The following is a 56,663-nucleotide window of genomic DNA, read 5'->3' as shown; positions in this document are numbered from 1 at the left end:
CCAGCGCAAGCGCTACTGGGTGCCCTCCCTGGGGCGCACCGTGCGCCTGACGGTCAGCGCCAAGGGCATCAAGACCATTGACAAGAGGGGCATCGACGCCGTCGTGGCGGAGATGCTCAAGCGTGGGGAGAAGCTCTGATGCCTCGTTCCAAGAAGGACCTGCGACCGATCATCAAGCTGGTGTCCACGGCGGGCACCGGCTTCACCTACGTGACCCGCAAGAACCGGCGCAACACGCCTGACCGCCTGGTCCTGCGCAAGTTCGACCCGGTGGTGCGCCGCCACGTGGAGTTCAAGGAGTCCCGCTGATGGCCAAGAAGTCCAAGATCGCCCGCGACCAGCAGCGCCGCCTGGTGGTGGCCCGCTACGCCGAGCGCCGTGCCGAGCTGAAGCAGGCCAGTGTCAACCCGCACCTGAGCCAGGAGGAGCGCGAGGCCGCCATGAGGGCGCTGCACGCCCTGCCGCGCGACGCCTCCCCCACCCGCCTGCGCAACCGCGACGTCGTCGACGGGCGCCCGCGCGGCTTCCTGTCCGCCACCGGCACCTCGCGGGTGCGCTTCCGCCAGATGGCGCTGCGCGGCGAGCTGCCCGGCATCGTCAAGTCGTCCTGGTGACGAGCCCCCTGTAAGGACCTGTAAGGAGCAGCCACATGCGTGCTGGGATCCACCCCGACTACCACCCGATCGTCTTCCGCGACAAGAGCGCGGACTTCGCCTTCCTGACCCGTTCCACGATGACCTCTGAGCAGACCATCGAGTGGGAGGACGGCAACACCTACCCGGTCGTAGACGTGGACGTCTCCTCCGCCTCGCACCCGTTCTGGACCGGCAAGGGCCGGATCCTGGACACCGCGGGCCGGGTGGAGAAGTTCGAGCGGCGCTACGGCAAGCGCCAGCGCTGAGCGGGCGCGGCAGCCACAGACCCCAAGCCGTGTGCGCGGGGCTGTCGGCACCGACCTGGACCTGTACGTCCGACCTGCAAGGAGAGCCCCTATGAAGGTTCGCGCCTCGATCCGCTCCCTGGCCAAGCAGCCAGGCAGCAAGGTGGTCCGCCGCCGCGGGCACACCTACGTCATCAACAAGAAGAACCCGCGCCTCAAGGCCCGCCAAGGCTGAGGCCCCGGAAACCGGCCTGTTCCCCGCGCTGCAGCACGCAGTGCGGGGCACAGGCTTTTTGGCAATGGCGGACGGCGCAGGCGGCCAAGCTACCCTCAATTAGCAACGACGTTTCCCGAAGCGTAGCCTGTACCCAGATCTCGACGAAGGAGTCACCGTGCAGCTCTCTGCCTGCGCACGCGCCGTCTGGGCGAAGTCCGGCTACCACCCAGAACGGCGGCAGTGGCTCCCCTTGTGGCTGCACATGCTGGACTCTGCGGCTGTTGCCGGGCACCTGGCCGAGCGCTGGCTGGCCCCTACGGTCAAGGACCTGATCCTACGTGAGCTCAGCACCGCAGACTCCCCGGTAGCCCCTATGGAGGAGTTCCGCCTGCTGGCAACCTGGCTGGCTGGTGTCCACGACATCGGCAAGTGCACCCCCGCCTTCGCCAGCAAGGTCCCTCAACTGGACGACCGTATGGCTGAGGCAGGGCTGCGGCATCCGCACGTGGACCCTTTAGACGGCCGGAGCGCGCCTCATGCCATGGCTGGGCAGCACATCCTAGAGAACTGGCTTACTGACACTCGCGACTGGGGCATTGAATCAGCACAGGCCTTGTCTTCCGTCGTCGGCGCTCATCACGGAATCCCTCCGACAGACGACAGCCTGCAGATCTTGTACGGCCTGCCGCACCTGCTGGGTGAGGGAGTGTGGGAGGACACCCGCGCCGAGCTGCTGGCCCTCGTAACCGAGCGGGTCGGTGCCCAGGCGCTGCTGCCGCACTGGGCAGGGCGCAGGTGGAGCCAGGCCTTCCTGGTGGAGCTCTCCGGCCTGGTGATCGTGGCCGACTGGATCGCCTCCTGCGAGGACTACTTCCCCCTGCTTCCCCTGGACGACCAGGGCGGCACCCTGCTTGACGCCCAGGCGCACGCCGAGCGCGCGGCCTGGGGCCTGCAGCGGTTGGAGGTCCCGGCCCCCTGGCGGCCCCGGGACGATGGCGCTGACGCCTCCGCCCTGCTGACCTCACGCTTCAGCCTGCCTGCGGGCGCCCGAGCCACTGCCGTGCAGGAGCAGGCGGTAGCTGCCGCCCGCCGCATGGAGCTGCCGGGCCTGCTGATGGTCCAGGAGTCCACCGGGGGCGGCAAGACCGAGGCCGCAATGCTGGCAGCGGAGATCATGGCCGCCCGCACGGGCCGCTGCGGCGTCCTGTTCGCCCTGCCCACCCAGGCGACGACGGACGCCATGTTCACCCGAGAGCTGGACTGGCTGGAGCGGGTCGAGCAGTCCTACAGCGACGACGGCGCCCCCTCGACCTTCGCGGTGAGCCTCCAGCACGGGCGGGCCCGGCTGAACCGGGAGGCAGGCCGTCTGCGGCACCAGGGCTGGCAGATCCACGACCGCCTGCTGAACGGCCTGGGCGGTGACGACCCGGCACAGGCCGGCCCCAGGCCCTCGGACATCGGCCGTGACGAGGACGCGGCCCGCGCTGGCGAGGCCACCGAGCGGCGGCGTCGTCAGGCCGACCTGGCGATCCTGGCCTGGTTCAGCGGGCGCAAGAAGGCGATGCTCTCTGACTTCGTGGTGACCACCGTGGACCACCTGCTGTTCGGCGCCATGCGTTCCCCGCACCTGGCCCTGCGGCACCTGGGCCTGTCACGCAAGGTGGTGGTGGTCGACGAGGTGCACTCCTACTCCACCTACATGAACGCCTACCTGGACCGGGTGCTGACCTGGCTGGCCTGCTACGGGGTGCCCGTGGTCCTGCTCTCGGCCACGCTCTCGCAGGCCCGCTCGGCCCAGCTGGCGGACGCCTACCGGCGGGGCCTGGCCCTGGCCGCAGGGCAGAAGCCCCCGAAGACGCCCTCCCCTGAGGCGGTGAGCACGCCTTTTCCCTGCCTGGTGACTGTGGGAGCGGGAGGCACGCAGGTGCGTGAGGCCTCGGCGTCGGGACGCTCCAGCAAGGTCTGGCTGCGACGCCTGGGCAAGGAGCCGGGTCTGCCACAGCTGCTCAAGGAGGCCCTGGTGGAGGGCGGCTGCGCCCTGGTGGTGAGGAACACGGTGCGGCGAGCGCAGGAGACCTATGAGGAGCTGCGGGAGCACTTTGGTGAGGAGGTCAGCCTCAACCACGCTCGTTTCACGGTGGCGGACCGCCAGGCCAAGGACGCCGAGCTGCTGCGGCGCTTTGGTCCCCCACGTTCCCTGCCGCAGCGTCCGCACCGGGCGATCGTGGTGGCCACCCAGGTGGTGGAGCAGTCCCTGGACGTCGACTTTGACCTGCTGGTGACCGACCTGGCCCCGGTGGACCTGGTGCTCCAGCGGATGGGGCGCCTCCACCGGCACGAGCGGCTGCGCCCCGCACGGCTGAGGCTGCCCACCTGCTACGTGGACTGCCTGCCCAACGCTCTCAGTGGGGAGCCGTGGCTGGAGCCGGGTGCGCAGGCGGTCTACGGCGAGCAGGACCTGCTGCTCACGGCTGCCGCCCTGGGACGAGTGCTGGACGGCGCGGGCACCGTGACCACCCCCGACGACGTGCACCAGCTCGTGGAGGCGGTCTACGGGGCGGGGGCGCAGGTGCCCCCGGCCTGGCAGGCCGCCCTGGAGCAGGCCCAGGCCACCGCCGCGCAGGAACGTACGAAGAAGCACAACGCTGCCAGGGGCTTCTTGCTGGAAGAACCCACGCCCGCCAGCAAGTGCTCGGACCTGGTCGGTTGGCTGCACTCAGCCGCCAGCGACGACGAGGAGCGGGGGCGCGCCCAGGTCCGAGACGGTGAGGACAGCCTGGAGGTGATCCTGCTTGAGCGCCGGGTGCTCGGCGGGCAGGAGGAGCTGCGCACGCTGCCCTCCCCCACCGGCCAGCCGGGCCCGGTCCTGCCCGTGGACCGGGTACCCGACCGGGAGCTGGTGCGGGAGCTGGTCATGTCCACGGTGCGGCTGCCCGCCGGGATGACCAAGGGCAGCCAGATGGACCAGGCCATCAACGAGCTTGAGGCTGTCGGAGTTCGTGTCGCAGGTGCCTGGCAGGATGACCGTGACCTGAGAGGACAGCTGTTCCTGCCCCTTGAGCAGGGGCGGGCCGAGCTGATTGGCAAGACCTTGGAGTACAACCCATCTACCGGACTCAAGGAGGTCCGCTGACAATGGCATCCACCTTCAACCTGCTGGACGAGCCCTGGATCCGGGTGACCCGCCTGGACGGCTCGCACGCCGAGCTCTCCCTCCTGGACGTCTTCCAGCAGGCGGAGAGCATCAAGGGCGTCCACGGCGAGATCGCCACACAGGACGTAGCGGTCCTGCGGCTGCTGCTGGCGATCTGCCACCGGGCCATGGAGGGTCCCGAGGACCTGGAGGCATGGGAGGAGTACTGGCATGAGCCAGCCCGTCTGGGACAGGACGCCACCGCCTACCTGGAGCGCTTCCGGGACCGGTTCGACCTCCGGCACCCGGAGCAGCCGTTCTTCCAGGTAGCGGGGATCCACTCAGCCTCTGGCAAGGTCTCTGGCCTGGAGGCGCTGGTCGTTGACGTCCCCAACGGTGAGCCTTTCTTCACCACGCGGGCCACCAAGGGGCTGGCGCGCCTGTCCTGGGCGGAGGCGGCTCGGTGGCTGGTGCACGTGCACGCCTTCGACCCGTCCGGGATCCGTTCTGGCGCGGTCGGAGACCCGGCAGTCAAGGGTGGCAAGGGCTACCCGATCGGGCCCGGCTGGACGGGGCAGATCGGCACGATCGTGGTCCAGGGCACCTCCCTGCTCAGGACCTTGCTCCTCAACACGGTCGCTACCACTGAGGTGTCCGACCTGAAGGAGGTTGACCCGGAGCGCGATCTGCCGCCGTGGGAGCGGACCCCTGACGGTCCGGCAGGTCGTAGCGCGTTGGAGCCCACCGGCCCGGTGGCCTGCTACACCTGGCAGACCCGGCGGGTGCTGCTGCACGGCAGCGACGACGGCGTCACCGGCCTGTTCCTGGGCAACGGGGACAAAGCCACCCCCCAGAACAGGTTCTCGGTGGAGCCGATGTCCGCCTGGCGCTTCTCGGAGCCGCAGACCAAGAAGCTGGGGGCCCCGACCTTCATGCCGCGCAAGCTCCCGACGGACCGGGCCCTGTGGCGGGGGCTGTCCAGCGTAGTCGCCCAGCTGAGCCCCACCCAGTCGGTGAAGGGGGCCGGGGAGGTCACCCGTTTCCGGGCCCCGGCCGTGGTCCTGCAGTACCAGCGGCTCGTGAGAAAGAGGGTAATGGCCCGTACCGGTCTGGTGCCGTTGCACGCGGTGGGGCTGGAGTACGGACCCCAGGAGGCTGTGGTCAGCGAGCTCGTGGACGACGTCCTGGTCCTGCCGGGCGGACTGCTGGACCCTGACAACCAGCCTCTTGCCCTGGTGGTTCGCAAAGCCATGGAGCAGACAGAGCAGGTGGCTGCCTGCCTGCGCAACCTGGCGGCTAACCTGGACCGGGCTCGCGGGGGCAGCCCAGATACCGCCGCGGCATCCCGTGACCGCGCCAGCAGCACCTTCTACCTGGTCATCGACCAGGAGTTTCCTCGCTGGCTGGCATCACTGGCTGAGGCCGACCCGGAGGCCGCCCGGGACGAGTGGCGTGCACGCCTGCGCACAGAGGCGTGGCGGCAGCACGAGGTGCTGGCAGGCGCGGTCCCGGACACCGCCTTCGCCGGCAGGGGGGACGGTAACGGGCGGATGGACGTCAGCCGCGCCCTGTTCTTCTTCCGCCAGGGGCTCAGCAAGGTACTCCCACCGACGTCCCCGAGCAGCAGCACAGACCACGAGCATGAAAGGACGCAGGCATGAGCGCTTTGGAACCTGGTAACCCGCCGCAGGAGGCAGAAGCGCCTCCCCGAAGGCACCTCCGGAGGCTGAAGGAGGTGGGACGCCTGGTGGACGCGCGCATCGGCGGACCCGCCGGGCTCCAGGAGCACTACCTGCGCAACGACTCCCAGGGCCGGGCTGCCCTGGCATCCTTGCGCAAGGCGGCGTCCCTGGCCCCCGGAGAGCTCCCTGAGGTGTGGGCCCTGACCGCGGTGCCGGTTCCGGAGCACGCTAGCGACTCCCCCACCTGGGAGGAGACGGCCGTGCACACGGCGCTGACGCTCTACGCCGTCCACCAGCAGTCCCGCACCCAGGGCATGTTCCTCCCGGGACGGGGCCTGGGGCACGCCGCCCGGGAGCTGATCGGCCCTGCAGGTGAGGAGAACCCTTCAGCCCGGGCACGTTTCAACGCCCTGGTGACCTCTGCTACCACCACCGAGCTGCGCCACCACCTGCGTAGCCTCGTCTCCCAGCTGCGGGCCAGGAGCATCCCCCTGGACCACGCCCTGCTGGCCGACGACCTGGTCGACTTCCAGCGTCCCGGTGGGGCCAGGACCGTCCGGCTGCGGTGGGCCCGCCAGTACGCGCACCTGCCCGCCACTGACGAGGCCGCCCCTGCTGCCACCCCCACCTCTTCCTCCCCAACCACCACAACCTCGGAGAACTGATATGAGCACCTACGTCGACATCCACCTCATCCAGAGCCTGCCGCCCTCCTGCGTCAACCGTGATGACTCCGGCTCCCCCAAGTCCGCGGTCTACGGCGGGGTGCGGCGCCTGCGCGTGTCCAGCCAGTCCTGGAAGCGGGCCACCCGGCTCTACTTCAACGACCTGCTGGACGCCTCGCAGGTGGGCGTCCGCACCAAGCGGGTCGCCGAGCTGCTCGCCCAGAGGATCGCTGCGGACGCCCCCGAGCTGGCCGACTCGGCCTCGGACCTGGCGCAGGAAGTGTTCAAGGCAGCCAAGATCAAGCTCTCGGCGCCGCGTGGCAAGGAGAAAGGCCAGCCGGAGTCCGGCTACCTGCTGTTCCTGTCCACCAGCCAGGTCGCACGCCTGTCCGCCTTGGCTGTCGCGGCCACCCGAGCCGGAGAGAAGCTTGACCCCAAGGAGGTCAAGAAGATCTTCAAGGAGGCGCACGCCGTGGACATCGCGCTGTTCGGGCGCATGGTCGCGGACGACACCGACCTGAACGTGGACGCGGCCTGCCAGGTGGCGCACGCTGTCTCCACGCACGCCGCCGAGAACGAGTACGACTTCTTCACCGCCGTGGACGACGAGAAGAGCCGCTCCGCGGAGGAGGACGCCGGGGCCGGGATGATGGGGACGGTCGAGTTCTCCTCAGCCACCATGTACCGCTACGCGACCGTAAACCTGGACATGCTGGTGGAGAACCTGGGCAGCAGCCAGGCCGCGCTGCGCGCCCTGGAGGTGTTCGTCAAGGGCTTCTGCCTGTCCATGCCCACCGGCAAGCAGAACACCTTTGCTAACCACACCGTGCCTGAGCTGGTGCTGGTCAGTGTCCGTGACGACCAACCGGTCTCTCTGGCCGGGGCCTTCGAGGAGGCTGTGCCCAACAACCTGTCGCAGGGCTACGTGCGCCGCTCCGTCGAGGCCCTCGCGGAGCACAAGCAGAGCATTGAGCAGGCCTACGGGCTCAAGCCGCTGGCCTCGTTCGTGGTGGCGCTCAAGGACTCCCCGGCCGTTGACTCCCTGGGTGCCCGGGTCGCCTTCAGCGACCTGCCTGAGCACCTGCACGAGGTGCTCGCTCCGCGGGTGCCTGGCGAGGAGCAGTCCTGATGCCTGTCCTGCTCATGCAGCTGGCCGGCCCTATGCAGTCCTGGGGCGTACGGTCACGCTTCTCGGTGCGTGGGACCGAGCTGGCGCCATCCAAGAGCGGGATCATCGGCATGCTGGCTGCCGCGCTGGGCAGGCGGCGCACTGACCCGCTTGAGGACCTGCTGACGCTACGTTTCGGGGTGCGCAAGGACCAGCCGGGCACGGTGATACGGGACTTCCACACCGCCCACCACCTGGAGACCGGCAAGGCGATGCCGCTCTCCGACCGCTACTACCTGGCTGACGCAGTGTTCCTGACGGGGATCGAAGGTGACCGTAGTCTGGTGGAGGGGCTGGACCAAGCCCTGCGTAACCCCGCCTTCCCGCTCTACCTGGGCAGGCGTTCCTGCCCACCGGTGCAACCGGTCTCCCTGGGGCTGCGGGAGGTACCGCTGCTAGACGCCTTGACGATGGAGCCCTGGCACGCCTCCCCCTGGTTCCAGCAGAGGCACGGTGGATTCAACGCCGAGCTGCTGGTGGACGAGTGCGCGCAGGCGCAGGCGCCTGAGGGCGGGGAGGTGCACACCTACAGGGACGTGCCTGTCTCCTTCGACCCGCAGCACCGCGAGTACACATTCAGAAACGTGAGGCGACTGCTGGTGCCCTTGGGGGCGCCGCCCCAGGAGCAGCACGATCCCATGTCCGAGCTTGAGGAGGCCTGTCGTGTTCCTGACCAGGATTGAGCTGGACCCGGGCAGACGCCTGGCACGGAAGTACCTGGGCTCGCCGCAGGTGATGCACGCCGTAGTCATGAAGGCCGCTGGCAGCGTGCCCACTGACGGCGCAGGGCGGGTCCTGTGGCGTACCGACCACGGGCCTACGACGTCGTTGTACATGCTCTCGCCGGCTGCGCCTGACTGCCAGCAGATCGTGGCAGAGGCTGGGGTGCTGGGAGGCTCCGCACAGACCCTGGACTATGAGCCTTTCCTCAACCGTCTGGCGGCAGGGCAGGTGTGGGCCTTCCGGCTTACGGCAAACCCCTCTCGGGCAGTGCCACAGGAGCCGGGAGTGCGGGGCAAGAGGCAGGGCCATGTCACGGTGGCCCAGCAGCGCCAGTGGCTCCTGGACCGGGCCGAAAGACTTGGGTTCGAGCTGCTTGGCTCGGCCCCGGACGGGCGTGATGAGCGGATGCTGCGGGTGGTGAGCCGCACCCGTCCTGTGTTCGGGCGTGACAACCCGTTGAGCCAGCAGCGGGACCGGGTGTGTATCAACCAGACAGTGTTTGAAGGTGTTCTGCGGGTGACTGATCCGCAGGTGCTGCGGGTGGCGCTCGTCGGTGGGATCGGCCGGTCCAAGGCGCACGGCTGTGGCTTGATGACACTCGCTAGGCCCAGGAGCTAGTGCCGTGGCCAGGATGCTGCCGGTCCCGGTGACTGCCTTACCCCGGGTCCAGGACCGTATGTCCTTCCTCTACCTGGAGCACTGCGTGGTCCACCGTGAGGACGGTGCCCTCACCGCCCGTGACGACAAGGGTACGATCCGGGTACCGGCAGCCTCCCTGATCGCCGTGTTCCTGGGGCCGGGGACCTCGGTGAGCCACCAGGCCATGAGCCTGCTGGGAGAGTGTGGGACGACTGCTGTCTGGGTCGGGGAGCGGGGTGTGCGCTACTACGCTCACGGACGTTCTCTGGCGACCTCCACGCGTCTCCTGGTGGAGCAGGCGTCACGGGTCTCCTCCCCGCAGAAGCGTCTGCGGGTGGCTAGGGAGATGTACTGCATGCGTTTCGCCGGGGAGGACGTCGAGGGACTGACCATGCAGCAGCTGCGTGGCCGTGAGGGGGCGCGGGTGCGGGAGGTATACCGGGCGTGCTCCCGGAGGACCGGGGTGCCCTGGGTCAGACGGGACTACCGCCCGGACGACTTTGAGTCCTCGGACCCGATCAACCAGGCACTGTCGGCGGCTCACGCCGCACTTTACGGCGTGGTGCACGGGGTGGTAGTCGCTCTGGGCTGCTCCCCTGGGCTGGGCTTCGTGCATACCGGGCACGAGCGTTCCTTCGTGTACGACATCGCGGACCTGTACAAGGCAGAAACCACCATACCGATCGCATTTGACGTGGTTGCCGAAGGCATGGAGGACCTGACCGGGACTACCCGCCGACGGGTGCGGGACCGGGTCTTTGAGCTGCGGGTCATCGAGCGTGCGGTGAAGGACATCCACCGGTTGCTCGGTGCTGATGAGGCTGAGGACCTTACGGTGAACGTGGTCTCGCTGTGGGACTACCAGCGGCAGGTAGTGGCTGGTGGCGCCAACTACGCTGACGAGGAGGCTGGCGGATGGTAGTTCTTGTGCTTTCTGCGGCGCCTGCCTCCTTGCGGGGAGCGCTGACCAGGTGGCTTATGGAGGTCTCCCCGGGAGTGTTCGTCGGGCACCTGTCAGCCCGGGTCCGTACACAGCTGTGGGACCTGGTGGGGGCCTATATTGGTGACGGGCGTGCGCTGCTGATCTGGTCCACGCGTGGCGAGCAGCGGTTCGCCGTGGAGTCTTTGGGGCACGAGAAGGAGCCAGTTGATATGGAGGGTTGTCTGGTGATGCGCACGCCGTACGCCCGCCTCACAGACGGTCAGTCCCCACGGGAGGTGGAGGCAGGGCGGACCGCTCCTGAATCCTGGTCCCTGGCGGCACGACGACGTCGGTACCGCAGCTACGCCGAGCGAGCCCTAGGTCAGCAGTGAAGGAAACTGCCTGAGGTATGATGTCCTCAACGTTGGGATTCCGCCGATCTCCAAGTGTCGACCCCGCACACGCGGGGATTAACCCGTCAAGCCCTATTATGATTACCCTTGGGACTGGTCGACCCCGCACACGCGGGGATTAACCCTGAACGCGATTTGGTGTCGGTGTCACTAGTGTGTCGACCCCGCACACGCGGGGATTAACCTCAATATTTCCAATGTCGTCAGGATTTGACCATGTCGACCCCGCACACGCGGGGATTAACCTTATCCAAGCGGACAGTTGCTTGCGACCCTCTAGTCGACCCCGCACACGCGGGGATTAACCTTGAAATTATTCGCCTTAGAGAACGGGATGTTGGTCGACCCCGCACACGCGGGGATTAACCATGACTGGCTCACCTTCCGCAACCTGGCGATAAGTCGACCCCGCACACGCGGGGATTAACCCATCACACCGTTCACCTATCGCGACGGAATGACGTCGACCCCGCACACGCGGGGATTAACCGAATATTGAGGACCAAATGATTTACCGCAGAGAGTCGACCCCGCACACGCGGGGATTAACCTCGGCCACTCTAGTTGAATGATAGACCCTTGGCGTCGACCCCGCACACGCGGGGATTAACCGTATGCAATTAACCAATGGGTGAGGCACGGCAAGTCGACCCCGCACACGCGGGGATTAACCGGTCCAAAATACGCTCTGCAAGTATGCGCGGCGGTCGACCCCGCACACGCGGGGATTAACCTCTGGTTCCCGCCCGCGCCGTCACCGCCGGGGCGTCGACCCCGCACACGCGGGGATTAACCCGAGGACTACGCTACCGGCGCGGCGGATAGTGTGTCGACCCCGCACACGCGGGGATTAACCTGCGTTTAGTGAGGTGTTCTCTTGACAGTCAGTGTCGACCCCGCACACGCGGGGATTAACCGTCCGCGTATTTGTTGGACCGTTAAAGAATTGAGTCGACCCCGCACACGCGGGGATTAACCTCCAATGGGGGGCCGCCGATTAAATGCACAGAAGTCGACCCCGCACACGCGGGGATTAACCCGCCCGCGCGAATCCCCCCTTCCCCGGGATTCGGTCGACCCCGCACACGCGGGGATTAACCCATGGTCTGCGCCCGCAGGCGAATCCGGTTCCCGTCGACCCCGCACACGCGGGGATTAACCCAATTTTCTTATTCAGGGTAGGCCTGTATTCCTGTCGACCCCGCACACGCGGGGATTAACCGATTGGTGCCAGCGCGTCTACATCGATATTCGTGTCGACCCCGCACACGCGGGGATTAACCCTGTTTAAGCGGGTTATTCCAAGACATTTCACGGTCGACCCCGCACACGCGGGGATTAACCTACCCCAAACTTTATTGACCGATTTCCCTTAGGGTCGACCCCGCACACGCGGGGATTAACCGGCGCGGGCAGGCTAACGCCGGAAAGTACGGGGGTCGACCCCGCACACGCGGGGATTAACCCGCGCCTTCGTGCTTCCAGGCCCCAAATCGTGTGTCGACCCCGCACACGCGGGGATTAACCCGTGATTCACGTACACACTGACGCCGGAGTAGTGTCGACCCCGCACACGCGGGGATTAACCCCGCTAGCCCGTATCGCTTATTAATACGCTCGCGTCGACCCCGCACACGCGGGGATTAACCCTGTTTTTAGGGCTTTGGTCCAGCGGAAATGAGGTCGACCCCGCACACGCGGGGATTAACCCAACAAACACCAATGAAGGTAAGGGAAAACACAGTCGACCCCGCACACGCGGGGATTAACCCCTGCATATTCGTAATCGTGCGGGCGATCGCATGTCGACCCCGCACACGCGGGGATTAACCGGGAATTATTGACCAGGACCTTGCAGGGCCAGTGTCGACCCCGCACACGCGGGGATTAACCACCCTGGGCGGGCCGTCTGGACGGCGTATCCTATTAAGTCAGCCAAGTTCCCCCGAACCCGAAGAAAGGCAAGAGAAGTGGATAAAACAGCAGATGAGGAGTCCCTTGCCGAGCAGCTGGTCGGCTTCGCCTCAGCCCAACGGTTCGCCAACCTCGGCACTACCCGCAGCAGCTTCGAGCACGGAGAGCACGCCTGGGTGATCACCTGCATCCTGAGCCAGACAGCCGAAACTCATGTCACCGTCCCGCAAGACCTACTATCCCAAGCCCGAGCCCTGTACGTCCGCCGCCAGGACTTCGAGGCCCAAGGTGTTAACACCGCCTTGAGCCTCGCGACCACAGCCTGAGAGCCAGCGTCGCCCCCCGCACACGCGGGGATTAACCGTACTACCGCCTAGCGCTCATCGGCTCGGAAAATTCACCCCGGCAGGCGCAAAGAAATCACCCTCGCTCCAGGACACTTTCAAAACCACTCAAGTACCCCCACACCCACCACCCCACACCCCCAGCCAGCCCGATCTCATACTGGACTAACCATATTCAGAGCACGGTTAGCCCCCTGGGCCTCAAAGTCCTGACGCTCGGAGTAAAAGGCCCTGCACGCCGTCAGCAAATAGGGTGGAATATTGACGCCAGTCCCAAAAGCGTGGCTGACAATACATACAACAACCCAGGCGTACTCACCGTGCCCCATATCCACCCTAAGCGTCCCTAGGCGGGGAAGGTCGGAGGAAACTGCGAAGCTCATAAACCGCTTGGCGAGACCCTCCTCACCCATTTTCAGCACCTCTCTTTAGAGCCAGTTCCGGTAAACTGTTTAACAAGCTACGCCGTCTATATGATAGCTCCAGGTTACTCATCATATTCCCGGTCCCCACCTCCGCCGTCCACACGCCAGCTCCGCTCCGGTCCCACTCAGCCACCGCCGATAAGGACGCACCGCCCCCAGCCGCTAGCATCAGCCCATGAGCACAGCCGCTGCCACCACGCCCCAGCACCTGGTCCTCACTCTGTCCTGCCCCGACCGGCCTGGCATCGTCCACGCCGTCACCGGCGCCTTGGCACGCCGCGGGGGCAATATCACCGAGTCGAACCAGTTCGGCGACTCCGAGACCGGACTGTTCTTCATGCGGGTCTCGGTGCTGACCAAGGTGCCGCGCACCGAGCTGGAGGCGGACCTGGCCGAGCTCGCCACCTCCTATGACATGTCCTGGTCCCTGGATGAGGCCGACCGCCCCATGCGCACCCTGCTGATGGTCTCCAAGGAGGGGCACTGCCTGTCTGACCTGCTGTTCCGCGCCTCCAACCAGGGCCTGCCCATCCAGGTGGTGGGGGTGGTCGGCAACCACGAGGACCTGCGCCCGGTGGCGGAGTTCTACGGCGCCACCTTCCACCACGTGCCCGTCACCAAGGACACCAAGGAGGCTGCCGAGCAGCAGCTGCTGGAGCTGGTGGACGCCCTAGGGGTGGAGCTGGTGGTGCTGGCCCGCTACATGCAGATCCTCTCCCCCGCCCTGTGCGAGCGCCTGCGCGGCTCCGTCATCAACATCCACCACTCCTTCCTGCCCAGCTTCAAGGGGGCCAAGCCCTACCACCAGGCGCATGAGCGGGGCGTCAAGCTGATCGGAGCCACCGCCCACTACGTGACGGCGGACCTCGACGAGGGGCCGATCATCGAGCAGGACGTCACCCGGGCTACCCACGCCGACTCCGCCCTGCAGCTCCAGCGCAAGGGCCAGGACGTGGAGCGACGGGTGCTGGCCCAGGCGGTCAAGTGGCACGCCGAGCACCGGGTGCTGCTCAACGGGCAGCGCACCGTCGTCTTCGCCTGAGCCGCCGCTCAATCCCGACGGCGCCCGCACGCGCCCACCCACTCACGCCAGCCCGGCACCTAAGGCCGCCACCTGTGCAGCCTACCTTCACAGCGCTCAGCCTCCCCTCCCCCGGACTGCGGAGGGCACGCCGCCTATGCCCTGATCAAGCGAGACACAACCGGCTCCGCCCGCCGCCTGCGGAGGGCACGCTCGGGACGGCACAGTGATTCCGCAGATAAGGACGGCGCCGCCGTCCTCGCCCCGACCTCTCCCCTCAGATACTGCCCCCTCCCACGCCAGCTCCTCCCACGCTCAGCCCGGATAGGCCACACTGGAACCTGCCCCGCCAGCCCGACCGCGATCGCGAGGAAACCATGCACACCAGCCCCGGCCCGAGCCTCCCCGAGATGCTGACCGCCGCAGGTCGGCACGCGGCCTCCTTTACCCCTGCCACCTGCGACCACGCCCGCGTGGCCGTGGTGGCCTGCATGGACCGCCGCCTGGACCTGATGTCCCTGTTCGGTCTGGAGGCCGGCCAGGCCTACATCATCCGCAACGCCGGCGGCCTGGTGACCGACGACGTGCGTCGCTCCCTGGCCATCGCCCAGCGGCTTCTTGGGGTGGAGGAGATTGTGCTGGTACGCCACACCGGCTGCGGGATGCTGGGCCTGGCCGACGACGTCCTTCTGGACGGCCTGGAGCAGGAGACCGGGGCCCGGCCCACCTGGCGGCCCGGCGGATTCCCGGACCTGGAGGCCCAACTGGGCAGGTGCCTGCGCGCCCTCGCCCAGGACCCGCATATTCCAGCCGGGGTCGCAGCCCGCGGCTTCGTCTACGACCTCGCCACCGGCCAGCTGCACGAGGTCCACCGCTAGACCAGGCCGCCTGCCAGCCGGTTCACAGCCTGCCGCCCACCACGGGACCCGCCAGCGCGACGACGTCCCCCAGGAAGCTGCTGGCAGCGTCGAGCCTGTGCCAGCCCCCACGCAGGCGCACGATGCCCCCTACCAGGCCACACCCACCAAGGCACCCGTCCTCCAGGTCTCACCGGTGGTGTCAACCCGTGCCAGGCCCCACCGACGCGACGGCGCCCAGCAGCCGCAGCCACCGGGCGCCGTCGACCATACTGGCCGCTCAGGCCACCTTCTCGCCCTTGCGGAAGACACTCACCGGCCGGAGCTCGGCGTCAGTAACCACCACGTCAGCCCACATGCCCGCCTCCAGGGCGCCGATGCTGTCGTCCCCCAGCACCTCCGCACCCTGGCAGGAGGCCGCGAACACGGCGTCAACCAGGTCAACCCCGCCCTTCCAGGTGGTGCGCACCACGTCAAGCAGGTGGGCGGTCCCCCCGGCGATCGAGTCCTTGCCGGACAGGCGCGCCACCCCGTCCTTGACGGTGACCGCCTGCGGGCCCAGCACGTAGTCGCCGTCCGGCATGCCCGCGGCCGCCATGGCGTCGGTGACCAGGATGACGTTCTCCCGCCCCAGGGTCTCGAACATGTCCAGCACGATGGCGGGGTTCAGGTGCACGCCGTCGCCGATCATCTCCAGGATGCAGTCGCCGTTGACGGCCGCCGCCAGGAACTCCGGCACCGGGCCCGGGGCACGGTGGTGCATGGGCCGCATACCGTTGAACAGGTGGGTGGCGGTGGAGCGGGGCGAGCGCACCGGCAGGCCCTTCTCCAGGCGCTCCCCGATCCGGGCCGAGGCGTCCGCCAGGCCCGCGCGCACCGGGGCGGCCTCCGAGTCGGTGTGCCCGAATGAGGGCAGCGCCCCACCCTCCACCAGCGCCCGCACCACGCCGTCCTCCCCCGTGATATTCGGCTTCTCCGGGGCGATGGTCATGGTGACGACGTGCCCACGGCCCAGCTCGATCAGCTCACGGGTCAGCGCCGCGTCCGGGTCAATGATGTAGGTGGGGTCCTGGGCGCCGCAGCGCTCCACGGAGACGAAAGGGCCCTCAAAGTGGATACCCGCCAGCTCCCCGGCCTCACACAGCTCCGCCAGCACCTTGGTGCGCTCCTTGAGCACCTCCGGGGCGGCGGTCACGCAGGAGGCCACCAGGGAGGTGGTCCCGTGACGGCGGTGCTCCAGGACCGAGACCATAGCCTGCTCGGTGGTCTGCGCGTTGGGGAAGGACTCGCCACCGCCCCCGTGGCAGTGGACGTCCACGAGGCCGGGCAGCAGGTAACCGTCGGCAGGGGCGGACTCGGCGGCGGCCAGGGCCTCCCCCCAGCCGGCCTTGGTGGCCTCCTCAGCAGGACCGACCCACACGATGTGGCGCTCGGCCAGGACGACGACGCCGTCCTCAATAATCTGGAATGGTGTGACGACTCGCCCGCGCAGGGCAGAAGCAGCGTTGCTCATACCCGGATTCTAACGCGGAGGTCAGACCTCTACCGTCCCGGCTGGGCAGCTGCGCCCCCCGGTCCGCTACCTGCCCCGACAGCCACCCGCTCGGCGGCGCCCACCGCCCGCGCCCAGGCTCTCAGGACCTCAGGCGCTCTTCCATCCTGGCCACCACCCGCTCCACGTCACGCTCCAGGCGGGCCGAGCGGCGCACGCCCGGGGCCCACTCCAGCCCCCGGCCCGTGGAACGCACCGCCACCAGGCGGCCCCGGTCCACCAGGAAAGGCAGGAACATGCCGTTCCTGCCCGGGCAGATCAGCTGCTCACCGGCCTCGTCCGTAAGCGGCCTACGGTCCTTGTAGCCCACGTGCAGCTCGTCAAAGGCACCGATGAACAAGGTGCGCTCCGCGTCCTTCCTGCTGGACTCCAGCAGGTCAGGCAGGTCGGCGCGCAGGTAGAGCAGGTCGGCGGACGCGCTGCCCGCTGGCAGGCCCTCACCCGGCGCCAGCAGACGCAGCCGCTCCCCACCCGGCTCCAGCAGCGCCCGGGCCAGCGGCACCCGCCCCTGCGCCGGGTCCACCACGAAACCGCTAGCCGTGGACAGCTCTACGGCGTCCTCCAGCGCGCGGCGGGACTCCCCCACCGGCAGGGTGGTCCAGCGTGCCAGGTCAGCGGACGAGACCGGGCCGTGACTGGTGGCGTAGCGGCGGGCGATCTCCGCCAGGGCGTCACGGTGCCCGGGTGTGCCCTTGGCCCCTCCCCCAGCGCCCCCGGGCCCCGTGGAAGCGTCCGGCAGGCCACGGACGTCAACCACCAGGTGCTCGTTGCCCAGCCGGGGCCCCTGCGCGAGCACCCCACGCACCTGCAGGTGCAGCAGCACGTGACGGCGTCGGTAGGGGCTCACGTCCTGCCCCTTGAAGGAGTCCAGCAGGCCCTCCTGCTCCCAGGCCTCCAGCAGCACGGAGCGCTTCAGGGGCCCCTGCTCACGCAGCAGCTCCAGCGCCACCTCCTGGGCGCGCCCCAGCAGGCGGTCGTCGACGCCGTAGTCCCGCTCAGAGCCGCGGGCCCAGGAGTCCATGCGGTGCATCAGGGCCACACGCAGCCAGTGGTGGTCCTCCGCCGTCGTGATGTGCACGGTGCCGCGCATGGGCCAGGAGCGCACCAGCGCGCCGCTGGCGAAGCACTCGTCCACCTGGCTGCGGCCCTCCGCCTCCGTGCGGGCCAGCAGCGCGTGCGGCACCGCCGAGACCTGCTGCCCCTGGATGGCCAGCTCCCGGCGCACCGCCTGTACCGGGTCGGCGGCGCGCGTGGCCGGGACCAGCCCGTGGGCGATCACCCGCATCAAGGAGATGTCGCGCAGGGCGCGGGGGCCAGGTACCAGGGTCGTGTTAGCAGACATGCCTTGATGCTAGAGGAACCGGTGCCGCCGCCTACCCGCGGCGCCGTCGGCCTGGCCAGCCCACCGGGCAGGTACCTGCGGCAGCCGGCGGGGCGGTTCAGAACAGGCGGGACTCGGGGTCATCCACCCCGCGCATGGCGTCGTAGTCCAGGAGCACGCAGCGGATGCCCCGGTCCTGGGCCAGGACCCGGGCCTGCGGCTTGATGGACTGGGCCGCGAAGACGCCCTGCACCGGGGTCAGCAGCGGGTCGCGGTCCAGCAGCTCCAGGTAGCGGCTGAGCTGCTCGACGCCGTCGATGCCCCCTACGCGCTTGATCTCCACGGCAACGCTGGCCCCGGACTCGTCCTTGGCCAGGATGTCCACCGGCCCGATCGCGGTGGGGTACTCGCGGCGCACCAGCCGGTAGCCGGGCCCCAACAGGCTGATCTGCTCCGCCAGGAGCTCCTGCAGATGGGCCTCCACCCCGTCCTTCATGAGCCCGGGGTCCACGCCCAGGTCAGCGGTGGTCTCCGAGTGGATCTCATACAGGCAGATGCGTAGGCGGTCGTCGGACTTGTCGGCCCTCACATCCCAAACGGCGGCCACGCCGTCGGAGCTCTCCTGGCTGTCCGGCTCCAGCTCCCGCATGGTCGCGGGCGGGCTCATCCAGTTCAGGGGCTTGTAGGAGCCGCCGTCGGAGTGGACGAGCACCGAGCCGTCCGCCTTGACCATGATGACCCGGTCGGCGCGGGGCAGGTGGGCGTCCAGGCGCCCGGAGTAGTCCACAGAGCAGGAGGCAATCACGACACGCACCGTCGCAGCCTACCCGCTCCCCCTCCTCTCGCGAGACCGGGACATATGGCTCACGAGTTCGGTAAGGGTGACCTAAGTTGTGGTGGTCGGAGCGTTCAGAGCACTGAAACCAGGCCGCCGCCTCGAGGAAGAACAGGCAGAACGCCCCATGCTGTACACACGGGACGAGGTCTACCGGTTCCATCACCGGGATCTTTCCTTGAAATCACGCGATTCCAGTCGCTACAGACCTCCTCCCGACCGCCACCTCCACCCCCGTTAGACATGCAGCGGCGACCTCGAGTCGCACACAACGCCGTCGTCGTAACCTCACCGGGTAGCAGAAGTGCTGGAACATCAACGGTCTGCCAGAGAATCAGCCATCCCGTGCATGCACACCAATGCATCCAAGCCACTCAGGGAGACTCCCAGTCCTGCCCGCCCCACCGCTCAGCGCGGCAACCACATCCCACGCACGCCCGGCAAACCACCCCAGTTATCCACAACTAAGGCAGCCCTAACCGAACTCGCGGTACATATGTCCCGGTCTCGCGAAACGGGGCTAGAAGAGCTCGGACTGCTTGGGGGCGGCGGACTCCATCCAGGAGACCAGGGCGTGGTAGGACTCCGCCGGCATCGCCAGGTTCACGTGCTCGCCCCGGTAGGTGCAGGTCACGTCCACCACCCGGCCGCTGACGGAACGCGGGTGCACCGCCACGATCTCCAGGTCCTCACGCTTGAACCGGTACCGGGGACGCAGGCTGATGGACACCAGCCGGTGCCAGAGAAGCTCCTCGCCGCCAAAGCTCCCGATCCCCGAGTACCAGCCCCCCTTGCCAGGCCGGGACAGCCCGCACTCAAAGGAGCCCACCCGGCTGGCCAGCAGCCGCAACCGCCACAGGAAGACCAGGGAGGCCAGCAGCACCAGAACGGCCAGCACAACCGCCCAGCTCCAGCCCCCCACCATCACGATCAGTCCTCTAGCCCCTGCGCGGACAGCGGCATCAGCACCTGGGCCTCCGCCAGCAGCTCCTCGGCCCCGATCACCTCGGCAGCCTGGGCCTCCTCACCGGAGAGGTCAGCCGCCACGGTCACGGCGTCGTGGTCCACCGAGCAGAACCCGCCGTTGACCACCAGCGTGACCTCAGCCGCGCCGTCGACCGGCTTGATGCGCACCTTGCCGCGCCCCAGCAGGGCCAGCACCGGCGAACGGCCGGGCAGCACCCCCATCTCTCCGTCCAGCAGCGGCACGGAGACACGCTCCGCCTGCCCGGCCCAGGAGCCTGCCCCGCTGCGCGAGACCACCTCGACGCTCAGTGCCATGCACGCACCTCCTTCTCGCCTGCGCCCAGAGCCATCAGGACTTCATCATCTCAGCGGCCTTGCGCTCCAGGTCCTCAATGCCACCGATGTTGAAGAAGGCCTGCTCGGGGTAGGCGTCGTAGACGCCGTCACAGATCCGCTTGAAGGCCTCAATGGTCTCAGCCAGCGGCACCGTGGAGCCAGGCACGCCCGTGAACTTCTCGGCCATATAGGTGTTCTGGCTCAGGAACTGCTCGATACGCCGGGCCCGAGCCACCGTGACCTTGTCCTCCTCGGAGAGCTCGTCCACGCCCAGGATCGCGATGATGTCCTGCAGCTCCTTGTTCTTCTGCAGGATCGACTTCACCCGGGTGGCGACGTCGTAGTGCTCCTGACCCACGTACTGGGGCGCCAGCAGGCGAGAGGTGGAGGCCAGCGGGTCCACGGCCGGGTAGATACCGCGAGAGGCGATCTCACGGCTGAGCTCGGTGGTGGCGTCCAGGTGGGCGAAGGTGGTGGCCGGGGCCGGGTCGGTGTAGTCGTCGGCGGGCACGTAGATGGCCTGCAGCGAGGTGATGGAGTGGCCCCCGGCGGAGGTGATGCGCTCCTGGAGCTGGCCCATCTCGTCGGCCAGGTTGGGCTGGTAGCCGACGGCGGAGGGCATGCGGCCCAGCAGCGTGGAGACCTCGGAGCCCGCCTGGGTGAAGCGGAAGATGTTGTCGATGAACAGCAGCACGTCCTGGTGCTGCACGTCACGGAAGTACTCGGCCATGGTCAGGGCGGACAGGGCCACGCGCAGACGGGTGCCCGGCGGCTCGTCCATCTGGCCGAAGACCAGGGCCGTCTTGTCAAAGACGCCAGCCTCCTCCATCTCGACGATCAGGTCGTTGCCCTCACGGGTGCGCTCGCCCACGCCCGCGAACACGGACACGCCGCCGTGGTCCTGGGCCACGCGCTGGATCATCTCCTGGATCAGCACGGTCTTGCCCACGCCAGCGCCCCCGAACAGACCGATCTTGCCGCCCTGGATGTAGGGGGTGAGCAGGTCGATGACCTTGATGCCGGTCTCGAACATCTGCTCCTTGGACTCCAGCTCGTCGAAGGCCGGGGGCTGACGGTGGATGGGCCAGCGCTCCTTGACCTCCAGGGTCTCGCCCGGGGCCAGGTTGAGCGGCTCACCGGTGACGTTGAAGACGTGGCCCTTGGTCACGTCTCCCACCGGCACGGAGATGGGGGCGCCGGTGTCGCGGACCACGGCCCCACGTACCAGGCCGTCCGTGGGCTTCAGGGCGATGGCGCGCACGATGTTGTCACCCAGGTGCTGGGCGACCTCCAGGGTCATCTCGGTGCTGCCCTCGCCCTCGCCGGTGAGCTCCACGGTGGTCTTGAGGGCGTTGTACATGGCTGGGATCGCGTCCGGCGGGAACTCGATGTCCACGACAGGACCGATGATCCGGGTGATGCGCCCGGTGGAGGTGGTTGGGGTGGTGTCAGTCATGGTTGGTTCTTTCGGTGCGTGCGGTGGCGGCGGCTTGGGCGTCTGGTCTCAGCCCACGCCCAGGGCGTCTGCCCCAGAGACGATCTCCGTGATCTCCTGGGTGATCTCGCCCTGGCGCGCGGCGTTGGCCAGACGGGTGTAGTTCCTGATGAGCTCCTGGGCGTTGTCCGTGGCCGTGTGCATGGCCTGCTGGCGGCTGGCCAGCTCGGAGGCGGCGGACTGCAGGAGGGCGTTGCGGATGCGGGAGGCCACGTAGCGGGGCAGCAGGGCGCCCAGCACGGCCTCGGCGGAGGGCTCGAACTCGTAGAGCGGCTGCGCGCCGGAGAGCTCGGGCAGCTCGGCCTCCCGCCCGGCGGCGATGTCCTCCCGGTTGAGCTCTCCGGGCCCGTCGACGTCGACGACGGTCAGCGGGAGCATGCGGCGCACCTCAGGCACCTGCGAGACCATCGACTTGAAGCGGGTGAAGACGATGTGTACCTCAGCCACTCCCCCGGCCTCGGGGGGCGAGAGGAAGTAGTCGAGCAGCAGCGCGGAGACCTCGTCGATCACCTGGTCGGAGGGGCGGTCGGACTCCCCCACCCAGGAGAACTCCACCGGGCGCTCCCGGAAGGAGTAGAAGGCCTGGGCCCGGCGTCCGAAGGTGAACAGCACCGGCTCGCGCCCCTGCTCCACCAGCTTCTCCAGGAGCCGCTCGGACTCGCGCAGGATGGAGGCGGAGTAGGCCCCGGCCATGCCCCGGTCGGAGGTGACCACCAGGACCGCCACCCGGTTGGTGTCGGTGCGCTCCTGGGTGATTGGGTGCTCCAGGTGCGAGTAGGTGCCGACGGCGGCCACCGCCTGGGTCAGGGCGTGGTCGTAGGGCGAGGCGCCCTGGGCCTTGTTCCGCGCCTGCCCGATGCGGGACGCAGCGATAAGCTCCATCGCCCGGAAGACCTTCTGCAAGGTCGCCGTGGAACGGATGCGCTGCTTGTAGACGCGCTGCTTACCTGACACGTCAGCCCCTCTTGAGGACGATCTGCTCGCTCGTGTGCTCGGCCTCGGGCTCGCCGTCGTCGGCGGCGACCTGGGCGCCGAGCATACGGCCACCGGCCAGGTAGCTGGTGCGGAAGGCCTCGACGTCGGCGCGCAGCCGGGCCTCGGTCTCCTCCGCGAGCCTGCCGGTCTCCCGGATGGTGGCGAGCACGGTGGAGTTGCGGCGCAGGTGGTCCAGCAGGGCCGTCTCGAAGGGCAGCACCTCCGCGACCTCCAGGTCGTCCAGGTAGCCGTTGGTGCCGGTCCAGACGCTGGCGACCTGCTCCTCCACCGGGTAGGGGGTGAACTGCGGCTGCTTGAGCAGCTCCATGAGGCGCTCACCGCGGGTGAGCTGCTGGCGGGTGGCGGCGTCCAGGTCCGAGGCGAACATCGCGAAGGCCTGCATGGAGCGGTACTGGGCCAGGGTGATCTTCAGCGTGCCAGCCACCTGCTTCATGGCCTTGACCTGGGCGGCACCGCCCACGCGGGACACGGAGATACCGACGTCGACGGCGGGGCGCTGGTCGGCGTTGAACAGGTCGGACTGCAGGAAGATCTGCCCGTCGGTGATGGAGATGACGTTGGTGGGGATGTAGGCGGAGACGTCGTTGGCCTTGGTCTCGATGATGGGCAGGCCGGTCATGGACCCGGCCCCCAGCTCGTCGGAGAGCTTGGCGCAGCGCTCCAGGAGGCGGGAGTGCAGGTAGAAGACGTCACCAGGGTAGGCCTCACGGCCCGGCGGACGGCGCAGCAGCAGGGAGACGGCGCGGTAGGCCTCGGCCTGCTTGGACAGGTCGTCAAAGACGATCAGCACGTGCTTGCCCGCGTACATCCAGTGCTGGCCGATGGCGGAGCCGGTGTAGGGGGACAGGTACTTGAAGCCGGCGGGGTCTGAGGCCGGGGAGGCCACGATGGTGGTGTACTCCAGGGCTCCGGCCTCCTCCAGGGCCCGGCGCACGGAGGCGATGGTGGAGCCCTTCTGGCCGGTGGCGACGTAGATGCAGCGCACCTGCTGCTGGGGGTCGCCGGTCTCCCAGGCGGCCCGCTGGTTGAGGATGGTGTCCAGGGCGATGGCGGTCTTGCCGGTCTTGCGGTCACCGATGATGAGCTGGCGCTGGCCGCGGCCCACCGGGATCATCGAGTCGATGGCCTTCAGGCCGGTCTGCAGGGGCTCGTGCACCGACTTGCGCATCATGACCCCGGGGGCCTGGAGCTCCAGGGCGCGCCGTCCCTCGGAGGCGATGGGGCCCAGCCCGTCGACGGGCCGGCCCAGCGGGTCCACGACGCGACCCAGGTAGCCGTCGCCCACGGGCACGGAGAGAACCTCACCGGTGCGGCGGACCGTCTGCCCCTCCTCGATGCCGTCAAAGCTGCCCAGGACGACCACGCCGATCTGGCGCTCGTCCAGGTTCATGGCCAGGCCCGCGGTGCCGTCCTCGAAGGTGAGGATCTCGTTGGCCATGGAGCCGGGCAGCCCCTCAACGTGGGCGATGCCGTCAGCGGCGAAGACGACGTGGCCGACCTCCTCGGCGGCTACCTTGGCGGGCTCGTAGGAGTCGACGAACTCATCCAGGGCGGAGCGGATGTCCTCCGGCCTGATGGTCAGCTCAGCCATGTCTGTTTCCTTCTCGTGGGTCCTGCTGGCGTGCAGGTGCAAGCTTGCTGGTTGTGGGGTCGGCTCAGCCGACCAGCTGGGTGCGTGCGCCCTCCAGGGAGCTGCGCACGGTGTAGTCGATGACGAGGTCGCGCACGCTGACCCTCACGCCACCGATGAGCTCGGGGTCAATGGCCAGGTGCAGCTCTACCTGCGTGCCTAGCCTCTCCTCCAGGATCCGCTCCAGGCGGGCCTGCTGCTGCGTGCTCAGCGGCAGGGCGCTGGTGACGTCGGCGATGGTGCGGTGCTGCAGGCTGGCAGCCAGCTCGGCCACCCGCCGCAGGTTGCGGGGCACGCCCCCCTCGGTCTCGTGCCGCACGCTCCAGGTGAGCAGGCTCAGGGCGGAGGAGGACAGGCTGGGGCCGAAGACCTGGTGGGCCAGGGCCACACGCCGCTCGACCGTGGTGCGCTTGGAGGGCTCCAGGGCCAGGCGCAGCTCACGGTCCCCCGCCAGGAGGTTGTGGACGGCGAAGACCTCCTGCTCCACCTGCTCCAGGGTCCCCCCTGCCCGCGCCCCGGCCAGGATCGTCTCGATCCCCAGGTCGTGCAGCGCGTGCACCAGGTCCACCGGCTTGGACCAGCGTCCGCGCACCAGGGCGGCAAGCAGATCGACCACTCGGCCGTCCACGCGTCCGGAGAGCAGGCGGCTGGCGAGGGCCGCCTTGTCCTGCGGGCTACGTCCCGGGCTGGTCAGCGGTCCGCTCAGCGACCCGGAGGCGATCAGGTGGGCCACGGCCAGGATCTGCTCCCCCAGCTCCAGGGCGCCCTGGCCGGCCTGGTGGAGCACAGGCTCCCAGGCGGACCTGGCCTGGGCCTTGGAGGCGGCGCTGCCGGTGTTCACTGCGGCCCCTGCTCTCCGGTGGCGGCGGCGACGTCGGCGGCGCTGAAGGCCTCCGGACGGGCCTCCAGCTCGTCGAGGAAGCGGTCGATGACACGGGCGGACAGGGCGGTGTCCTGCAGCTGCTCACCCACGATCTTCTCGGCCAGGTCAGCGGCCAGCATGCCTACGTCGGAGCGCAGGGAGATCTGGGCGGCCTGCTTGTCCGCCTGGATCTGGCGCTGCGCGGCGGACAGGGCCTTGCCTGCCTCCTCGGCGGCGGCGGCACGGGCCTCGGCGATGATCTGCTTGGCCTCGCTCTGGGCTTTGTCGCGGATATGGGCGGCCTCTACGCGGGCGGCCTCCACCAGGCGGGCGGCCTGGGCCTCGGCCTCCGCCTGCCCCTGCTTGACCTGTTCGGTGAGGGCCAGGCCCTCCTCGATCTTGGCGGCGCGCTCGTCCATGACGGCGTTGAGGCGCGGCAGGGCGTACTTGACCAGGGCCAGGGCGATGATCGCGAAGCAGACCGTGCCCCACACGAGGTCGGCCACGTGGGGGACGAACAGCCAGATACCCTCTGGCGCGCCTCCGCCCGCGTGGTCGGCGGCCGCCAGCACCAGAGGCAGTGCGGCGCTCAGGGTCATGTCGGTCACGGCCTCAGAAGACGAATCCGGCGGCGAAGCCGAGCAGACCGAGAGCCTCGATCATGGCTGCACCGATGAACATGTTGGTGCGCAGGGCGCCAGCGACCTCAGGCTGGCGGGCAGTGCCCTCCTGGGTCTTGGCGACGAGCAGGCCGATACCGATGCTCGGGCCGAGGGTGGCGAGGGCGTAGCCGATCGTGGCGAGGGAACCGGTCATGGGGTTTCTCCTTGTGTTGTTGGCACCGCGGTCGCGGCGTCTGCTGAGGTGTTGGAGTCTGGCTGGGCCTGGCGGCTGCCGGGCCGTCACGGTCCTGGGCACTCAGTGCATGTGGACCGAGGAGTCAAGGTAAACGGCGGTCAGTAGGGAGAAGATATAGGCCTGCAGGACGGCCACGAAGATCTCGAAGACCACGAAGGCCAGGCCGACCAGCAGGGTAACGGCACCCAGCGCCTTGAGCTCGGCGGAGGCGTACACGAACAGCGCGTTGGTGGCCACGAAGCACAGGGCCAGCAGCAGGTGGCCAGAGATCATGTTGGCCATGAGACGGATGGTCAGGGTCAGGGGCCGCAGCACCAGGTTCGAGAGGAACTCGATCGGGATGATCAGGGGCGCCAGGAAGGCCGGCACCCCTGAGGGCATGACGGTCCCCTTTAGGTAATGCCCCAGGCCGTTGGTCTTGATGCCGGCGTAGATGAAGGCCACGTAGGACACCAGGGCGAAGACCAGCGGCATGCCCACCACACCGGTGGAGGCGATCTGCAGCCCCGGGATAACCCCGGAGATGTTCAGGAAGAACACGCCCACGAAGATGGTGGTGAGCAGGGGGGCGTACTTCTTGCCGTAGACCGGCCCCAGGATCTCCTCAGAGATGCTGTTGCGCACGAAGCCCACGGTCAGCTCCAGGACGCTCTGGAAGCGGCCGGGGACCAGCCGGGCCCGCGAGGCACCCAGCACGAAGACCATCACCAGCAGCAGGGTCATGATGATGCGCACCAGCATGACCCGGTTGACCTCGAAGGGCGTGCCCACGAAGAAGAGCCCGGCGGGGAAGAAGTCGTCGAGCGACGGCGGGTGGAAGCCGTCGTACTCAGCCGCAGCAGGGGCGATCGCCGCCGCTTTCACAGCGGCGAAGGACACGCTCGTGAGCACCGGACCTCCTTGTGTGGTATGCGGCCGTAGGGATTGCACGGCAACGGGGCCAGCCTAACCTACCCGGGACGCCCCAGGGGCCAGCTGCTTGTCCAGGCAAAAGGCTAGTCGTGGTTTTTCGGCTCCACCACCAGCGTCCGCCCCCGGGCCAGGGTCAGTACCTCCACAATGGTGACAGTAATCACGGCGGCCGCGAAGGTCGCGAAGAACCAGCCCGGGGAGAAGCTGCCGCGCCTGCCGGACATGACCGCCAGCAGCAGCCCGGCCAGCAGAAGCTTGGTGAGCAGGGAGACCATCACCCCGGCCCCGGCCAGCGCGGGCCAGCGGTGCCAGGGCAGGGCCAGGCAGACGGCGGTCGCCGTCGTCAGCAGCAGGCAGGCCCCCGCCCCCCAGGCGGCCCCCGTCAGGGCCTGGCCCCCGGCCAGCGCCCCCGCCAGCACGCTGCCGGTGGACACCACCAGCCCGGCCAGCAGCACGCGGCGGGCAGCCCGCCGGAACACCTGGGTACTGGTCTCCCCCGCCATCAGTCCTCCTCGTCCCCAGGCAGGTGGGGCAGCCGGGAGCGGCGGTCCAGACGCCGGTGCGTGCGGCGGCCCGCTACCCCGCCGGTGTGCCGGGACACCGCCAGGCGCACCCCCGGCATCAGGTCCAGGGTCACCAGCAGCGCCAGGGCCAGGGCCACCGCTGCCCCCACCAGCACCTGGTGCAGCGGGTAGAGGGCCAGGGCCGCCAGGGGGAAGGAGACGGCGGCCGCCCACACGTACATGGTCAGCACGGCGCGGCGGTGGGAGTGCCCGGCGTCCAGCAGCCGGTGGTGCATGTGCATGCGGTCCGGGTGGAAGGGGCTGTGCCCGGCCCGCATCCGGCGCACCACCGCCATCGTCATATCCGTCAGCGGCAGCAGCAGCACCGCAAAGGGCAGCAGCACCGGCAGGAAGGCCGGGAAGCCCTGGGAACCGCCCACCGCCGGGTCGATCTGGCCGGTGACGATGATGGTCCCCGCCGCCGAGATCAGTCCCAGCTGCATGGACCCGGAGTCCCCCATGAATATGGAGGCCGGATGGAAGTTGTGCGGCAGGAAGCCTATGCAGATCCCGATCAGCGCGGCCACCACCGTGGCCGCCAGGGAGGCGTAGGAGCCGGCAGAGTACTGGCGCGTGAGCGCGTAGGTGTACAGCAGGAAGGCCACCGCCCCGATGGCGATCAGCCCGGCGGCCAACCCGTCCAGGCCGTCCACGAAGTTGACGGCGTTGATGACGGCCACCACCACCAGCACCGTGGAGACCAGGGACAGGCGGGAGGAGCCGATGGTCAGCCCGCCGATGGGGAAGCTGATGAGCTGGACCCCCTGCCAGGCCATGATCCCGGCGGCCAGCACCTGCCCCACCAGCTTGGTCATCCAGTCCAGGTCCCACAGGTCGTCGATCACGCCCAGCAGGCACACCAAGCCGGCCCCAGCCACCACCGCCCAGGCGCTGCGGCCGATCACGCCCTGCAGGAAGGGGATGTGGGAGGCGACGGCGACGGCTGTCAGGAAGCCCACGAACATGGCCACCCCACCGAGCCGGGGGATGGGGATCTGGTGCACGTCCCGGCTGCGGACGGGGGTCAGGGCGTGGGAGACCAGGGCGATGTGCCGCACGATCGGGACGGTCAGGTAGGTGCAGGCCGCCGCCACCGCCAGGACCAGCAGGTAGACCCTCATGCCTTTGCCTCCTGGATCCGGGTGCCGGTGGGTCCCGCCAGCGCCGCCGTGACCTGCTGGCTGCTGAGACGCCCCTCCCGCAGGATGACCGGGGCCTGGGCGTGCGCCCCCGCCAGGGAGACGATGGTGGAGGGGACCGGCCCGGGGGTGGGGCCGCCGTCGAGCAGCAGGATGTCCACCTGCGTCCCGTTGGCCTCATCGGCCCGGGTTACCCGCCCGGGGAAGGCCTGGGCGGCGGAGGCGGCGTCGGTGGCCGGGGCCTGGCCGGTGCGGTTGGCGCTGGTGACCGCCAGGGGCCCGGTGCGTTCCAGCAGGGCCAGGGCGAGGGGGTGGGCGGGCATGCGCACGGCGATGGTGCCGCCGGTGTCCCCCAGGTCCCAGCCGAGCCGCGGGTCGGCGTCGAGCACCAGGGTCAGGGCCCCGGGCCAGAAGGTCTCCATGAGCCTGCGGGCGCCAGCGGGCAGCCCAGCCACCACCCCCGCCAGCTGGGCGGGCCCGGCGACGAGCACCGGTGGGGGCATCTGCCTGCCGCGCCCCTTGGCGGCCAGGAGCCGGGAGACGGCGGCGGCGTCACCAGCCAGGGCCCCGATGCCGTAGACCGTGTCCGTGGGCAGGACCAGCAGCCCGGAGGCGCGCAGGTGCGCGACGGCGCGGGCCAGGCCCGGCTCAGGAGCCGGGGCAGTGCCCGGCCGGGGGTTCTCCACGCGCATGTTGCTCACAGGCGCATCCTCCCACGAACACCCGGGCGGTTCCTGAGCGCCACCCGTGTCAGGTGGGGCACGGCGCCCCAGTCCAGGCGGCGGGGGCGGGCGCGTTGGCCGGGCAGGGGGCGGGCCGTCTCAGGTCAGCAGCAGGCCCACCAACCAGGTCAGAGCCGCCAGCAGGCAGCCGGTAAGCTCCAGCAGGACCGCCCAGCCCTGGGCCTTGAGCGCGGCCCAGGCGGAGGCGCGGGCGGCGGCCTCGTCACGCAGGACCAGGTACTCGCTGCCGTAGACCCCCAGCACGAAGCCCAGCGGCAGCCCCACCACCGGGACGGTAAAGAGCCCGACCACGGCGCCGACCCCTCCCAGGACCAGGCTCCTGCGGCCGACTCCCGCCTGGGCGGTCTTGCGGCCCATGAGCAGGAACTTGCCCACCCCGGTGGACACCAGCCACAGGGCGGAGACCGCCAGGACCAGCCAGGCGGTGGAACCGCCCGTGCCCCAGGACCAGGCAGTGATCGAGAGCAGCACCACCAGCGGGCCCGGGTAGACCTGGATGACGGCGCCCACGACGCCCACCAGCACCCCCAGGCCCACCGCCAGCTCCGCCCAGGGGCTCATCGGCCACCACCTTCCCCAGGCAGGTCAGTGCGCTCCTGGTCTACCGCACCAGGCCCAGGAGCACCATGGTCTACAGCACCCAGTTCCGGCGCGCCCAGGTCCACCACCGCCAGGTCCGCCTCCTCCGGCTCCAGCCCGCCCAGGCTTAGGCTGCCCAGGTCCACCGCCTGCAGCACGAGCCCCGCCCCAGCACCGTCCTGGGGCTCCTCCGCCACCACCAGCACCCGGGGCCCCGGGCCGGGCAGGGCGCACAGGTCCGAGTAGCCGAAAGGCTCCTGCGGTCCGGACAGCTCTGCCAGGGGCCGCCAGGTGGCCCCGGCGTCGGTGCTCAGGCTCAGGCGGCCCTGACGGCGGGCACGTGGGTCGGCTGCGTGGGAGCACAGCAGCGCCCGCGTGCCGGGCAGGTCCAGCAGCGCCCCGTTGCAGCCAGGATCGGGCAGGTCGGGCCGAGGCTGAGGGACGCTCCAGCTCCGGCCGCCGTCGTGCGAGCGGCTGGTCAGGCGGGTGCCACCGTAGCCGCCGTCGCGGGCGCACAGCAGCAGGGAGCCGTCCGGGGCCGGGGCCAGTGCCCACTCGTCCACGCCGGTGGTGGCCGCGGCCCCGGCCAGGCTGGCCGTAGCGGCCTGGGACGGTGGCGGCACCGGCTGGCCCAGGTACCAGCTGGCCCCGGCGTCGTCGGAGATCAGGGAGCGGGCCTGTACCGGGCGGCTGCCGTCCGGGCGGGGCGGCCCCACCGCCACCAGGGGCTGCACCAGGCGGCCGGGCCAGGGGCCTGCGCCCAGGGTGGCGCCGTGGCCGGAGACCGGGAAGGCCACCAGGCCCGCCGGGTCCTGCGCGCTGGGCCGGAGCAGGTCGCTGAGGTCCTGCCAGGCCCAGGTCCGGCCGCCGTCCTGGCTGCGGGCGTGCAGCAGTCGCAGGGTGCCGCCCTCGGCAGGCTGCCCGGGGGCGGCAGGGCGTGTGGGCGGGTGGGCGCCAAAGAGCCCGACGTCGGTGGCGGCGGCAGCCAGGAGGTGCACCGTGCCGTCCGCGGCCAGCAGCAGGGAGGGGTCGGACAGCCCCCGCACCAGGGGGCAGCCCAGGCCGGGGACCAGGGGCTGCGGGGCGGACCAGCTGGCCCCGGCGTCGGTGGAGCGGCGCAGCCACAGCGAGTTCGGGTTCGGCAGGTCCCCGGGCAGGGCACCGCCGTCCTGCTGCCAGCCGGGTCCGGGCACCGGCGGGCGGTGGTCGTGTACCAGCAGCAAGGTGCCGTCGTCCAGGGCCAGCAGGGACGGGACTCGCAGGTCCCCGCCGGGGCTGCCAGGCAGTCCGGCGCTGTCCAGGCGCGCCAGGTGCCGGACGGCGGCCCGGCCCCCCGGGGTTGGCAGGTGGTGCCTGGGCAGGCTGCCAGGTGCTACGGGGCGGCCCGGCGGCTGGCTCACGGAGGGGCCCGACGTGGGACTGGTGCGGCGGCTCATGGCAGGACCTCAGACGATGCGGCGGGCGGCGGCCCAGCGCGTCAGCTCGTTACGGTTGGAGAGCTGGAGCTTGCGCAGCACGGAGGAGACGTGGGTCTCTACGGTCTTGACCGAGATGAACAGCTCGGAGGCGCACTCCTTGTAGGTGAAGCCCCGGGCGATCAGGCGCATGACCTCCCGCTCCCGGCTGGAGAGGCGGTCCAGCTCGCTGTCAGCCACCGCGACGTCCGCGCCCCCGGTGCCGAAGGCGTCCAGCACGAAGCCCGCCAGGCGGGGCGAGAAGGCGGCGTCCCCTGCCGCCACCCGCCGCACGGAGCGGGCCAGGTCGGCGGCGTCGATGGCCTTGGTGACGTAGCCGCGCGCCCCCGCCCGGATCACGGAGACGACGTCCTCGGCGGCGTCGGAGACCGACAGCGCCAGGAACCTGGTGCCGGGCACGTCCTGGCAGGCGGCGACCACCTCGGCCCCGCCGCCCCCGTTGCCGCCGGGCAGGTGCACGTCCAGGAGGACCACGTCCGGGGCCAGGGCGTGGACGGCGGCCACGGCCCCCTCCACGTCGTCAGCCTCCGCCACCACCTGCAGGTCCGGGGCGTAGCGGGCCAGCTCGGCGCGTACCCCCGCCCGGGCCAGGGCGTGGTCGTCCACCACCAGCAGGCGCAGCGGCCCACAGGAGGCGTCGGGGGGTCCCTCAGCGTCCTGGTTCCAGGTACGGGGCTCAGTCATTGGGACTCCTTCACGCTCGTGGGCAGGAGCAGGTGTATCTCGGTGCCCTGGGCCAGACGGCGCACCTGGGCGCGGCCACCGTGCCGCTCCATGCGCCCGATAATGGACTCACGCACGCCGTGCCGGTCGGGGCTGACCCCGGTGGGGTCGAAGCCCTCCCCGTGGTCGCGCACAAAGACCTCTATCCGCTCCGGGCTGGTCTCAACATACAGGCTCACCGGGGGCGCGCCGTGGCGCACGGCGTTGGACAGGGCCTCCCGGGTGGCGGCCAGGACCACCTCGGTGGACTGGTCCGGGGGCAGGTCTCCCACGGTGACGACGTCGATCCCGGTGCCGTAGAGGTCCTCCACCTCTGCGGCCAGGTCCTTGAAGGCGTCGGACACGCTGGTACCGGCTGCGGGCCGGTCGGTATACAGCCAGGTACGCAGCTCCCGCTCCTGGGAGCGGGCCAGGCGGGCCACCGTGTCCGGCTCGTGGGCGCGCTTGCGGATGAGCGTGAGGGTCTGGAGCACCGAGTCGTGCAGGTGGGCGGCGATGTCGGCCCGCTCGGCGGCACGGGCCTGCTCCGCCCGGGTGTCCACGAGCTCCCGGTTGGTGCGCAGTAGCACGGGGGCGAGTATCAGGCCGGTGCTGAGCACCAGCGCGCCACCGACCAGGGCCCCGGAGACCAGGCTGGCTGGGGGCAGGTCGCGGCTGAGCCACACCAGGACACCCACGGCCGCCAGGGCCACCCCGCCGCTCAGCCGCAGGATGGTGCCCAGGTCCCGCTGCGCGCCGACCATCCCGCCCATCTGGGACCAGGCCAGCACCACGCCACCGGCCAGCAGGGCCAGGGGCAGCGTGTCAGAGATCCCGGTCAGGGCCCCGGCCCGCCACAGGGCCAGCACGACGGCGGCCCCCAGCAGGGCGGCCCCACCCACCAGGGCCCGGCCGCGGGGGCTGAGGCGGGCCGGGGCGGAGAGCTGGTCGCTCAGGCGGCTGGCCAGGCGGGCCTGGCTCACCGGCACCTGACCGGCTGCCTCCGCCCAGGGATTCCCCGGGGGCACCAGCACCCATAGCAGGGCGTAGAGGAGCAGCCCCGCCCCGCCTGTGAAGGCGGCGGCGAGGACCAGCAGGCGCACCACGGAGACGGGCACCCCCAGGTGGGCGGCCGTGCCAGCGCACACGCCCGCCAGGAGACGGCCTGAGCCAGCTGGCAGCCCGGGGCCTGCGGCCCGCCGCCACGGTGTCCGCCGCAGGGGCAGCCTGTGGCTCCCCGGCAGGCCACCGGGGCTGCCAACAGGGCGGCCGGGGCTGTGGACCGGGAGGCCGGGTAGCAGGCCGGGAGCAGGGCTGCCGGGCCCCCAGGAGGCAGTCGGCCCGGTGACCTGGGGCCGCGTCGTCGTCATGCCCTTATCGTGGCACGCACGGGCCGGGACCAGTAGGCCGTGGCCAGGGGACCAGGGGGCCCACCCGTTTTTTCAGGGGCACTTGGGGGTGTCCCCCGATGCCTGGGAGGCAGGCGGAGCAGGACCATGGAGTCATGGACAGCACCGACACCTCCCAGCCCTTCCCCAGGAACCCCCGCGGCAGCGACGGCGCGCGCGGCGGCTCCACCGCTGGTGCCACGAACGACGACGCCACCAGCGCCCCTGCCGGCACCCCCAGCCAGGAGCCCGCCGCTCCCCCTGCCGGCACCCCCAGCCAGGCCTCCGCTGGTGCCTCCGGTGGCGCGCAGTACGGCACGCAGTCTCCTGGCTACCTGCCGCCCCAGCCGCCGCCGGGTGGCTGGCCGCCCCCGAACGCAGGGACCATGCCCGCGGACGGTGGGGGCAGCGCGCAGCAACAGGAGCCCAGCACCGCGCCGCTGGGGTCCTTCTTCGACTCGCTACGGCGCTCCGGCTTGTACCGCGGCCGCGAGCGCTGGGTCGGCGGAGTCTGCCAGGGGCTGGCCCGCCGTCTGGACCTGGACCCGGTGCTGGTACGGGTGCTGGTGGTGGTAGCCACCCTGTTCCTTGGCGGCGGGCTGCTCCTGTACTCCCTGGCCTGGGTGCTGCTGCCGGAGGAGCACGACGGCCGCATCCACCTGGAGTCCGCCCTGCAAGGTGACGTGAGCGCGGGCTTCGCCGGGGCCTGCCTCGGCCTCTTCCTAGGGGCGGTCACCTTCGATAGCGCCGCGCTGCCCTACTGGTTCCTGAGCGGCACCCCGGCAGGCTTCGTGCTGGCCCTGGTTCCGCTGGCCCTGGTCGCGCTGGCGGTCTGGGTGCTGGTCGCCTGGCTGCGGAGTCCACGCGGTCCCCGTGACGAGCACCGGTACAGCGCTGCCGCCACGTCCTACCCTGCTGCTGGCGCCTCCAGGACGATGCCGTCGGCTGCCGCCGGGGACGCCGCAGCCGCCACCGCCCCGCTGGCCACGCCTGGCGCGGGGAGCGCCCCGGCGCCTGCCGGACCTGGCTACAGCACGGCGCGGCCCACCCCGGTCCCACAGGGCACGGCCCAGCCCGGCCCGGCAGCCCCGCACCCTGCACCCCAGCCGGTACCGGCGTCGGCAGGCGCCAGCCAGCCCCTACCAGCCTTCCACCCCGGGGCGGCGGCCCCCGGTGCTCCGGCCCTCGGCGCTCCAGCCAACGGCTTCCAGCGCCCGGCCCCTGGTGCTCCGGCTCCTAGCTCTCCGGCCAACGGCTTCCCGCGCCCGGCCCCACGCGGCCCGGTGCCGCCGTACCGGCCGGTGCCCCCGGCCCCCCAGACGCCCCCCAACCCTGCGCGACCGCCGCGCCCGCGCGTGCTGGGGCCCGGCCGCACCGTCAGCCTCCTGGTCCTGGGGCTGGGGCTGCTGGTGGTGGCTGCCTGCGGCTGGCTGCTGCACGTCGGTGGCACGCAGGCGGCCGTGCCCCTGGTGGGGCTGGGTACTCTGGCTGTGCTCCTGGGCGCGGCTATCGCCTTCAGCGGGCTGCGAGGCCGTCACGGCGGCTGGCTCAGCGCGACGGGGGTGCTCAGCCTGTTCGTGCTGCTCCCCGCCCTGGTATTCGGCTCCACCGCCCCGCAGCTGGCTGTGCGCGCCCTGAACGTCCCGGGACTGGGAAGAACCACCGTCGTGACCTGGTCACAGATCAGCTCTGGCAAGCACAAGGTCGAGGTCGGTATCGGAGACGTGCTCATCGACCTGAGCGACATGCCTGCGGACGCCGACGCACGAAACCTGAACGTGGAGGTGGGCATTGGTGACGTAGAGGTGATAGTTCCCCCGAACCGGGCAGTGCGTCTGGAGAGCACGATCGGGGTGGGCAGCCTGTCACTGTCCGCCGTCTCACCCTGGCAGCGGGGCGGCAGCCAGGTACCCCAGACCTTCGAGGCCGACCCGTGGCAGGGGGGCCAGGCACACACCCTGGACGGCCATCCCCTGGAGCACTACTACTATGAGGCCAGCGGCGTCATAAACGACCTGGAGCTCTCCTCCCCCGTAAAGGCGGAGGCCCTGGAGATCCGCACCGAGATAGGCCTGGGCTCCTTACACGCCCGCGATACCGTCCCTGCCACCTGGCGCGGCCAGGTGCTGGAAGGCAGCGGCACCTGGGTGGTGCAGGACTGGAGCGACGAGTACCACAACTTGGACACCAGCCTGCCGGTCCCCGGAACCGACCACCCCAGCATCACCCCGGCCCAGTCCCAGGTCTGTGCCGACCGGGCCATCGCCTCAGCGCCCGCAGGCGGCACCAGGCACCCGGTGCTGGTGGAGGACGACGAGGTGGTCAGCCTGGGCACCCAGCGCTACGAGGTCTACAGCCAGTGCGTGGCCGAGACCGTCAAGCAGGGCCGCACCCCGCCCGCCCCGGGTACCACCCCCGGGGCCACCCCCTCCACCGCCCCGAGCGCCCCGGCCAGCAGCCCCACGGCAGAGCCCGCTCAGGCCACCTCGGAGCCCAGCCCCACCGAGGGTTGAGAGCCGTGCAGGCCAGCGGTCACCGAGACAGACACGATCAGGAGCAGAACCATGAGCACCAACGTACAGCCCTCAGCCCCCACCCCGGCCAGCCCCACGGCGGGCCAGCCGACGGGCGGGAAGGCCCCGGCAGCCTCTACCGCCGCCTTCCCCACCTCGGCCCAGCCGCAGGCGTCCACGCCCCGGACCCCGGTCAGCCCCGGTAGCGCCCCGGCGAACCCGGAAGCCGCGGAGGGCAGCCAGTATCCGGCAGCAGGCAGCAGCCTGGGCACGTCCCCCACCGCGAGCGCCGCCACGGGCACTGCCACAGGCACCGCCACGGCCGCCGTCGGCCCTGATGACGACGGCGTGTGGTCGGCCAGCAGGCCAGCGGCAGACGCGCCAGTGCCGGTGTCCCGCAGCCTGCGCTCGGGCACGGTGGCCTGGGGGGTGTTCCTGGCGGCGCTGGGCGGGCTGCTGATCGCGGTCGGGGTGGGGATCCACCTGGACCTGGCCAAGATCGCCATCGGGCTGGTCGCAGGAGCGGGCCTGCTGCTGCTGGTGCTGGCCTTCCTGCCCCGACGCAAGGACGAGCAGGCCTGAGCCGAGCGCTGCTAGCCCTTGCCCCGCCCCCCTGGCCTCTGGCCCCCACGCGAGCGTGGGTTCAGGGGCCCACCTGGGCAAGAAGGACCTGGCCCCACGCTGGCCCCCACGCGAGCGTGGGTTCAGGGCGCGCGGGCGCAGACGCCCCGCCCCCCGACTTGTGCATTTCGGCGCGAGTGGTGCGGTATTCCGGCACCACTCGCGCCGAAATGCACAAGTGGAAGCGAGGGAGAGGTACGGGCGGCGCTGGAGCAGTCGGCGGGTCCGGGGCTCAGCCCTGGTGGACGATCCCCTGGCTGACAGCCTCCACCGCCTGCTCCCCCAGCAGCAGGCGCACGATCTCCAGGCCCAGGTCTATGGCAGTGCCCATGCCCCGGCTGGTGAGCACCGCGCCGTCCACCACCACGGGCTCGGTCCGCAGGACGGCCCCGCCGTCCTCCAGCGCCTGCATGAAGGCGGGGTTGGCGGTGGCCTGGCGCCCACGCAGCAGCCCCAGCCCGGCCAGGATCGAGGGGGCGGCGCAGATGGCGGCCAGGGGCTCACCGGCCTGGACGCGGCGGGCGGCCTCCGTGGTGACCTGCTCGTTGGCCTGGAGGTTGGGGGTGCCGGGGATCCCGCCGGGCAGCATCACCAGGGTGTAGCCGGACAGGTCGTTGTCCGCGGCCAGGGCGTCGCAGCGGAAGGTGATCTTGTGGGAGCCGGTGACCTCCAGGGAGCCGGTGGTGGAGAGCATGTCCACGCGCACGCCTGCCCGGTAGAGCACGTCCACCACGGCCAGCGCCTCCACCTCCTCCAGGCCGGGGGCGATCAGCACGGCGACGGTCTGGTCAGTGGTGAGCTGGTCTGGGGTGGGCACGGTTCCTCCTTGGGCCGGGCCGCCGGGCGACGGCGTCTGCTGGCAGGGTACCTGGGCGGGCGGCGCGCCGTCAGCGCTGCCGCAGCAGGCGGCGGCCCTCCCGCTCCAGGACGGGCTCAGCCGCCGCGGGCACGTAGACGCTGAGCCCGCCGTCGCCCACCGTGGCCTCCAGCCAGCCGTCCTGGTTGACCACCACCGTGCCGTGCCCGCCGAGCACGCAGATCCACTCCTCGCCCGCGTGGGCGGCCCCTACCTCCATCCACTTGGTGGCGTGGCGGCGGTCGGACAGGAGCACGACCAGGCCGGAGCCGGGGTGGGCGGCGTCCCCCTCCCGGGTGAAGCCGATCACGTCCGGGCTGTCCAGGAAGTCGTGCTGGGGGCCGTGGGCCAGGGTCCGGCGCACCGCCAGCAGCAGTGGCAGCTCCACGACGGCGGGCAGGTCGCCGGTCTCGGGGGTGCCGAAAAGGTCCCCCCAGAACACGCAGGGCAGGCCCTGGGCGCGCAGCAGGATCAGGGCGTAGGCGCTGGGCTTGAACCAGGACTCCACCGGGGAGGCCAGGGACTGGCGGGGCTGGGTGTCGTGGTTCTCCACGAAGGTCACCGCGTGCTGCGGGTCGGTGCCCACCAGGGTCCCCTCAAAGAGGCGCGAGAGGTCCACCTGGCCGTCGGAGCAGGAGGCGGCGTGCAGGTGGAAGTGCAGGGGCACGTCGAACAGGCTCATGACCGGCTGCTCCCCCAGGTAGGTCTGCAGCTCGCCCAGGTCACCGGACCAGTACTCGCCCACGGTGGGCAGGGGGCGGCAGGTGGCCTGGCGCAGGGCGGGGAGCCACCGGGTCAGGAAGCCCCGGTCAATGTGCTTGACGGCATCCAGGCGCAGGCCGTCCACCCCGGTGGTACGCACGAACCACTCACCCCAGCGGGCCAGCTCGGCGGCTACCTCAGGCTCGGAGGTGTCCACGTCAGTGCCCATGAGGTAGTCGTAGTTGCCGTACTCGTTGGAGACCTGGGTGGCCCACTCCTTGCCCTCAAAGAGCCACAGGGCGGAACGCTGCGTGTCCTGGTCCCAGTCGGCGCCCCGGAAGCAGCTGGCGTCCCAGGTGAAGTCCGAGTATGCGCCCGCCCGCCCGGGGAAGGTGTAGCGGGTCCAGGCGGTGATCTCGTGGGGCTCGCCCAGGCGGTGGTTGCGGTTGCAGGGGTCCACCTCGGTGGCGCGCACGGTCTCGGACTCGTCGCCCCCCATCATGTGGTTGAGCACCACGTCGGCCAGCACGCTGATGCCGGCGCGGTGCAGGGCGGAGACGGCGGCCAGGTACTCGTCCTTGGTGCCGTACTTGGTGGGGACGGTGCCCTTCTGGTCGAACTCGCCCAGGTCGTAGCGGTCGTAGACGCCGTAGCCCACGTCCTCCACCCCGCCCTGGCCCTTGTAGGCGGGCGGCAGCCACACGCTGGTGACCCCGGCGTCCGCCAGCAGCTGGGCGTTGTCCGCCAGGAGCCGCCAGTGGCTGGAGTCAGCGGTCAGGTCCCAGGCGAAGGCCTGCAGGAGCACAGGGTTGGTGGGCACCACGCTCGGCACGGCGGGGGCCAGCGGGTTACGCGCCTGCTCGCAGCCTGCGGAGGACGCCGTGTCCTGGGCCTCCCCCGGGGCCAGGCTCGGGCTGCCGGGTTCTGACACGCTGTTAGTCATCACGCCTAGATACTGCCAGGCTCCTGGCCCCAACGCCGTATTAGCGGCCACAGGACCTGCCCGCGCGCCGTCACTGCGCCGTCAGTGTGGCGGCGTTGCGGAAGCGGACCGGTGACGGACTGGTGACAGCCTTGCTGGCAGGTCGGCGCCGGACTGCTGGCGGCCTGGTGCGAATCCGTGCCGCTCCGGGGCGGGTCGCCCGGCCTACTCGCTGCGCAGGGCCTCCACCGGGTCCTCCCGGGCGGCCTTGCTGGCGGGCAGCAGCCCTGCCACGAGCGTCAGTCCCACCGACACCGCGATCAGGGCGAGACCAGACCCCGCAGGCAGGTGGGCGATCGGGTAGACCCCGAAGCGCGCCGACACGAAGGCGTTGGCGGGCAGGGTCAGCAGCAGGGTGATCCCGATGCCCAGCAGCCCCGCCAGCAGCCCCTCGATCACCGTCTCGGCGTTGAACACGTGGCGTACATCCGCCTTGGAGGCGCCGATCGCCCGCAGGATCCCGATCTCCTTCTTGCGCTCCAGCACGGAGATGTAGGTGATGATCGCGATCATGATGGAGGAGACCACCAGGGAGATGGACACGAAGGCGATCAGCATCCAGGTGATGATGTTGATGATGCGGGTCACCGAGCTCATCAGCAGGGCCACGACGTCGGTGTAGCGGATGGTCTTGGACTCCTCCCCCGCCTGGGTACGGGCCTGGTTGTAGTCGGCCAGCACCGTCTTGACGGCGTCCTTGGACCGGAAGTCCTTGGGGAAGATCTCGATGGCCGAGGGGTCGGCGGTGTCGGCCCAGCCCAGGCCCGCCAGGTTGGAGTCCCGGCTGGTCGTGGTGCTCCGCATGAGGGTGCTGAGCAGGGCACTGAGCTGCTCCTGGTCCATGGACAGGTTGAAGGCCTTCTTGAAGGCCTCCTCGTCCACGCTCAGGGCCTGGGAGAGGTTGCTGGCCAGGGAGGTCATGGCCTGCTCCACCTGGGCGGAGATCTGCGTCTGGAGCGCGGTCATCATCTGCGTCATGGCGCTGGAGAAGGTCTGCTGCAGGTAGCTGGACAGGGTGGAGGAGACGGCCTGGGACAGGTTGCTGGCCAGCTGCTTGCCGATCTCCTGGCCGATGGCCGCGGCCGCCTTGTCCCCCACGTCCTGGGCCACGGCGGCGATGGCGGGGTCCTGGCCCAGGGCGGTGGTGAGGTTGCTGGTTAGTTTGGCACGGTCCAGCACCTGGTTGGAGGTGGCGACGTCGTTTATGGCCTGGGTCACCTCAGGTGTGGCCAGGTAGTCGGCGACCAGCTGCACCATGTTGGTCTCCGGCACGCCGTCGCCGTCAGTGTCCGGGCCGGGGTGCTCGGAGGCGTACTTGGTGAAGCCGCTGAGCACCTGGGCGGCGGTCGCCGAGACCTGGGCCCCGGCCGTGTCCTTGATGGCGCCGTCCGCCAGGGCCTTGGTGATGATCGAGACGTAGTCCACCTGGGCCAGCTGGGGGTACCTGGTGGCCAGGTCGGTCAGGTCCAGGGTGCTCAGGTCCAGGCCGGACAGGTCCAGCTGGGCGGCCTCGCTCAGGTCCAGGCTGCTCAGGTCCAGCCCGGACAGGTCCAGGGAGCCGACGTCGATGGTGCTGGCGTCCACGCCCGAGAGGTCCAGGCTGGCCAGGTCAGTCTGCAGGACGGTGGGGTCCACCTTGAAGGAGGCCTTGATCTGCTCGCCGTCCACCGTGAACAGGGAGCTGAGGTCCAGGCCCTGCGGGCCCTGCTTGGCCTGGTCCGCCAGCTCGGTGAAGGTCTTGCCGGTGAACACGTCCCGCTCCGGGTGGGCCAGCTGGTCCTGGACGATCTGGGAGGAGGCGGCCTGCTCGATCACCTGCGCGGTCAGGGAGGGCAGGTAGCACAGGCCCCGCAGCATCCCGTCCTCCTTGCCCTTGGGCTTGACGATGCCCACCACCTTCAGGTCCCGGCCCTGGGAGACGGCCTGGCGCATGTGCTCCTGGTCCTGGGAGAGGTCGGTCCACACGCCGTAGGACTGGTCGTACTGGTAGCGCGCTGAGGCGGGCACCAGCGCGAAGGTGGTGCCCAGGATGTCCTCGTAGCGGTACTCACGGCTGTCCTGGGGACGCTGACCGTCGGGGCCGGGGGTGGCGGCGCCGTCGGGGCTGCTGGGGCCCACGTGGGCGGCGGCGGAGGTGACGTTCTGCCGGTCCAGGTAGGCGGCCATCATCTTGTCGAGCTCGGTGTGGTCGCGCAGGCCCAGGGTGTACTCGTAGAGGTCCTGCATGGTGCCGTCGGGGTTGAGCACCAGCACCAGCTCGGTGGGCTGGGTGGGCCAGGCCCCAGCCATGACCTCGTAGCCCTCCTGGTACAGGGAGGGCTCGGCAGGCATCTCCTTGAAGGCGTCCAGGGAGAAGAAGGAGGCGAAGGGGCTGGCTGTGGCGGCGCTGCGGACCTTGGCGACGGCCTGCTCCGGGTGGACCTGCACGACCCCCTGGGAGGTGTCCTTGCGGTAGATCTGCGGCGTGACGTTGTAGCGGTACTCGATGGAGCGCACGTGCTGGCGCACCCCGCCGCCGTCGGCCTCCAGGAAGGCCTTGAGGGAGGCCAGGTCGTTGGTGGAGCGGGAGCCCATCATGGCGGTGAAGGCGTTGCGGGTACGCAGGTGCCCCGCCTGCGCCTGCGGGGAGCCCTGGGCACGGTTCTCGTCGGCGGCCTCTATCACTGAGCCCAGGTCCATGGTGGAGCGCTGGATGGACAGCGGGTAGGAGGTCAGGGCCTCCTCCTCCGTCTTGGCGATATAGGCGTTGACCCCGTTGGCCAGCGCCAGGATCGCGGCGATCCCGATGATCCCGATGGACCCCGCGAAGGAGGTCATGAGGGTGCGGCCTTTCTTGGTCATCAGGTTGTTGAAGGACAGCGCCAGGGCGGTCAGCAGCCCCATGCGGGTGGTGCGGGTGGGGGCGGGGGTGCTGCGACGGGACGGCAGCAGCCACAGCGGCCCTGGTTCCTCCTCCGTCTCCTGCTCCAGGTCCTGCCCAGCCGCCTGACTGGACTTCTGCCCTGCTGCCCGCTCCTCCAAGGGGGTGTCAGGGTCGAAGGGGTTGGTGTCCGCCTGGACGCGCCCGTCCGCCAGGGTCACCACCCGGTTGGCGTAGCTGCGTGCCAGCTCCGGGTTGTGGGTGACCATGACGACCAGGCGCTCGCGGGCCACCTCCCGCAGCAGGTCCATGACCTGCAGGGAGGTGGCGGAGTCCAGGGCGCCGGTGGGCTCGTCGGCCAGGAGGATCTCCGGGTCGTTTATCAGGGCGCGGGCGATCGCCACACGCTGCATCTGCCCACCGGAGAGCTGGGAGGGGCGCTTGTGGGCGTGCTCGGCCAGGCCGACGTCCTCCAGGGCCTGCCGGGCGCGGGCGCGCCGCTGGGAGCGGGAGACCCCGGAGAGGGTCAGGGCCAGCTCGACGTTGGCCAGCACGCTCTGGTGGGGGATGAGGTTGTAGGACTGGAAGACGAAGCCGATGCGGTTGTTGCGGTAGGTGTCCCAGTCGCGGTCGCGGTAGTCCTTGGTGGAGACGCCGTCGATAACCAGGTCGCCGTCGTCAAACTGGTCCAGGCCACCGATGACGTTGAGCATGGTGGTCTTGCCGGAGCCGGACTGACCCAGCACGGCCACGAACTCGTTGTCGCGGAAGGCCAGACTGACTCGGTCCAGGGCCGTCTGGGTCAGGGACGCGGTGCGGTAGGACTTGGTGACGTCGTGGAGCTCTAGCATGGAACACCTCCAGTCCTCCCGAGCATATTCCACGAGACCGGGACATATGGCCCGCGAGACCGGTAAGGGTTACCTTAGTTGTGGATAGCTCGGGCGGGTCTGGTGGCTGCTGGTGGCTTCTCGACGACGGCGGGGCCTGCCGGGCGCACTATCTGCGCCCCCTGGACGCCCCCACACCCCCTGGGCACCCCCACACCCACTGGGCACCCCCTTCGCCTCCACTTGTGCATTTCGGCGCGAGTGGTGCGGTATTCCGGCACCACTCGCGCCGAAATGCACAAGTCGGGGTGGGGCGGGCACGCCCCGCCCCGACCTACAGGGCCCGCCTCGGGAGCCGCCTAGGGGTCAGCCCACCCCCCACCCGACCCACCGGAACTCACGACAGGGCCGCGAGCACGTCGTCAGTGGTGGTCACCCGGGTGTCGAAGACCCGCGAGAAGTAGGCCAGCCCGTCCTCCTGGTTGCCCACCAGGAAGGTGGCGGTGGCCTCCGCGGGCACGATGGTGCGGTAGCCCAGGTAGTAGGCGCTGGCCAGGGTGTGCAGCACACAGATATTGGTGTCGGCCCCCACCACGATCAGGGTGTCACGCCCCAGCTCGCGCAGGGTCAGGTCCAGGTCGGTGGCATAGAAGGCCGAGTAGCGGCGCTTAGGGACCACGTAGTCCCGCTCCGTGACCTCAAAGGCGTCCAGGGGCCTGGAGTCCTGGGTCCCCCGGACCGAGTGCGCGCCCCACAGCGTCTCCTCCAGGTCGGTGCCCGGGATGTGGTTGTCGCAGGCGAAGAACACCGGCACGCCTGCCGCGCGGGCCGCCCGGGCCAGGCGTACGGAGCTGGCAGCCATCTCCTGCAGGAACTCAGGTACGGGGTTGCTGCCGCCGAGAACGTCGACGACGAGCAGCGCGGCCCGCTCCAGGTCCAGCTCGTTGCTGCTCTGCCAGGGGGTGGGCTGCGGTTCAGGGAGCGCCATGGTGGTCCTTCCGTCCGGCCTGGTGTCATGACACCTGGTAGGCGCAGCGTACGTGCCCCTGAGCGCCGTAGGCAAGCGCCCTGACCAGCACCACAGGACGCCGACCGCCCTGCACCTGCTCTTCTCCGCCCGGTGCGACAGGACGCCGACCGCCCTGCACCTGCTCTTCTCCGCCCGGTGCGACAGGACGCTGTCCGCCCCGCACCTGCCCGCCTCCGCTCAGCGTCCCAGCCCACGGGCAGGACGGCACCCACCCACGCCTCACCGCACCCCACCCAGCGTGGCGGGCCACCCAGCACTGCGACCCTCCCGGCAGGAGACCACCCAGTACTGCGACCCTCCCGGTCCCCCGCCCCTGCCGCCTGCCCGCACGTGCAGCGCGCACGATCGGGTCGCAGACCATAACCTGTATGCAGGTTCGCTGCGGCACCAGCGCCCGCGTCCATATCCGACCCCCAGGAGGAAGACGGCAGATGAGGCTTCCACACAGGTTCTGGGACGTCGCCGCCCCGGTCTACGACCTGGCTACCGTGCGCGGCCGAGCGGGAGCGAACCAGGCAGCCGCATACATCGCCGAGCGCCTCTCCCCTGCCGACCTGCTGCTGGACGCCGCCTGCGCCACCGGCCTGTTCGCCTGCGCCCTGGCCCCGCAGGTGTGGCGGGTGCTGGCCTGCGACGCCTCCCCTGCGATGGTGGCGCGCACCCGCGCTAAGGCCCGCCGCAAGAGGCTGCGCAACCTGGCGGCCCGCACCGGGGACGTCACCGCCCTGCCCCTGGCTGACGACGCCGTAGACGCGACGGTGGCCGGGAACGTGCTGCACCTGCTGGAGCAGCCGGAGCAGGCCGTCGCCGAGCTCAAGCGCGTGGTGCGGCCCGGCGGGTACATCGCGCTCCCCTGCTACGTGCTGACGGAAGGCACGCAGAGCCCTGGGGGCACGCGCCTGTGGCATCGCGCCGGATTCAGTCCGGGGCAGCAGTGGCAGGCCGAGGACCTGCTAGAGCACCTGGAACGCTGGGGCCTGCAGGTGGAGGACCACCAGGTGTTTGCGGCCTTCAAGCCGCTGTGCGTGGCCCGCTGCCGCAACGACTGATCCCGGCAGCGCCCTACGCCCTACAGCACCACTCCCTCAAGGCGCAGCAGGGCCTCCTTGCGGGCCGTCCCACCCGCGTATCCGGTCAGCCGCCCGCCTGCCCCCACGACCCGGTGGCAGGGCACGAAAACACTGACGGGGTTACGCCCCACAGCCCCGCCGACGGCGCGGGCCGAGCAGGCTCTGCCCGTAGCGGCGGCCACCGCCTGGGCCAGCTGGCCGTAGGTGCGGGTCTGTCCGCGGGGTATCTGGCGCAGCAGGCTCCAGACCTGTTGCTGGAAGGGGGTGCCGCGTGCCGCGAGCGCAGGCGGTTCCCCCGGCTCGCTGCCCGCGAAGTACCGGTCCAGCCAGCTGCGGGCTGCCACCAGCACCGGGGGCTTCAGGAGGCCTGCGGCGACGACGTCGAGCGCGTCGTCGCTGGTTCCGGCGCGGTCATAGGCCTGGCCGTCGAACCACGCGCCCACCAAGGCCCCACCTGCCGGCAGGTGCGCGCCAGCCGTCTCCACCGCCAGGGTCATCGGCCCCAGGGGTGAGCGGTAGGCGGCCAGCAGCTGCGTCACGCCACCCAGGGTAGCGGCCGGGCCCGGCACCGTTCAGGCGGCCTGGACCACCTGGTTCCAGGGCGCCCTCACAAAGCACCCCAGGGAACGCTCTCGCTCACCCCCTGCCGCACTCGACGGCTCACAGAAAGGCTGTGGGCTGGCAGGGAACGAAGGCGGACCTACCGGGATTCTGCTCGTAGTAACCCACGAGCCTCTTACAAGGACAGACAGGGTGGGTCCTGGTACCGGCCGACCGGCACATCCCGGAGAGCCCACACCCTCCCGGGGGAATCACGCCTCCCGGCCTCCCTGGAACCGCCAGAAACCCTATGGGCTCATGACTGTCCAGAGCCCGACGCAGGACGTCACCAGAGCCCCGGCACGGACCTGACCCCGAGGGGCAGCAGCTCTGCCAGGGCCTGCGTCACGAAGGCGCGGCTCTGTGGGTCCAGGTCCTTGAATGCCCGTACCACTGCGGGTGCGGTACGCCAGCGTCCGGAGAGCAGGTCCTGGGTGGTCTGGGCCCCGGCCGCCTCCAGGACGGCGTAGAGGGTGTCGATCAGGCGCTCACGCTCCTCCGGGCTGCGGCTGCGCAGCCAGGCGGTCAGGGTGCTGTCCACCAGGCGGGCGGAGGGCGTCAGGGAGTCCACGTAGGCGAAGTCCCTCCCCTCCACCACCCAGGAGAAGGGGTCGTGCTGCCAGATCAGGAGCCGTTTGGAGCGCACTACCCGGTGCTGCTCCTGGTCCTCCAGCAGCAGCCCGACCACGGAGGCCTGGGGCACGGTCTTGCTGATCTTGGGGGCCACCCGCGCGTAGGCCTCAGTCTCTACCAGCTCGGGCAGCAGGCCGGGGCCGTCGTGGGAGCAGACCTGGGTCAGGCGCGCCTGCACGTCCTGCGGCACGCTGACGGCGGCGTAGACGGCCAGGTTGCCTCCCTTGGAGTGCCCACCGACCACCAGCCGTCCCTCCAGGTGCCGGGCCGCCTCCTGCAGGTAGGCGGCGGCGTCGACCTGTGAGGGCACGGGGCTGCAGAAGCAGAGGTTGAAGTCCTCCTTCCAGCCCACGATGCTGGCGTCGGTGCCCCGGAAGGCTACGTAGGACAGGTCGGGTTGCAGGCGGAAGGTCATGGCGGCGAACTGCTTCTGCGCCTGCCAGTCGGTGTGCTCGCGGTAGCCGACCACCGGCAGGTCCCGGAAGCGCGGGCTGGCGGCCACGGCGGCCAGCAGGCGCAGGCTGTCGGCCTCGCCCGGGATCCCCGCGTAGTAGTGGGGGAAGTACTCGGCCCGGTACAGCTCCCGCAGGGGCGCGCCCTGCCAGCTGCGCAGGTTGAGGCCCGCCTGCTCGGCCTCGGCCGGCAGCTGGGTGTAGGCCAGCCAGGACAGCACCAGGCTGTCCACGGGGCACAGGCCCCGCTCAGAGAAGGGCTCCAGGTGCCTCCGCACGTAGCTGAGCATGTTGCCGCTGCGGGGCGACGCCGTCGGAAGGGCCGTGTCCATGCCCCCATAGTGCGCCATCAGCGGCCGCGTGCAGCGGTGTTGCAGGCAGGTGCTTCCGCCAGGCGGAACGCGCTGCGAACCAGGGAACGGTTCACGGCCCCAGGCAAGCAAGAGGAATGACGAGGACGCCGTCATCACGGCGATAGGCCGTGGCCCCGGCGGTGACGACGGCCAGGAAGGAAGGCTCCCCCATCCGCCCAGTGTCCACACGCTCGCGCAGGCGCAGGAGGTTTCGCGCGGCATCGTCTACCTGCCGAGACCCCAGCTTGACCTCTACAGGGGCCCAGCGGCCGTCGGCAAGGGTGATGACTATGTCAGCCTCCAGCCCGGTCTTGTCACGGTAGTGCGCGACCGTCCCGTCGGCAGCCTGCGCGTACACGCGCAGGTCCCTGACGCAGAACGACTCAAAGTACAGCCCCAGCGTCTCAGTGTCGCGGAGCAGGTCGGCCGGGCTCCAGCGCATCACGGCAGCACCGATAGAAGGGTCCGTGAAGTGTCGGGTAGGGCTGGTGCGCAGGACCGTCCGCGAGCGCAGCGCGGGACTCCAGGCAGGCAGGTCCTCTATGACGAAGGCACGGGTCAGGGCGTCCAGGTAGTCACTGACGGTGTTGGGTGACATGGCGCCCTCGTCGGCGGCCAGGTCAGCGGCGATCGTCTTCTGGGATGCCTGTGTGGAGACGTGGCGCGCGTATGCGCGCATGAGCGCACGCATACGTGCAGAGCTGCGGGTGACGCCATCCAGACGGGAGACGTCTGAGTCGATCAGCACCTCTACGTAGCTTCTTGCGAGCCTGGTGGCGGCTCCTCGGGTTGAGCCTGAGGCGGTTACCGCAGCGGGCCAGCCGCCTCTGCACAGGAGCCAAGCCAGGTCCTCGACATCTGCCTTGGCCAGGCCGACAACGTCTGAGCTGCCCGTCGCTCCGTCGAACAGCGCCTGTAGCGATATCTCCGTGGTGGAGTCCCCAGACTCAGCCAGGGTCATCGTCCTCATAGTGACTGGCACGATCCGCCCGACCCCAGAGTGCGCACCGGTAACCGTAGGAGTCGAGGAGCCGGTGAGGATGAACTGACCCGGCTCCGCCCGCTGGTCCACCGTGAAACGCACGGCGTCCCACAGCTGGGGCGCCATCTGCCACTCGTCTATAAGTCGCGGTACGGCCCCCTCCAGGAGCCTCGAGGGCTTAACGTCCGCCAAAGCCAGGTACGAGGCGCTGCGGTCAGGGTCCTGCAGGTAGAGGGTCGAGCGGGCGTGCTGCCTGGAGGTCTCCGTCTTGCCGCACCACTTGGGGCCCTTGACCTGGACAGCACCGCTGACGGCAAGCAGCTCACTGATCACCTTGTCGATGGTGCGCGGGATGTAGGTTGACGACATCATGACCTCCGGAAACATTGCAAAATCAAGGACAAGTATACTCCGTTGCGTCAGATGGCCGGTTTCCGCTGCGTCAGATGGCCGGTTTCCGCTGCGTCAGATGGCCGGTTTCCGCTGCGTCAGATGGCCGGTTTCCGCTGCGTCAGATGGCCGGTTTCCGCTGCGTCAGATGGCCGCAGGGCCGCCCACAGGCCCAGGCGGCCCCACCCACAGCAAGACCTCGCCCCGCCGTCGGTGTCCGGACGGCGGGGCGAGGCGTCAGCACCAGGTGCTCACTCCCACTCGATGGTGCCCGGCGGCTTGCTGGTGCAGTCCAGCACCACCCGGTTGACCTCCGGGACGGAGTTGGTGATACGGGTGGAGATGCGGGCCAGCACGTCGTAGGGCAGGCGCGTCCAGTCGGCCGTCATGGCGTCCTCGCTGGAGACCGGCCGCAGCACCACCGGGTGCCCGTAGGTGCGCCCGTCGCCCTGCACCCCCACGGAGCGCACGTCTGCGAGCAGCACCACCGGGCACTGCCAGATCTCCTCGTCCAGGCCCGCAGCGGTCAGCTCCTCCCGCACGATCAGGTCCGCGGCGCGCAGCACCTCCAGGTTCTCGCGCGTGACCTCGCCGATCACCCGGATCCCCAGCCCCGGCCCGGGGAAGGGCTGGCGGGCCACGATCTTCTCCGGCACGCCCAGCGCGCGGCCGATGGTGCGCACCTCGTCCTTGAACAGGGTGCGCAGCGGCTCGACCAGCTCAAAGTCCAAGTCCTCCGGCAGTCCCCCCACGTTGTGGTGGCTCTTGATGTTGGCGGCCCCCTCACCGCCGCCGGACTCCACGACGTCGGGGTAGAGCGTCCCCTGCACCAGGAACCGGATCTCACCGCCCTGCGCCCCGACGGCCTCGACCACCTGGCGCTGGGCGGCCTCGAAGGAGCGGATGAACTCCCGGCCGATGATCTTGCGCTTGGTCTCCGGGTCGGTGACCCCGGCCAGGGCGGCCAGGAAGCGCTCGGACTCGTCCACGGTGATGACGCGGATGCCCATGCCCTGGGCGTAGTCCTGCTCCACCTGCTCGCGCTCCCCGGCCCGCAGCAGGCCGTGGTCCACGAAGATGCAGGTCAGCTGGTCCCCCACGGCCCGGTGCACCAGGGCGGCGGCCACGGAGGAGTCCACGCCCCCGGACAGGCCGCAGATGACGTGGGCGTCACCTACCTGCTCACGGATGGACTGGACCTGCTCCTCGATGATGTTGCCGGGCGTCCAGGTGGCGGGGATACCCGCCCCCTGGTGGAGGAAGTTCTCCAGGGCGGCCTGGCCGTGGCGGGAGTGCAGCACCTCCGGGTGCCACTGCAGGCCGAACAGGCGGCGCTCGCGGTCCTCAAAGGCCGCCACCGGGGTCTCGGCGGTGGAGGCGGTGACGGTGAAGCCTGCCGGGGCGGCCTGCACGGCGTCGCCGTGGCTCATCCACACGGCCTGCTCCACCGGGGTGCCTGCGAACAGGCAGGAGTCGTTCCTGACGGCGGCGTCGGTGTGCCCGTACTCGCGGGTGCCGGTGCGCCCCACCTGGCCCCCCAGGGCCTGGGCCATGGTCTGGAAGCCGTAGCAGATGCCCAGCACGGGCACGCCTGCCTCGAAGATGGCAGGGTCGATGCTGGGGGCGCCGTCCTCGTACACGGAGGAGGGGCCGCCGGACAGGATCACGGCGGCGGGCCGCTTGGCCAGCATCTGGTCCACCGGCATGGTGTGGGGGACGATCTCCGAGTAGACGGAGGCCTCCCTGACACGACGGGCGATCAGCTGGGCGTACTGGGCCCCGAAGTCGACCACGAGAACTGGCCCGGGGGCGGCCTGCCCGGGGGCGGAGAGCATGTCTGGGCTTGTCACCCGGCGAGTATAAACTGGCTGGCTGCCCCTGTGGCGGCAGGCACAGGACGCAGTTCACAGCCCCGGAACTGGACGGGCACGCACCCGCCTCCCTAGGGTTTGACACGTCAAAAACAGGGCAGTCCCGCCCTGGTACGGAGCCGTGCAGGACGCGGCCCGCCGCTTCTGCCGCGAGCGCAGGAGCAGGAGCAGATGACCACCGCCGACACCCCCCTGGTTACCGCCCAGTCGGTGCTCAGCTCGATCGACCTCTCTGAGCGCGACGCCTTCAACCCGGCCCCCGAGGTCCCTGCCGGCGCGGTGCGCAGGCTGCTGCTGGTGGTCACGTCCCTGGCCCTGCTGGCGGGCGCGGTGACCGGCGTCGGCCTGCTGACCGGCACCTCGGCACTGACGCTGCTGGGGGCCACCGGTCTGCTGGGGGCGCTGTTCCTGGGCGGGGAGAAGCTCACCCGCCTGCTGGACCTGGACTGAGCGCCGCGAGTCTCCTCACCCCAGAACCTGGACCACATTAGTCCTGACAATTTAGACTCTCCTTGACGAGCAATGAGGCTCGGGGAGGCCCTGCCTCCCACGCATACCTAGGAGACCGACATGACCTTCCGCCTAGACCCGGCTACCGCCATCACCGACCCCCACGGCATCAGCTGGGGCATGCACCCCATCTCCTGGCGCAATGACGACATACCGGAGGTCGGCGCCTACAACACCTTGGAGGACATGCTCCTGGACCTGGCGGACACCGGCTACCGCGGCACCGAGTGCGCCGGCTTCTTCCCGGCCCGGGAGGTGGTCAGGGAGCGGGCGCAGGCGCGCGGCATCCAGGTCGTGGCCCAGTGGTTCTCCTCCTTCATCCTCCGCGACGGCGTGGAGGCGGTGCTGCCGGAGTTCACCGCCACCTGCGAGTACCTGCAGTACCTGGGGGCCACGCGGGTGGTCGTCTCCGAGCAGACCGGCTCGGTGCAGGGCAGGCGGGACGTGTGCATCTTTACCAACAAGCCGGTGCTCACCGAGGAGGAGTGGCCGGTGCTGGCTGCGGGGCTGAACCGCCTGGGTGAGGTGGCCCACGAGCACGGCCTGGAGCTCGTCTACCACCACCACCTGGGCACGGTGGTGCAGACCAAGGAGGAGACCGTCCGGCTCATGGAGCTGACCGACCCCGCCAAGGTCTCGCTGCTGTTCGACACCGGCCACGCCTACGTGGGCGACGGCGACGTGATGGGCCTGCTGGAGGCCACCATCGACCGGGTCAAGCACGTGCACTTCAAGGACGTGCGCCCGGAGAAGCTGGCGGAGTCCCGGGCGGCGGAGCGCTCCTTCCTGGACTCCTTCATGAACGGCATGTTCACGGTCCCGGGCGACGGCTGCATCGACTTCACCGAGCCCTACAGGCTCCTGCTGGAGCACGGCTACCAGCAGTGGATCCTGGTTGAGGCCGAGCAGGACCCGGCGGTGGCTAACCCGCACGAGTACGCGCTCAAGGCCCGCGCCTACATCGAGTCCCAGCTGCTGCCGCTCTGAGGCCCCCGGCCTGACGGGGGGGCAGGCCCCGCTGTCAGACGACGGCGCCCACCAGCCTCGGCTAGCTCTTAGCCGGGCGGTGGGCGCCGTCCTTGCTAACGGCGGCTCACAGGCTCATGTCCACCACGGCCCGCCCCTGCACCTGGCGGTGGCGCAGGGCCTCGTAGCCCTGCCCGGCCTGCTCCAGCGAGAAGCGGCGGGAGACGACGTCGCGGTAGTTGATGACGCCGCGCGCGGCCAGGTCCACCACGGCGGGCAGGTCCTGGCGGGTGCGCGCCCCGTAGGAGCCCAGGATGCGCTGGGAGCGGCGCACGGTGCGGTTGATCTCCACCCCGGCCGTCTGTACGCCTGCCCCCAGGCCGATGGGCACCATGCGGCCGCCGTCGGCCAGCACGTCCAGGGCGGTCTTCCAGGTGTCGGGCACCCCCAGGGCCTCGAAGGAGACGTCCACGCCGCGTCCGCCGGTGAGCCGGAGGACCTCCGCGCGGGCGTCCTGAGTGGCGGAGTTGATGACGGCGGTGGCGCCGTAGGCCCGCATCGGCTCCAGCTTCTCGTCGTCGACGTCGATGGCGATGACCTGACTGGCCCCGAACACGGAGGCGATCTGGACGATGTTGGTGCCCACTCCCCCGACCGCCACCACGGCCACGGTCTCGCCGTAGCGCAGGTCGGCGCCGCGGCGCACGGCCCCGAAGCCGGTCATGGCGGCGCACCCCAGGATGGCGGCGGGCACCAGCTCCATGGAGCCGGGCACGGGGGCCAGGGCGGTGGCGGGCACGACGGCGTACTCGGCCAGCCCGCCCATGGAGTACATGTAGATCGGCTCGCCGTCCTGGGCGGCCAGGCGGGTCTGGCCGTCGTAGAGGCAGCCCTTGAGCCGGTTGAGGTCGAAGAAGGGGCCGCACAGCTCGTCGCGTCCGGCGGCGCAGGCCTCGCACTGCCCGCAGGGCATGAGGAAGCCTCCGGCCACGTGCTGGCCCACCTGCAGGCCGGAGTGCTCGTTGCCGGGCCCCAGCTCGACGACGGTGCCGGTGACCTCGTGGCCCAGCACCGCGGGCAGCGGGAAGCTGATGGCCCCGCCGATCACGTGCAGGTCGGAGTGGCACAGGCCGCAGGCGGCGACCTTGATGAGCACCTCCCCGAAGCGTGGCCGGGGGGTGCGGATGGTCTCTACCTGGAGGCCTTTGGTGATGTCGCGCAGCACGGCGGCGCGCATGGTCCCAGGGACGGTGGTGGCTTGCTGGCTCATATGCGTGACCCTTCCCGGCAGGCGCCCCGTTGCGTCTGCCGTCTGTCCTACGAGTCTACGCCAGCCAGCACTATTTGTTAGGACATTTAAGCGGTAACTCAGGCTCACCCAGGATCTCCCACAAGCCACCAGCCCTGGTTTTCCGGCGCAGACCTTGTGCAGACAGCCGGTGGCCCCTCCCCGAGAAACCCGGGAAGGGGCCACCTGAGTCACCTGCCAGGGCGGTGGACGCCTGGCCAGGGACGTGCTACCAGCCGCCGGTCACTCGTAGACGGCCTTCTTGATCTTCTCGTCGTCCAGGTTGCTCTTGTCGTACCAGTAGAAGCCGGAGTCGATGAACTTCTCCAGGCTCTCGCCCTTGAGGACCTTGTCCGCGGCGACCACGGCCTGGTAGCCCATCTCGTAGGGGTTCTGGGTCACGGAGCCGACGATGGTGCCCTTCTTGATGAGGTCCAGCTGCGGCTTGCCGGAGTCGAAGCCCACGATCTTGACGGTGCTCTCCACGCCCGCGGTCTCCGCGGCCTGGGCGGCGGCCACGGCGCCGTCGTCGTCGGTGGCGAAGATACCCACCAGATCAGGGTTGGCCTGCAGGATAGCGGCAGCCTGCTGCTGGGCCACGGCCTGGTCGGAGTTGTTGTACTGGGTGTCCACGATCTGGACCTCCGGGGCGTTCTTCTCCACCCACTCCTTGAAGCCCTTCTCCCGGTCCTGACCGGTGACCGAGGTCTGCGAGTGGCAGACGATCGCCACCTTGCCCTTCTTGCCGATCAGGTCGGTCAGGTTCTTGGCAGCCTCAGCCGCGGCCTCCTTGTTGTTGGTGGCCACCGTGGTCTTGGGGATCTCCGAGCCCGGCACACCCGAGTCGAAGGCCACCACGGGGATAGAGGCGTCCTGGAACTGCTGCAGCACGGTCCCCTGCGAGTCGGAGTCCAGGGCCGCGAAGACCAGCGCAGCGGGGCGCTTCACCAGGGCCTGGTTGAGCTGGTCGTTCTGACGGGGGACGTCGGTCTCGGTGTCCGGGCCGTTGAAGGTCACGGTGTAGCCCAGGTCCTTGCCTGCCTGCTCGGAGCCCGCGCGGACAGCCGCCCAGAACGGGCTGGCATAGCCCTTGGCCACCACCGCGATGGTCTTGCCGTCACCGGCCGCCCCGCCTCCGCCGCCACCGCAGGCGGCCAAGCCGGTCGTGGAGATCGCGAGCGCAGCCGCGACCCCGAGTATCTTCTTGAACCTCATTGTTCTCTCCTTGGTTGTGTGCTCAGAGGCCTCGGTGTGAGGCGGCCTCTTGGTTGTGGGTGGATCGTTTGGTGGACGGCCGGACGCCCCGGCGTCACTTGTCGGTGCGGCGGGTGTCCAGGTAGACGGCCCCGAGCACCACCACGCCCAGCAGCACCTTCTGCCACTGGTCGGGGATGCCCATGAGCACCGCGCCGTTACGGATGGTGGCGATGACGACGGCGCCGACCACCGAGCCGAAGACGGAGGCCTTGCCACCCATCAGGGAGGCACCGCCCAGGACTGCGGCGGCGATGGCGTACATCTCGTAGGACTGGCCGACGTCGGGCTTGCCGGAGGCCAGGCGGGAGGCCATGAGGATACCGGCCAGGCCGGTGAAGGTGCCGCCCAGGGCGTACACGTACAGCTTCCAGCGCTTGACGTTCACGCCGGACAGGCGGGTGGCCTCCTCGTTGGAGCCGATAGCCAGGGCGTAGCGTCCGATCAGGGTGCGGTTGAGCAGGTAGGCGGCCACCAGGGCGGCGGCCACCACCAGGAACATGGCGTTGGTGACGCCGAGGGTGCGCCCCTGCCCGAGGGTCAGGAAGGCCGGGAAGCCGGACAGCGGGATGGCGGAGGTGCCGGACAGGACCAGGGCCATGCCCCAGGCGATAAGCATCATGGCCAGGGTGGCGATCATGGGCTGCATACGCAGGTAGGCCACCAGGAAGCCGTTGATCGTGCCCAGCAGGGCCCCTGCCAGCAGGCCCACCAGCACTCCCAGGAAGATCACCAGCGGGGTGCCCAGCCCGGCTTTCGCAGCCTCTCGCATGACCACCGCCAGGCACACCGAGGTGAAGGCGATACCGAAGCCGGGGGTCAGGTCGATACCGCCGGTGGCGATCACGAAGGTCAGTCCCAGGGCCAGCAGGACGTACACGGAGGCGTCCAGCAGCAGCGCCGAGAAGTTGGAGAGCTGGAAGAAGTAGGGGCTCGCGATCGAGAACACCACGATCAGGACAAGCTCCGAGACCAGCACCAGGACCTGGGAGGCGTGGCGCCTGAGGAAGTCCATCAGGTCGGTGCCCTGGCTCATCGAGGACATAGGCGGCTTTACCGAGCCTTGTTGCGGCTTGACGGGTGCTGCAGTGCTCACGCTGACTCCTTCGTCTTCGTGCCGGCCTGGCCGGTGGCCAGCGCCATGATTGAGTTCTGGGTGGCTTCGTCGTTGCTGATGGTGCCGGTGACCCGGCCCTCCCACATGACGACGATCCTCTGGGCGAGGCGTAGCACCTCGGGGATCTCAGAGGAGATGACGATGATGGACTTGCCCTGGGCGGCCAGCTGGTTCAGCAGGTCGTAGATCTCGTCCTTCGCGCCGACGTCGATACCGCGGGTCGGCTCGTCGAAGATGAGGATGTCGCAGTCACGGGCCAGCCACTTGCCGATCACGACCTTCTGCTGGTTGCCACCGGAGAGGTTCTTGGCCCGCTGCCGCGCGGAGGGGGTCTTGACGCGCAGGCGGTCGATATAGCGCGCGGCGGTGCCCACGGCCTGGGAGTCGTCCACCACGATGCCCCGCGACCAGATGCGGTAGGAGGGCAGGGCCGTGTTGAGCACCAGGTCCTTGTCCAGCAGCAGGCCGTAGCGCTTACGGTCCTCGGACAGGTAGGCCAGGGAGTGCTTGACCGCGTCCTCGGGGGACTTGATGTTGACCTCCCGCCCCTCGATCTCCACGCGCCCGGCGGTCTTGGGGTCGGCGCCGATCAGGGCTCGCGCGGTCTCGGTACGACCCGCGCCCACCAGTCCCGCAAAGCCCAGGATCTCGCCACGGCGCAGCTCGAAGCTGACGTCCTTGAGGAGCTTCTTGGTGCACAGGCCCTCGACCTTGAGGACCACCTCAGCGTCGGGGTCCCCCGGCTGCGGGCGGATATTCGACTCGATACGCCGCCCCACCATCTTCTCGATGATGTCGTCGATGCTCAGGTCTGCGGCGGGGCCGGTGGAGACCCAGCGGCCGTCACGCATGACGGTGATCGTGTCGGAGACCCGCTTGATCTCGTTCATGCGGTGGGAGATGTAGACGATGGCGGTGTCGGGCTTGACGAAGTCCTCCATAACCTTGAACAGGGCCTCGGTCTCCCGGTCCGTCAGGGCCGCTGTCGGCTCGTCCATGATGAGGACCTTGGCCTCGAAGGACAGGGCCTTGGCGATCTCCACCATCTGCTGGGTGGCTACCGTCAGGTCGCCTACGCGGGCGTCCGGGTCCAGGTGCAGGCCCACGCGCTCCAGGAGCTCCTTGGTCTCCTTGCGCATCTTGGACGGGGAGAGGTTGAAGCGGATGCCCTCGTACTGCTCCCGGCCGAAGAAGATGTTCTGCTCGACCGTCAGGTCGGGCATGAGGTTGAGCTCCTGGTGGATGATCGAGATGCCCTTGGACTGGGCGTCCAGGGGCCCGTGGATGGTGGTCTCCACCCCGTTCAGGCGCAGCACGCCTGCGTCGGGCCGGTGGATACCTCCCAGGACCTTCATCAGCGTGGACTTGCCAGCACCGTTCTCACCGACCAGGGAGTGGACCTCCCCGGGCCGCAGGGTGAACTGGACG

52 protein-coding genes and 1 CRISPR repeat array (2 of these 53 cut by a window edge) are annotated in these 56,663 nt (G+C 69.9%); of the genes, 21 read left to right on the top strand and 31 right to left on the bottom strand.

Features of this window, described 5'->3' with window-relative positions; translation table 11 throughout:
* The 16 genes from rpmB to JG540_RS02965 form a co-directional block, all read left to right on the top strand.
* Positions 1–139, top strand: partial view of a 50S ribosomal protein L28 gene (gene rpmB, locus JG540_RS03040; RefSeq protein WP_200277078.1) — the 3' portion only. The gene continues 98 nt to the left of window position 1, outside the view; the window shows 139 of its 237 coding nt (coding positions 99–237); the start codon falls outside the window, past its left edge; it ends in the stop codon at positions 137–139.
* Positions 139–309 (top strand): 50S ribosomal protein L33, encoded by a 171-nt coding sequence (rpmG, locus tag JG540_RS03035; protein WP_194949242.1) that lies wholly within the window; start codon positions 139–141, stop codon positions 307–309. The genes rpmB and rpmG overlap by 1 nt, the downstream gene beginning before the upstream one ends.
* Complete coding sequence (rpsN, locus tag JG540_RS03030) at positions 309–614, top strand: 30S ribosomal protein S14 (protein ID WP_200277075.1); 306 nt, start codon at positions 309–311, stop codon at positions 612–614. The genes rpmG and rpsN overlap by 1 nt, the downstream gene beginning before the upstream one ends.
* A 35-nt stretch (positions 615–649) precedes the next feature.
* A complete protein-coding gene (locus tag JG540_RS03025; protein WP_200277066.1) occupies positions 650–901 on the top strand; it encodes a type B 50S ribosomal protein L31 in 252 nt (83 codons plus the stop codon).
* A 91-nt stretch (positions 902–992) separates the two neighbouring features.
* The gene (ykgO, locus tag JG540_RS03020; protein WP_003782012.1) at positions 993–1,115 is read left to right on the top strand and encodes a type B 50S ribosomal protein L36; all 123 of its coding nucleotides are present in this window, start codon (positions 993–995) and stop codon (positions 1,113–1,115) included.
* Between the two features lie 157 nt (positions 1,116–1,272).
* Positions 1,273–4,230, top strand: a complete 2,958-nt coding sequence (gene cas3 / locus JG540_RS03015) for a CRISPR-associated helicase Cas3' (protein ID WP_200277047.1) — start codon at positions 1,273–1,275, stop codon at positions 4,228–4,230.
* Between the two features lie 2 nt (positions 4,231–4,232).
* The gene (gene casA, locus JG540_RS03010) at positions 4,233–5,891 is read left to right on the top strand and encodes a type I-E CRISPR-associated protein Cse1/CasA (RefSeq protein WP_200277044.1); all 1,659 of its coding nucleotides are present in this window, start codon (positions 4,233–4,235) and stop codon (positions 5,889–5,891) included.
* A gap of 86 nt (positions 5,892–5,977) precedes the next feature.
* The gene (gene casB / locus JG540_RS03005; protein ID WP_234042879.1) at positions 5,978–6,577 is read left to right on the top strand and encodes a type I-E CRISPR-associated protein Cse2/CasB; all 600 of its coding nucleotides are present in this window, start codon (positions 5,978–5,980) and stop codon (positions 6,575–6,577) included.
* A 1-nt stretch (position 6,578) separates the two neighbouring features.
* Positions 6,579–7,706, top strand: coding sequence for a type I-E CRISPR-associated protein Cas7/Cse4/CasC (gene cas7e / locus JG540_RS03000; RefSeq protein WP_200277038.1), 1,128 nt, complete (start codon positions 6,579–6,581; stop codon positions 7,704–7,706).
* Entirely contained in the window at positions 7,706–8,428 is a 723-nt protein-coding gene (gene cas5e / locus JG540_RS02995) for a type I-E CRISPR-associated protein Cas5/CasD (protein ID WP_200277035.1), read from the top strand. Before cas7e ends, cas5e begins: the two co-directional genes overlap by 1 nt.
* Complete coding sequence (cas6e, locus tag JG540_RS02990) at positions 8,409–9,086, top strand: type I-E CRISPR-associated protein Cas6/Cse3/CasE (protein WP_200277032.1); 678 nt, start codon at positions 8,409–8,411, stop codon at positions 9,084–9,086. The genes cas5e and cas6e overlap by 20 nt, the downstream gene beginning before the upstream one ends.
* Positions 9,087–9,090: 4 nt before the next feature.
* Positions 9,091–10,029 carry a type I-E CRISPR-associated endonuclease Cas1e gene (gene cas1e / locus JG540_RS02985; RefSeq protein ID WP_200277029.1) on the top strand — a complete coding sequence of 313 codons (939 nt, stop codon included), beginning with the start codon at positions 9,091–9,093 and terminating at the stop codon, positions 10,027–10,029.
* A complete protein-coding gene (gene cas2e, locus JG540_RS02980; RefSeq protein WP_200277026.1) occupies positions 10,023–10,421 on the top strand; it encodes a type I-E CRISPR-associated endoribonuclease Cas2e in 399 nt (132 codons plus the stop codon). Before cas1e ends, cas2e begins: the two co-directional genes overlap by 7 nt.
* 56 nt (positions 10,422–10,477) lie before the next feature.
* A CRISPR array of direct repeats spans positions 10,478–12,335; the repeat unit is 28 nt; unit sequence GTCGACCCCGCACACGCGGGGATTAACC.
* Between the two features lie 77 nt (positions 12,336–12,412).
* Positions 12,413–12,682, top strand: a complete 270-nt coding sequence (locus tag JG540_RS02975; protein ID WP_200277023.1) for a hypothetical protein — start codon at positions 12,413–12,415, stop codon at positions 12,680–12,682.
* Positions 12,683–13,300: 618 nt separating this feature from the next.
* The gene (gene purU, locus JG540_RS02970) at positions 13,301–14,167 is read left to right on the top strand and encodes a formyltetrahydrofolate deformylase (RefSeq protein WP_200277020.1); all 867 of its coding nucleotides are present in this window, start codon (positions 13,301–13,303) and stop codon (positions 14,165–14,167) included.
* A 356-nt stretch (positions 14,168–14,523) separates the two neighbouring features.
* On the top strand, positions 14,524–15,024 hold the full coding sequence (locus tag JG540_RS02965; RefSeq protein ID WP_234042878.1) for a beta-class carbonic anhydrase: 501 nt from the start codon (positions 14,524–14,526) through the stop codon (positions 15,022–15,024).
* 259 nt (positions 15,025–15,283) lie between these two features.
* Here the strand turns inward: JG540_RS02965 and JG540_RS02960 are convergent, their stop codons facing one another.
* From JG540_RS02960 to JG540_RS02870, 19 genes are all read right to left on the bottom strand, one after another.
* Positions 15,284–16,516 (bottom strand): N-acetylglucosamine-6-phosphate deacetylase, encoded by a 1,233-nt coding sequence (locus tag JG540_RS02960; RefSeq protein WP_200277017.1) that lies wholly within the window; start codon positions 16,514–16,516, stop codon positions 15,284–15,286.
* A gap of 121 nt (positions 16,517–16,637) precedes the next feature.
* Positions 16,638–17,897: a DNA glycosylase AlkZ-like family protein gene (locus tag JG540_RS02955; RefSeq protein WP_200277014.1), complete on the bottom strand. Its 1,260-nt coding sequence runs from the start codon at positions 17,895–17,897 to the stop codon at positions 16,638–16,640.
* 97 nt (positions 17,898–17,994) lie between these two features.
* Positions 17,995–18,690 (bottom strand): endonuclease NucS, encoded by a 696-nt coding sequence (gene nucS, locus JG540_RS02950; protein ID WP_200277010.1) that lies wholly within the window; start codon positions 18,688–18,690, stop codon positions 17,995–17,997.
* Positions 18,691–19,231: 541 nt separating this feature from the next.
* Entirely contained in the window at positions 19,232–19,636 is a 405-nt protein-coding gene (locus JG540_RS02945; protein ID WP_200278018.1) for a DUF2550 family protein, read from the bottom strand.
* A gap of 5 nt (positions 19,637–19,641) precedes the next feature.
* Positions 19,642–19,992: a F0F1 ATP synthase subunit epsilon gene (locus JG540_RS02940; RefSeq protein WP_200277007.1), complete on the bottom strand. Its 351-nt coding sequence runs from the start codon at positions 19,990–19,992 to the stop codon at positions 19,642–19,644.
* A 34-nt stretch (positions 19,993–20,026) separates the two neighbouring features.
* Positions 20,027–21,469 (bottom strand): F0F1 ATP synthase subunit beta, encoded by a 1,443-nt coding sequence (gene atpD, locus JG540_RS02935; protein ID WP_200277004.1) that lies wholly within the window; start codon positions 21,467–21,469, stop codon positions 20,027–20,029.
* Between the two features lie 48 nt (positions 21,470–21,517).
* On the bottom strand, positions 21,518–22,462 hold the full coding sequence (locus JG540_RS02930) for a F0F1 ATP synthase subunit gamma (RefSeq protein ID WP_200277001.1): 945 nt from the start codon (positions 22,460–22,462) through the stop codon (positions 21,518–21,520).
* Between the two features lies 1 nt (position 22,463).
* The gene (gene atpA / locus JG540_RS02925) at positions 22,464–24,095 is read right to left on the bottom strand and encodes a F0F1 ATP synthase subunit alpha (protein WP_200276998.1); all 1,632 of its coding nucleotides are present in this window, start codon (positions 24,093–24,095) and stop codon (positions 22,464–22,466) included.
* Between the two features lie 64 nt (positions 24,096–24,159).
* The gene (gene atpH / locus JG540_RS02920; RefSeq protein WP_200276995.1) at positions 24,160–24,975 is read right to left on the bottom strand and encodes an ATP synthase F1 subunit delta; all 816 of its coding nucleotides are present in this window, start codon (positions 24,973–24,975) and stop codon (positions 24,160–24,162) included.
* Positions 24,972–25,595 (bottom strand): F0F1 ATP synthase subunit B, encoded by a 624-nt coding sequence (locus tag JG540_RS02915; RefSeq protein ID WP_200278016.1) that lies wholly within the window; start codon positions 25,593–25,595, stop codon positions 24,972–24,974. Before JG540_RS02915 ends, atpH begins: the two co-directional genes overlap by 4 nt.
* 13 nt (positions 25,596–25,608) lie before the next feature.
* The gene (gene atpE, locus JG540_RS02910; RefSeq protein WP_200276992.1) at positions 25,609–25,812 is read right to left on the bottom strand and encodes an ATP synthase F0 subunit C; all 204 of its coding nucleotides are present in this window, start codon (positions 25,810–25,812) and stop codon (positions 25,609–25,611) included.
* Between the two features lie 102 nt (positions 25,813–25,914).
* Positions 25,915–26,745, bottom strand: a complete 831-nt coding sequence (gene atpB, locus JG540_RS02905) for a F0F1 ATP synthase subunit A (RefSeq protein WP_200276989.1) — start codon at positions 26,743–26,745, stop codon at positions 25,915–25,917.
* 104 nt (positions 26,746–26,849) lie between these two features.
* Complete coding sequence (locus JG540_RS02900; RefSeq protein ID WP_200276986.1) at positions 26,850–27,269, bottom strand: hypothetical protein; 420 nt, start codon at positions 27,267–27,269, stop codon at positions 26,850–26,852.
* Positions 27,269–28,450 carry an MraY family glycosyltransferase gene (locus JG540_RS02895; RefSeq protein ID WP_200276983.1) on the bottom strand — a complete coding sequence of 394 codons (1,182 nt, stop codon included), beginning with the start codon at positions 28,448–28,450 and terminating at the stop codon, positions 27,269–27,271. Before JG540_RS02895 ends, JG540_RS02900 begins: the two co-directional genes overlap by 1 nt.
* Positions 28,447–29,160, bottom strand: a complete 714-nt coding sequence (locus JG540_RS02890; RefSeq protein WP_200278014.1) for an L-threonylcarbamoyladenylate synthase — start codon at positions 29,158–29,160, stop codon at positions 28,447–28,449. Before JG540_RS02890 ends, JG540_RS02895 begins: the two co-directional genes overlap by 4 nt.
* Before the next feature lie 129 nt (positions 29,161–29,289).
* Positions 29,290–29,772 carry a DUF456 domain-containing protein gene (locus JG540_RS02885; protein WP_200276980.1) on the bottom strand — a complete coding sequence of 161 codons (483 nt, stop codon included), beginning with the start codon at positions 29,770–29,772 and terminating at the stop codon, positions 29,290–29,292.
* Positions 29,769–31,226, bottom strand: a complete 1,458-nt coding sequence (locus JG540_RS02880; RefSeq protein ID WP_200276977.1) for a sialidase family protein — start codon at positions 31,224–31,226, stop codon at positions 29,769–29,771. The genes JG540_RS02885 and JG540_RS02880 overlap by 4 nt, the downstream gene beginning before the upstream one ends.
* A 9-nt stretch (positions 31,227–31,235) precedes the next feature.
* Positions 31,236–31,949, bottom strand: a complete 714-nt coding sequence (locus JG540_RS02875; protein ID WP_200276974.1) for a LuxR C-terminal-related transcriptional regulator — start codon at positions 31,947–31,949, stop codon at positions 31,236–31,238.
* Positions 31,946–33,337: an ATP-binding protein gene (locus JG540_RS02870; RefSeq protein WP_200276971.1), complete on the bottom strand. Its 1,392-nt coding sequence runs from the start codon at positions 33,335–33,337 to the stop codon at positions 31,946–31,948. The genes JG540_RS02875 and JG540_RS02870 overlap by 4 nt, the downstream gene beginning before the upstream one ends.
* Before the next feature lie 134 nt (positions 33,338–33,471).
* Here JG540_RS02870 and JG540_RS02865 point away from each other — a divergent pair, with 134 nt between their 5' ends.
* Positions 33,472–35,868, top strand: a complete 2,397-nt coding sequence (locus JG540_RS02865) for a PspC domain-containing protein (RefSeq protein ID WP_200276968.1) — start codon at positions 33,472–33,474, stop codon at positions 35,866–35,868.
* Between the two features lie 51 nt (positions 35,869–35,919).
* Positions 35,920–36,450, top strand: coding sequence for a hypothetical protein (locus JG540_RS02860; RefSeq protein WP_200276965.1), 531 nt, complete (start codon positions 35,920–35,922; stop codon positions 36,448–36,450).
* Positions 36,451–36,721: 271 nt separating this feature from the next.
* Here the strand turns inward: JG540_RS02860 and JG540_RS02855 are convergent, their stop codons facing one another.
* The 4 genes from JG540_RS02855 to JG540_RS02840 all read right to left on the bottom strand — a co-directional run bounded on the left by JG540_RS02855 (position 36,722) and on the right by JG540_RS02840 (position 43,707).
* The gene (locus tag JG540_RS02855) at positions 36,722–37,306 is read right to left on the bottom strand and encodes a DJ-1 family glyoxalase III (protein ID WP_200276962.1); all 585 of its coding nucleotides are present in this window, start codon (positions 37,304–37,306) and stop codon (positions 36,722–36,724) included.
* A gap of 70 nt (positions 37,307–37,376) precedes the next feature.
* Entirely contained in the window at positions 37,377–38,990 is a 1,614-nt protein-coding gene (locus tag JG540_RS02850; RefSeq protein ID WP_200276960.1) for an alpha-amylase, read from the bottom strand.
* Positions 38,991–39,194: 204 nt separating this feature from the next.
* The gene (locus tag JG540_RS02845) at positions 39,195–42,740 is read right to left on the bottom strand and encodes an ABC transporter ATP-binding protein/permease (protein WP_200276957.1); all 3,546 of its coding nucleotides are present in this window, start codon (positions 42,738–42,740) and stop codon (positions 39,195–39,197) included.
* 376 nt (positions 42,741–43,116) lie between these two features.
* Positions 43,117–43,707 (bottom strand): isochorismatase family cysteine hydrolase, encoded by a 591-nt coding sequence (locus JG540_RS02840; protein ID WP_200276954.1) that lies wholly within the window; start codon positions 43,705–43,707, stop codon positions 43,117–43,119.
* A 473-nt stretch (positions 43,708–44,180) separates the two neighbouring features.
* On the opposite strand from JG540_RS02840, the gene JG540_RS02835 reads away from it, so the two are divergent.
* On the top strand, positions 44,181–44,798 hold the full coding sequence (locus JG540_RS02835) for a class I SAM-dependent methyltransferase (protein ID WP_200276951.1): 618 nt from the start codon (positions 44,181–44,183) through the stop codon (positions 44,796–44,798).
* A 20-nt stretch (positions 44,799–44,818) separates the two neighbouring features.
* Here JG540_RS02835 and JG540_RS02830 read toward each other — a convergent pair whose 3' ends face one another.
* The 4 genes from JG540_RS02830 to guaA form a co-directional block, all read right to left on the bottom strand.
* A complete protein-coding gene (locus JG540_RS02830; protein ID WP_234042875.1) occupies positions 44,819–45,358 on the bottom strand; it encodes a methylated-DNA--[protein]-cysteine S-methyltransferase in 540 nt (179 codons plus the stop codon).
* Between the two features lie 347 nt (positions 45,359–45,705).
* Positions 45,706–46,836 (bottom strand): DUF2974 domain-containing protein, encoded by a 1,131-nt coding sequence (locus tag JG540_RS02825; RefSeq protein ID WP_200276948.1) that lies wholly within the window; start codon positions 46,834–46,836, stop codon positions 45,706–45,708.
* A gap of 91 nt (positions 46,837–46,927) precedes the next feature.
* On the bottom strand, positions 46,928–48,211 hold the full coding sequence (locus JG540_RS02820; RefSeq protein WP_234042874.1) for an ATP-binding protein: 1,284 nt from the start codon (positions 48,209–48,211) through the stop codon (positions 46,928–46,930).
* A gap of 269 nt (positions 48,212–48,480) precedes the next feature.
* On the bottom strand, positions 48,481–50,064 hold the full coding sequence (gene guaA, locus JG540_RS02815) for a glutamine-hydrolyzing GMP synthase (protein WP_200278008.1): 1,584 nt from the start codon (positions 50,062–50,064) through the stop codon (positions 48,481–48,483).
* Between the two features lie 207 nt (positions 50,065–50,271).
* Here guaA and JG540_RS02810 point away from each other — a divergent pair, with 207 nt between their 5' ends.
* Positions 50,272–50,550 carry a hypothetical protein gene (locus tag JG540_RS02810; protein ID WP_200276945.1) on the top strand — a complete coding sequence of 93 codons (279 nt, stop codon included), beginning with the start codon at positions 50,272–50,274 and terminating at the stop codon, positions 50,548–50,550.
* 120 nt (positions 50,551–50,670) lie between these two features.
* Positions 50,671–51,597: a myo-inosose-2 dehydratase gene (iolE, locus tag JG540_RS02805; protein WP_200276942.1), complete on the top strand. Its 927-nt coding sequence runs from the start codon at positions 50,671–50,673 to the stop codon at positions 51,595–51,597.
* Between the two features lie 106 nt (positions 51,598–51,703).
* Here iolE and JG540_RS02800 read toward each other — a convergent pair whose 3' ends face one another.
* The 4 genes from JG540_RS02800 to JG540_RS02785 all read right to left on the bottom strand — a co-directional run.
* Positions 51,704–52,846, bottom strand: a complete 1,143-nt coding sequence (locus JG540_RS02800; protein ID WP_200276939.1) for a zinc-binding dehydrogenase — start codon at positions 52,844–52,846, stop codon at positions 51,704–51,706.
* Positions 52,847–53,107: 261 nt separating this feature from the next.
* Positions 53,108–54,079: an ABC transporter substrate-binding protein gene (locus tag JG540_RS02795; RefSeq protein WP_200276936.1), complete on the bottom strand. Its 972-nt coding sequence runs from the start codon at positions 54,077–54,079 to the stop codon at positions 53,108–53,110.
* A gap of 94 nt (positions 54,080–54,173) precedes the next feature.
* Positions 54,174–55,214: an ABC transporter permease gene (locus JG540_RS02790; RefSeq protein ID WP_200276933.1), complete on the bottom strand. Its 1,041-nt coding sequence runs from the start codon at positions 55,212–55,214 to the stop codon at positions 54,174–54,176.
* Positions 55,211–56,663: the 3' portion of a sugar ABC transporter ATP-binding protein gene (locus JG540_RS02785; protein ID WP_200276930.1), read on the bottom strand. 83 nt of this gene lie beyond the right edge of the window; only the last 1,453 of its 1,536 coding nucleotides appear in the window; the start codon falls outside the window, past its right edge; its stop codon occupies positions 55,211–55,213. The genes JG540_RS02790 and JG540_RS02785 overlap by 4 nt, the downstream gene beginning before the upstream one ends.

The organism is Actinomyces weissii (assembly GCF_016598775.1).
Lineage (GTDB): Bacteria > Actinomycetota > Actinomycetes > Actinomycetales > Actinomycetaceae > Actinomyces > Actinomyces weissii.
Note: the sequence above shows the minus strand (reverse complement) of the source record. Positions and strands in the feature narration are given on the sequence as shown.

Bases quoted from the DNA above. Each gene is read 5' to 3' on its own strand.
- cas5e (WP_200277035.1), top strand. From the start codon at position 7,706: ATGCCTGTCCTGCTCATGCAGCTGGCCGGCCCTATGCAGTCCTGGGGC.
- JG540_RS02880 (WP_200276977.1), bottom strand. From the start codon at position 31,226: ATGAGCCGCCGCACCAGTCCCACGTCGGGCCCCTCCGTGAGCCAGCCG.
- JG540_RS02870 (WP_200276971.1), bottom strand. From the start codon at position 33,337: ATGACGACGACGCGGCCCCAGGTCACCGGGCCGACTGCCTCCTGGGGG.
- JG540_RS02900 (WP_200276986.1), bottom strand. From the start codon at position 27,269: ATGGCGGGGGAGACCAGTACCCAGGTGTTCCGGCGGGCTGCCCGCCGC.
- JG540_RS02915 (WP_200278016.1), bottom strand. From the start codon at position 25,595: ATGACCCTGAGCGCCGCACTGCCTCTGGTGCTGGCGGCCGCCGACCAC.
- JG540_RS02885 (WP_200276980.1), bottom strand. From the start codon at position 29,772: ATGAGCCCCTGGGCGGAGCTGGCGGTGGGCCTGGGGGTGCTGGTGGGC.
- JG540_RS02845 (WP_200276957.1), bottom strand. From the start codon at position 42,740: ATGCTAGAGCTCCACGACGTCACCAAGTCCTACCGCACCGCGTCCCTG.
- JG540_RS02810 (WP_200276945.1), top strand. From the start codon at position 50,272: ATGACCACCGCCGACACCCCCCTGGTTACCGCCCAGTCGGTGCTCAGC.
- JG540_RS02940 (WP_200277007.1), bottom strand. From the start codon at position 19,992: ATGGCACTGAGCGTCGAGGTGGTCTCGCGCAGCGGGGCAGGCTCCTGG.
- rpsN (WP_200277075.1), top strand. From the start codon at position 309: ATGGCCAAGAAGTCCAAGATCGCCCGCGACCAGCAGCGCCGCCTGGTG.
- purU (WP_200277020.1), top strand. From the start codon at position 13,301: ATGAGCACAGCCGCTGCCACCACGCCCCAGCACCTGGTCCTCACTCTG.
- JG540_RS02895 (WP_200276983.1), bottom strand. From the start codon at position 28,450: ATGAGGGTCTACCTGCTGGTCCTGGCGGTGGCGGCGGCCTGCACCTAC.
- JG540_RS02965 (WP_234042878.1), top strand. From the start codon at position 14,524: ATGCACACCAGCCCCGGCCCGAGCCTCCCCGAGATGCTGACCGCCGCA.
- cas7e (WP_200277038.1), top strand. From the start codon at position 6,579: ATGAGCACCTACGTCGACATCCACCTCATCCAGAGCCTGCCGCCCTCC.
- JG540_RS03025 (WP_200277066.1), top strand. From the start codon at position 650: ATGCGTGCTGGGATCCACCCCGACTACCACCCGATCGTCTTCCGCGAC.
- JG540_RS02800 (WP_200276939.1), bottom strand. From the start codon at position 52,846: ATGAGCCAGCAAGCCACCACCGTCCCTGGGACCATGCGCGCCGCCGTG.
- JG540_RS02960 (WP_200277017.1), bottom strand. From the start codon at position 16,516: ATGAGCAACGCTGCTTCTGCCCTGCGCGGGCGAGTCGTCACACCATTC.
- JG540_RS02840 (WP_200276954.1), bottom strand. From the start codon at position 43,707: ATGGCGCTCCCTGAACCGCAGCCCACCCCCTGGCAGAGCAGCAACGAG.
- JG540_RS02850 (WP_200276960.1), bottom strand. From the start codon at position 38,990: ATGACTAACAGCGTGTCAGAACCCGGCAGCCCGAGCCTGGCCCCGGGG.
- JG540_RS02875 (WP_200276974.1), bottom strand. From the start codon at position 31,949: ATGACTGAGCCCCGTACCTGGAACCAGGACGCTGAGGGACCCCCCGAC.
- ykgO (WP_003782012.1), top strand. From the start codon at position 993: ATGAAGGTTCGCGCCTCGATCCGCTCCCTGGCCAAGCAGCCAGGCAGC.
- JG540_RS02795 (WP_200276936.1), bottom strand. From the start codon at position 54,079: ATGAGGTTCAAGAAGATACTCGGGGTCGCGGCTGCGCTCGCGATCTCC.
- atpD (WP_200277004.1), bottom strand. From the start codon at position 21,469: ATGACTGACACCACCCCAACCACCTCCACCGGGCGCATCACCCGGATC.
- rpmG (WP_194949242.1), top strand. From the start codon at position 139: ATGCCTCGTTCCAAGAAGGACCTGCGACCGATCATCAAGCTGGTGTCC.
- iolE (WP_200276942.1), top strand. From the start codon at position 50,671: ATGACCTTCCGCCTAGACCCGGCTACCGCCATCACCGACCCCCACGGC.
- JG540_RS02865 (WP_200276968.1), top strand. From the start codon at position 33,472: ATGGACAGCACCGACACCTCCCAGCCCTTCCCCAGGAACCCCCGCGGC.
- atpE (WP_200276992.1), bottom strand. From the start codon at position 25,812: ATGACCGGTTCCCTCGCCACGATCGGCTACGCCCTCGCCACCCTCGGC.
- guaA (WP_200278008.1), bottom strand. From the start codon at position 50,064: ATGCTCTCCGCCCCCGGGCAGGCCGCCCCCGGGCCAGTTCTCGTGGTC.
- JG540_RS02835 (WP_200276951.1), top strand. From the start codon at position 44,181: ATGAGGCTTCCACACAGGTTCTGGGACGTCGCCGCCCCGGTCTACGAC.
- JG540_RS02825 (WP_200276948.1), bottom strand. From the start codon at position 46,836: ATGGACACGGCCCTTCCGACGGCGTCGCCCCGCAGCGGCAACATGCTC.
- JG540_RS02890 (WP_200278014.1), bottom strand. From the start codon at position 29,160: ATGCGCGTGGAGAACCCCCGGCCGGGCACTGCCCCGGCTCCTGAGCCG.
- JG540_RS02860 (WP_200276965.1), top strand. From the start codon at position 35,920: ATGAGCACCAACGTACAGCCCTCAGCCCCCACCCCGGCCAGCCCCACG.
- JG540_RS02820 (WP_234042874.1), bottom strand. From the start codon at position 48,211: ATGATGTCGTCAACCTACATCCCGCGCACCATCGACAAGGTGATCAGT.
- cas2e (WP_200277026.1), top strand. From the start codon at position 10,023: ATGGTAGTTCTTGTGCTTTCTGCGGCGCCTGCCTCCTTGCGGGGAGCG.
- atpA (WP_200276998.1), bottom strand. From the start codon at position 24,095: ATGGCTGAGCTGACCATCAGGCCGGAGGACATCCGCTCCGCCCTGGAT.
- JG540_RS02945 (WP_200278018.1), bottom strand. From the start codon at position 19,636: ATGGTGGGGGGCTGGAGCTGGGCGGTTGTGCTGGCCGTTCTGGTGCTG.
- casA (WP_200277044.1), top strand. From the start codon at position 4,233: ATGGCATCCACCTTCAACCTGCTGGACGAGCCCTGGATCCGGGTGACC.
- JG540_RS02955 (WP_200277014.1), bottom strand. From the start codon at position 17,897: ATGTCTGCTAACACGACCCTGGTACCTGGCCCCCGCGCCCTGCGCGAC.